This is a genomic window from Streptomyces sp. NPDC042364 (assembly GCF_056437585.1).
Genome location: NZ_JBWKAJ010000031.1, coordinates 1 through 57,341, shown reverse-complemented (window position 1 = coordinate 57,341; position 57,341 = coordinate 1). Strand labels below are relative to the sequence as shown.

51 protein-coding genes and 1 pseudogene (1 of these 52 running past the window's edge) are annotated in these 57,341 nt (G+C 70.5%); 34 read left to right on the top strand and 18 right to left on the bottom strand.

The genetic code is table 11. The features are described 5' to 3' along the window. Positions 1 to 697: the 5' portion of a hypothetical protein gene (locus AC067N_RS36685; protein ID WP_478683306.1), read on the bottom strand. It extends 140 nt beyond the left edge of the window; 697 of the gene's 837 nt are visible here — the first part of the coding sequence; the start codon lies at positions 695 to 697; its stop codon lies beyond the left edge, outside the window. 63 nt (positions 698 to 760) lie between these two features. After that, positions 761 to 1,048, bottom strand: a pseudogene (locus tag AC067N_RS36680) (hypothetical protein); the annotation flags it as partial. A 341-nt stretch (positions 1,049 to 1,389) separates the two neighbouring features. Here AC067N_RS36680 and AC067N_RS36675 point away from each other — a divergent pair. The 7 genes from AC067N_RS36675 (at position 1,390) to AC067N_RS36645 (ending at position 12,565) form a co-directional block, all read left to right on the top strand. After that, positions 1,390 to 3,681, top strand: a complete 2,292-nt coding sequence (locus tag AC067N_RS36675) for an ABC transporter family substrate-binding protein (protein WP_478683278.1) — start codon at positions 1,390 to 1,392, stop codon at positions 3,679 to 3,681. 246 nt (positions 3,682 to 3,927) lie between these two features. Continuing rightward, positions 3,928 to 5,835, top strand: coding sequence for a translational GTPase TypA (gene typA / locus AC067N_RS36670; protein ID WP_478683305.1), 1,908 nt, complete (start codon positions 3,928 to 3,930; stop codon positions 5,833 to 5,835). Between the two features lie 471 nt (positions 5,836 to 6,306). Continuing rightward, positions 6,307 to 7,344 carry an ABC transporter permease gene (locus AC067N_RS36665; RefSeq protein ID WP_478683277.1) on the top strand — a complete coding sequence of 346 codons (1,038 nt, stop codon included), beginning with the start codon at positions 6,307 to 6,309 and terminating at the stop codon, positions 7,342 to 7,344. 112 nt (positions 7,345 to 7,456) lie between these two features. Continuing rightward, positions 7,457 to 9,265, top strand: coding sequence for an ABC transporter substrate-binding protein (locus AC067N_RS36660; RefSeq protein WP_478683276.1), 1,809 nt, complete (start codon positions 7,457 to 7,459; stop codon positions 9,263 to 9,265). Positions 9,266 to 9,360: 95 nt separating this feature from the next. Then, positions 9,361 to 10,341: an ABC transporter permease gene (locus AC067N_RS36655; RefSeq protein WP_478683275.1), complete on the top strand. Its 981-nt coding sequence runs from the start codon at positions 9,361 to 9,363 to the stop codon at positions 10,339 to 10,341. Between the two features lie 9 nt (positions 10,342 to 10,350). Beyond that, a complete protein-coding gene (locus AC067N_RS36650) occupies positions 10,351 to 11,412 on the top strand; it encodes an ABC transporter ATP-binding protein (protein ID WP_478683274.1) in 1,062 nt (353 codons plus the stop codon). Between the two features lie 13 nt (positions 11,413 to 11,425). Continuing rightward, positions 11,426 to 12,565, top strand: coding sequence for an ABC transporter ATP-binding protein (locus AC067N_RS36645; RefSeq protein WP_478683273.1), 1,140 nt, complete (start codon positions 11,426 to 11,428; stop codon positions 12,563 to 12,565). 190 nt (positions 12,566 to 12,755) lie between these two features. Here the strand turns inward: AC067N_RS36645 and AC067N_RS36640 are convergent, their stop codons facing one another. Then, positions 12,756 to 13,535 (bottom strand): hypothetical protein, encoded by a 780-nt coding sequence (locus AC067N_RS36640; protein WP_478683272.1) that lies wholly within the window; start codon positions 13,533 to 13,535, stop codon positions 12,756 to 12,758. Positions 13,536 to 13,564: 29 nt separating this feature from the next. Beyond that, complete coding sequence (locus AC067N_RS36635; RefSeq protein WP_478683271.1) at positions 13,565 to 14,104, bottom strand: SigE family RNA polymerase sigma factor; 540 nt, start codon at positions 14,102 to 14,104, stop codon at positions 13,565 to 13,567. Positions 14,105 to 14,449: 345 nt separating this feature from the next. Here AC067N_RS36635 and AC067N_RS36630 point away from each other — a divergent pair, with 345 nt between their 5' ends. From AC067N_RS36630 to AC067N_RS36610, 5 genes are read left to right on the top strand one after another with little or no spacing between them, the layout of a single operon-like run. Further along, positions 14,450 to 16,093 carry a peptide ABC transporter substrate-binding protein gene (locus AC067N_RS36630; RefSeq protein ID WP_478683270.1) on the top strand — a complete coding sequence of 548 codons (1,644 nt, stop codon included), beginning with the start codon at positions 14,450 to 14,452 and terminating at the stop codon, positions 16,091 to 16,093. Between the two features lie 49 nt (positions 16,094 to 16,142). Next, on the top strand, positions 16,143 to 17,066 hold the full coding sequence (locus AC067N_RS36625; protein ID WP_478683269.1) for an ABC transporter permease: 924 nt from the start codon (positions 16,143 to 16,145) through the stop codon (positions 17,064 to 17,066). Then, the gene (locus AC067N_RS36620) at positions 17,059 to 18,063 is read left to right on the top strand and encodes an ABC transporter permease (protein ID WP_478683268.1); all 1,005 of its coding nucleotides are present in this window, start codon (positions 17,059 to 17,061) and stop codon (positions 18,061 to 18,063) included. Before AC067N_RS36625 ends, AC067N_RS36620 begins: the two co-directional genes overlap by 8 nt. 9 nt (positions 18,064 to 18,072) lie before the next feature. Then, positions 18,073 to 19,092: an ABC transporter ATP-binding protein gene (locus AC067N_RS36615; RefSeq protein ID WP_478683267.1), complete on the top strand. Its 1,020-nt coding sequence runs from the start codon at positions 18,073 to 18,075 to the stop codon at positions 19,090 to 19,092. Then, entirely contained in the window at positions 19,049 to 20,146 is a 1,098-nt protein-coding gene (locus AC067N_RS36610; RefSeq protein WP_478683266.1) for an ABC transporter ATP-binding protein, read from the top strand. Before AC067N_RS36615 ends, AC067N_RS36610 begins: the two co-directional genes overlap by 44 nt. A gap of 165 nt (positions 20,147 to 20,311) precedes the next feature. On the opposite strand, the gene AC067N_RS36605 is transcribed toward AC067N_RS36610, so the two are convergent. Continuing rightward, positions 20,312 to 22,432 (bottom strand): prolyl oligopeptidase family serine peptidase, encoded by a 2,121-nt coding sequence (locus tag AC067N_RS36605; protein ID WP_478683265.1) that lies wholly within the window; start codon positions 22,430 to 22,432, stop codon positions 20,312 to 20,314. A gap of 225 nt (positions 22,433 to 22,657) precedes the next feature. Between AC067N_RS36605 and AC067N_RS36600 the strand changes: the two genes are divergently transcribed. The 4 genes from AC067N_RS36600 (at position 22,658) to AC067N_RS36585 (ending at position 26,657) form a co-directional block, all read left to right on the top strand. Further along, complete coding sequence (locus AC067N_RS36600; protein WP_005480627.1) at positions 22,658 to 22,852, top strand: hypothetical protein; 195 nt, start codon at positions 22,658 to 22,660, stop codon at positions 22,850 to 22,852. Positions 22,853 to 22,947: 95 nt separating this feature from the next. Further along, complete coding sequence (gene mshB / locus AC067N_RS36595) at positions 22,948 to 23,880, top strand: N-acetyl-1-D-myo-inositol-2-amino-2-deoxy-alpha-D-glucopyranoside deacetylase (RefSeq protein ID WP_478683264.1); 933 nt, start codon at positions 22,948 to 22,950, stop codon at positions 23,878 to 23,880. Positions 23,881 to 23,983: 103 nt separating this feature from the next. Next, complete coding sequence (locus tag AC067N_RS36590; protein WP_478683263.1) at positions 23,984 to 24,376, top strand: DUF6113 family protein; 393 nt, start codon at positions 23,984 to 23,986, stop codon at positions 24,374 to 24,376. A gap of 160 nt (positions 24,377 to 24,536) precedes the next feature. Next, positions 24,537 to 26,657, top strand: coding sequence for a hypothetical protein (locus AC067N_RS36585; RefSeq protein WP_478683262.1), 2,121 nt, complete (start codon positions 24,537 to 24,539; stop codon positions 26,655 to 26,657). 278 nt (positions 26,658 to 26,935) lie between these two features. On the opposite strand, the gene AC067N_RS36580 is transcribed toward AC067N_RS36585, so the two are convergent. Together AC067N_RS36580 and AC067N_RS36575 are read right to left on the bottom strand one after the other, a co-directional pair. Next, positions 26,936 to 27,787, bottom strand: coding sequence for a transglutaminase-like and tetratricopeptide repeat-containing protein (locus tag AC067N_RS36580; protein ID WP_478683261.1), 852 nt, complete (start codon positions 27,785 to 27,787; stop codon positions 26,936 to 26,938). A gap of 17 nt (positions 27,788 to 27,804) precedes the next feature. After that, a complete protein-coding gene (locus AC067N_RS36575) occupies positions 27,805 to 28,866 on the bottom strand; it encodes a GNAT family N-acetyltransferase (protein WP_478683260.1) in 1,062 nt (353 codons plus the stop codon). Between the two features lie 140 nt (positions 28,867 to 29,006). On the opposite strand from AC067N_RS36575, the gene fdxA reads away from it, so the two are divergent. Next, positions 29,007 to 29,324, top strand: coding sequence for a ferredoxin (gene fdxA / locus AC067N_RS36570; protein ID WP_004926152.1), 318 nt, complete (start codon positions 29,007 to 29,009; stop codon positions 29,322 to 29,324). 175 nt (positions 29,325 to 29,499) lie between these two features. Further along, on the top strand, positions 29,500 to 30,609 hold the full coding sequence (locus AC067N_RS36565; protein ID WP_478683259.1) for a bifunctional succinyldiaminopimelate transaminase/glutamate-prephenate aminotransferase: 1,110 nt from the start codon (positions 29,500 to 29,502) through the stop codon (positions 30,607 to 30,609). A gap of 64 nt (positions 30,610 to 30,673) precedes the next feature. On the opposite strand, the gene AC067N_RS36560 is transcribed toward AC067N_RS36565, so the two are convergent. Both AC067N_RS36560 and AC067N_RS36555 read right to left on the bottom strand, forming a co-directional pair. Further along, complete coding sequence (locus tag AC067N_RS36560) at positions 30,674 to 31,207, bottom strand: ATP-binding protein (protein ID WP_478683258.1); 534 nt, start codon at positions 31,205 to 31,207, stop codon at positions 30,674 to 30,676. A 411-nt stretch (positions 31,208 to 31,618) separates the two neighbouring features. Then, entirely contained in the window at positions 31,619 to 32,629 is a 1,011-nt protein-coding gene (locus AC067N_RS36555) for a VldE C-terminal domain-containing protein (RefSeq protein ID WP_478683257.1), read from the bottom strand. Between the two features lie 118 nt (positions 32,630 to 32,747). Between AC067N_RS36555 and dapE the strand changes: the two genes are divergently transcribed. Both dapE and AC067N_RS36545 read left to right on the top strand, forming a co-directional pair. Next, positions 32,748 to 33,827 (top strand): succinyl-diaminopimelate desuccinylase, encoded by a 1,080-nt coding sequence (gene dapE, locus AC067N_RS36550; RefSeq protein ID WP_478683256.1) that lies wholly within the window; start codon positions 32,748 to 32,750, stop codon positions 33,825 to 33,827. Between the two features lie 167 nt (positions 33,828 to 33,994). Continuing rightward, positions 33,995 to 34,753 carry an LOG family protein gene (locus tag AC067N_RS36545; protein ID WP_478683255.1) on the top strand — a complete coding sequence of 253 codons (759 nt, stop codon included), beginning with the start codon at positions 33,995 to 33,997 and terminating at the stop codon, positions 34,751 to 34,753. A 133-nt stretch (positions 34,754 to 34,886) separates the two neighbouring features. Here AC067N_RS36545 and folP read toward each other — a convergent pair whose 3' ends face one another. Next, the gene (gene folP / locus AC067N_RS36540; protein WP_478683254.1) at positions 34,887 to 35,747 is read right to left on the bottom strand and encodes a dihydropteroate synthase; all 861 of its coding nucleotides are present in this window, start codon (positions 35,745 to 35,747) and stop codon (positions 34,887 to 34,889) included. A gap of 119 nt (positions 35,748 to 35,866) precedes the next feature. On the opposite strand from folP, the gene AC067N_RS36535 reads away from it, so the two are divergent. Both AC067N_RS36535 and AC067N_RS36530 read left to right on the top strand, forming a co-directional pair. Continuing rightward, entirely contained in the window at positions 35,867 to 36,217 is a 351-nt protein-coding gene (locus AC067N_RS36535) for a DivIVA domain-containing protein (protein ID WP_478683253.1), read from the top strand. Continuing rightward, positions 36,214 to 36,804: a DNA-3-methyladenine glycosylase I gene (locus AC067N_RS36530; protein ID WP_478683252.1), complete on the top strand. Its 591-nt coding sequence runs from the start codon at positions 36,214 to 36,216 to the stop codon at positions 36,802 to 36,804. Before AC067N_RS36535 ends, AC067N_RS36530 begins: the two co-directional genes overlap by 4 nt. 39 nt (positions 36,805 to 36,843) lie before the next feature. On the opposite strand, the gene chcB is transcribed toward AC067N_RS36530, so the two are convergent. Beyond that, entirely contained in the window at positions 36,844 to 37,635 is a 792-nt protein-coding gene (gene chcB, locus AC067N_RS36525; protein ID WP_478683251.1) for a 2-cyclohexenylcarbonyl CoA isomerase, read from the bottom strand. 378 nt (positions 37,636 to 38,013) lie between these two features. On the opposite strand from chcB, the gene AC067N_RS36520 reads away from it, so the two are divergent. After that, positions 38,014 to 38,181 (top strand): DUF3117 domain-containing protein, encoded by a 168-nt coding sequence (locus AC067N_RS36520; RefSeq protein WP_003966491.1) that lies wholly within the window; start codon positions 38,014 to 38,016, stop codon positions 38,179 to 38,181. Between the two features lie 150 nt (positions 38,182 to 38,331). Here AC067N_RS36520 and AC067N_RS36515 read toward each other — a convergent pair whose 3' ends face one another. Further along, positions 38,332 to 38,949 carry an O-methyltransferase gene (locus tag AC067N_RS36515; protein ID WP_478683304.1) on the bottom strand — a complete coding sequence of 206 codons (618 nt, stop codon included), beginning with the start codon at positions 38,947 to 38,949 and terminating at the stop codon, positions 38,332 to 38,334. Between the two features lie 357 nt (positions 38,950 to 39,306). On the opposite strand from AC067N_RS36515, the gene sigE reads away from it, so the two are divergent. The 5 genes from sigE (at position 39,307) to AC067N_RS36490 (ending at position 45,592) form a co-directional block, all read left to right on the top strand. After that, positions 39,307 to 40,023: an RNA polymerase sigma factor SigE gene (gene sigE / locus AC067N_RS36510; protein WP_478683303.1), complete on the top strand. Its 717-nt coding sequence runs from the start codon at positions 39,307 to 39,309 to the stop codon at positions 40,021 to 40,023. Next, positions 40,020 to 41,243 carry an anti-sigma factor family protein gene (locus AC067N_RS36505; RefSeq protein ID WP_478683250.1) on the top strand — a complete coding sequence of 408 codons (1,224 nt, stop codon included), beginning with the start codon at positions 40,020 to 40,022 and terminating at the stop codon, positions 41,241 to 41,243. The genes sigE and AC067N_RS36505 overlap by 4 nt, the downstream gene beginning before the upstream one ends. Before the next feature lie 196 nt (positions 41,244 to 41,439). Beyond that, entirely contained in the window at positions 41,440 to 43,971 is a 2,532-nt protein-coding gene (locus AC067N_RS36500; RefSeq protein WP_478683249.1) for a S1C family serine protease, read from the top strand. Positions 43,972 to 44,186: 215 nt separating this feature from the next. Next, positions 44,187 to 44,633 (top strand): sec-independent translocase, encoded by a 447-nt coding sequence (locus AC067N_RS36495; RefSeq protein ID WP_478683248.1) that lies wholly within the window; start codon positions 44,187 to 44,189, stop codon positions 44,631 to 44,633. Positions 44,634 to 44,917: 284 nt separating this feature from the next. Further along, complete coding sequence (locus AC067N_RS36490; protein WP_478683247.1) at positions 44,918 to 45,592, top strand: hypothetical protein; 675 nt, start codon at positions 44,918 to 44,920, stop codon at positions 45,590 to 45,592. 109 nt (positions 45,593 to 45,701) lie between these two features. Here AC067N_RS36490 and AC067N_RS36485 read toward each other — a convergent pair whose 3' ends face one another. The 3 genes from AC067N_RS36485 to AC067N_RS36475 are packed head-to-tail and all read right to left on the bottom strand — an operon-like array spanning position 45,702 to position 48,829. Continuing rightward, on the bottom strand, positions 45,702 to 46,835 hold the full coding sequence (locus AC067N_RS36485; RefSeq protein WP_468103944.1) for an Mrp/NBP35 family ATP-binding protein: 1,134 nt from the start codon (positions 46,833 to 46,835) through the stop codon (positions 45,702 to 45,704). 43 nt (positions 46,836 to 46,878) lie between these two features. Beyond that, entirely contained in the window at positions 46,879 to 47,484 is a 606-nt protein-coding gene (locus tag AC067N_RS36480; RefSeq protein WP_478683302.1) for a DUF1003 domain-containing protein, read from the bottom strand. A gap of 58 nt (positions 47,485 to 47,542) precedes the next feature. Continuing rightward, positions 47,543 to 48,829 (bottom strand): magnesium transporter MgtE N-terminal domain-containing protein, encoded by a 1,287-nt coding sequence (locus AC067N_RS36475; protein WP_478683246.1) that lies wholly within the window; start codon positions 48,827 to 48,829, stop codon positions 47,543 to 47,545. Positions 48,830 to 49,066: 237 nt separating this feature from the next. Here AC067N_RS36475 and AC067N_RS36470 point away from each other — a divergent pair, with 237 nt between their 5' ends. Then, entirely contained in the window at positions 49,067 to 49,816 is a 750-nt protein-coding gene (locus AC067N_RS36470; protein ID WP_478683245.1) for a hypothetical protein, read from the top strand. Between the two features lie 150 nt (positions 49,817 to 49,966). Here AC067N_RS36470 and AC067N_RS36465 read toward each other — a convergent pair whose 3' ends face one another. Together AC067N_RS36465 and AC067N_RS36460 are read right to left on the bottom strand one after the other, a co-directional pair. Then, positions 49,967 to 50,506: a hypothetical protein gene (locus AC067N_RS36465; RefSeq protein ID WP_478683244.1), complete on the bottom strand. Its 540-nt coding sequence runs from the start codon at positions 50,504 to 50,506 to the stop codon at positions 49,967 to 49,969. An 89-nt stretch (positions 50,507 to 50,595) separates the two neighbouring features. Continuing rightward, entirely contained in the window at positions 50,596 to 51,720 is a 1,125-nt protein-coding gene (locus AC067N_RS36460; protein WP_478683243.1) for a magnesium and cobalt transport protein CorA, read from the bottom strand. A gap of 570 nt (positions 51,721 to 52,290) precedes the next feature. On the opposite strand from AC067N_RS36460, the gene AC067N_RS36455 reads away from it, so the two are divergent. From AC067N_RS36455 to AC067N_RS36440, 4 genes are all read left to right on the top strand, one after another. Beyond that, positions 52,291 to 52,875 (top strand): suppressor of fused domain protein, encoded by a 585-nt coding sequence (locus tag AC067N_RS36455; protein ID WP_478683242.1) that lies wholly within the window; start codon positions 52,291 to 52,293, stop codon positions 52,873 to 52,875. A gap of 261 nt (positions 52,876 to 53,136) precedes the next feature. Next, positions 53,137 to 53,778: a DUF6758 family protein gene (locus AC067N_RS36450; RefSeq protein ID WP_478683241.1), complete on the top strand. Its 642-nt coding sequence runs from the start codon at positions 53,137 to 53,139 to the stop codon at positions 53,776 to 53,778. 297 nt (positions 53,779 to 54,075) lie between these two features. Continuing rightward, positions 54,076 to 54,933 carry a PHP domain-containing protein gene (locus tag AC067N_RS36445; RefSeq protein ID WP_478683240.1) on the top strand — a complete coding sequence of 286 codons (858 nt, stop codon included), beginning with the start codon at positions 54,076 to 54,078 and terminating at the stop codon, positions 54,931 to 54,933. A 284-nt stretch (positions 54,934 to 55,217) separates the two neighbouring features. Beyond that, entirely contained in the window at positions 55,218 to 55,823 is a 606-nt protein-coding gene (locus AC067N_RS36440; RefSeq protein WP_478683239.1) for a MarC family protein, read from the top strand. 123 nt (positions 55,824 to 55,946) lie between these two features. On the opposite strand, the gene AC067N_RS36435 is transcribed toward AC067N_RS36440, so the two are convergent. Continuing rightward, entirely contained in the window at positions 55,947 to 56,099 is a 153-nt protein-coding gene (locus tag AC067N_RS36435) for a hypothetical protein (protein WP_478683238.1), read from the bottom strand. 239 nt (positions 56,100 to 56,338) lie between these two features. On the opposite strand from AC067N_RS36435, the gene AC067N_RS36430 reads away from it, so the two are divergent. Further along, the gene (locus AC067N_RS36430; protein WP_478683237.1) at positions 56,339 to 57,244 is read left to right on the top strand and encodes an NYN domain-containing protein; all 906 of its coding nucleotides are present in this window, start codon (positions 56,339 to 56,341) and stop codon (positions 57,242 to 57,244) included. The last annotated feature ends 97 nt before the right edge of the window (positions 57,245 to 57,341 follow it).

Below are 57,341 nucleotides of genomic sequence, written 5' to 3'. Positions count from 1 at the left end.
AGCGCACGGGATGCCTGGAGAAGTGCTTGAGCTTGCCGCCGACGATGTGCCGGCACGAGTGGCAGGAGATCGTGTACGCCCAGATCAACACGATGTTGATCAGGAAGACGATCGTGCCGAGGCCCATGTGGCCCCACTCGTAGTTCTCGTCGCGGAAGGCCAGGACGGTGTCGTACGTCAGGATCCCGGCGACGACGATCGCCGCGTAGAAGAAGTACCGGTGGATGTTCTGCAGGATCAGTGGGAAACGGGTCTCACCGGTGTACTTCCCGTGCGGCTCGGCCACCGCGCAGGCGGGCGGGGACGCCCAGAAGCCGCGGTAGTAGGCCTTGCGGTAGTAGTAGCAGGTCAGGCGGAAGCCCAGCGGGAAGATCAGGATGATGATCGCCGGTGAGATGCCCCACCAGCTGCCGAAGATCTCCCAGTTGGGGCCCGCGTGCATCGGCTCGCAGCGCTCCGCCAGACAGGGGGAGTAGAACGGCGAGACATAGGGGGCCGCGTAGTAGTGCGCGTCCGAGAAGGCCCGCCATGTCGAGTACACGATGAAGGCGAGCAGACCGGCCGCGGTGCCGGCGGGGGCCAGCCACCAGCGGTCGGTCCGCAGATGCGGGGCGGCGATCGCGGCGCGCGTACCTGTGCGTACACCGCCGCGTGAGGGATGGGGGTCTGTTCCTGGAGGTTCCGTACCAGTGGCCAACGGGGACTCCCGGTCGGTTCTTTTCGGTTGTCGGGCGCTCGGCGTGCCGGGTGCTCGGGGCCAGGGGGCGCGGCGGTCGCGGGCGCCGAGTCCCTCGTCGTCCGAGTCCGTCCACAGCGAGTCGTCGTACGGGGTGTCGGGGATGGGGACCAGCTCCGGGTGCTTGGCGGACGAGCGGGTGACGGCCCCCTCGCGCAGCAGCGCGACGCTCTCGCGCAGGTGATCGGCGTCGGCGCGGACGCGGCGCATGTCGAGCCCACCGCTGCCGATCTGCTGTTCCAGGCGTCCCACCGACCGGTAGAGGTCGTCGAGGCAACGCTGGACCGATGTCAGTTCATCTTGCACGGACATGACTTGCCCTCACTTCCGCGGATCGTCGAGGACCGAGGCGGCAACGTTCATGCGCCTGCGAGTGTTGCGCGTCACACGTTGCGCTGTGAAGGGATGTGCATCGATTGGCGGATTGCGGGCCTCCCGTGCACGCCCATTTCACGCTCGGTGTGCGCCGGGGTTCACGAGCGGCGCATTGCGCCGTAGGGGTGACTTTTCGCTCCCCGTCGCCGTGTCTCCATCGGTCGGTGAACTCCTTCCTCTTCAGTGTGTGGCCGTAGATGTGATCAGCTCCATATACACCCAAAAGTGATCATAACGCCCTCTTGGCGGGAGGGTGCGGTCCTCCGGAGGTAGCAGCCATGTCCCACCACGGCGTCGGACCGCGTGCGGTGATGCGCTCGGTCGCCTTCCTCACCGCGGGTGTGCTCGCGGCGCCCCTTCTCACGGCCTGCGGCGAGGAGGACCCCGCGGGCAGGCCGGTGGCCGGCCCCGACATCGCGCCGGCCGCCCGTGACCGGATCGCCGAGGGCGGCACCCTGCGCTGGGCCGTGGACGCCGTACCGGAGACGTTCAACGCGTTCCAGGCGGACGCCGACCCCACCACCGCGCGCGTCGCCGACGCCGTCCTGCCGTCGATGTACCGCCTCGACGCCGACGGGCGGCCCCAGGTCGACACCGACTACCTGGAGTCCGCGAAGATCGTCGAACGCGAACCCCGGCAGGTGGTGCTCTACAAGCTCCACCAGGAGGCGGTGTGGAGCGACGGGCGGGAGATCGGCGCCGCCGACTTCGCCGCCCAGTGGCGGGCCCTGTCCGGCAAGGACTCCGCGTACTGGACCGCCAGGAACGCCGGCTACGAGCGCATCGAGAAGGTCGAACGCGGCGACAGCGACCTGGAGGTCCGCGTCACCTTCGACCGCCCCTACGCCGACTGGAAGTCGCTGTTCTCCCCGCTCTACCCGAAGCAGGTGACCGGCACCCCCGACTCCTTCAACGACGACGCCCGCAAGAAGCTCAAGGTCACCGCCGGGCCCTTCGCGCTCAAGAAGGTCGACCGCAAGGGAGGCGAGGTCACCCTCACCCGCAACCCCCGCTGGTGGGGCCACCGGGCCAAGCTGTCCGAGCTGGTGCTGCGCGCCGTACCGCGCGACAAGCGGGCCGAGGCGCTCGCCGAGGACGAGGTGGACATCGCCGAGATCGACGCGTCCCAGGCGGAGCGCGTCATGCAGGCCGCCAAGGAAGGCCGGGGCCCCGAGGGCTCCGCCGGCCCGCACGGCTCTCCGGACGCCCGCGGGGCGCAGGGCCTCGGCGGTCCCCTCGCCCAGGGCCCCGGTGCCGGTCTGACCCCCGCGAAGGCGCTGCGTTCCTGGGCGATCGCGCACGGCTCCGACGAGAAGGCCGCCGACGAGGAGACGCGCGCCCGGAAGGAGCGGCGCAAGGCACTCGCCGAGTACACCGCACAGCAGTCCGCCCTCCGCGGCTTCGAGGTGCGCCGCTCCCTCGAACCGGCCTTCACCCAGCTCGCCCTCAACGGCGCCGACGGCCCCCTCGCCGACGAACGCGTCCGACGCGCCGTGGCCCGAGCCCTCGACCGCAAGGAGCTCGCCGCCCTGGTCCTGAAGCCCCTGGGCCTGCCCGCCGTGCCCGTCGGCAGCCACCTCGCCCTCTCCGGCCAGGCCGCCTACGCGGACAGCAGCGGTGCCGTGGGCGACCAGGACACCGACGAGGCCCGGGCCCTCCTCGCGGACGCCGGCTGGGAGGAGGGCGGCCCCCTCCGGGAGGGCAGGAAGGCCGCCGGGGCGGAGGGCGAGAGGACCACCGGGTCGGCGGAGGAAGGGTCCGAGACGGAGTCGGAGAAGGAATCCGGCAAGGAGTCCGCGAAGAAGGACGAGAAGGAGTCCGGGAAGAAGAAGGACGAGCGTGCGGACTCCGGAGACGACGAGGACACGTACGTCGTCGGCGACGACAACAAGCCGTACGAGACCGACGACGACAACCACCTCGCCCAGGACGGCAAGCAGTACGTCCCCGGCGCCTACGCCCCGCGCGGCACGCGGGCGCCCGCAGACGCCGCGCGGGCACCGCTGGCCAAGAACGGCAAGCCGCTCACCCTCCGCTTCGTCCTGCCGTCCGGGCCGGGCACCGAGTCCCTGCGGACCGTCGGCGCGCGGATCGCGGTGATGCTGGAGAAGATCGGCATCCGCACCGAGATCTCCAAGGTCGCCGACGAGAGCTACTTCAAGGACCACATCGCGAACGGGCAGTACGACCTCGCCCTGTACTCGTGGCCCACCTCCGCGTTCCCCGCCACCGACGCCCGCCCCATCTACGCGAAGCCGGTCCCCGCGGCCGACGGCTCGCTGAGCGTCGAGCAGAACTACACCCGCGTCGGCACCAACCAGGTCGACCAGCTCTTCGAACAGGCGATCTCCACCCTCGACGAGTCCGAGGCGCGCTCGCTGATCCGCAAGGCCGACGCCCGTATCTGGGCCGCTGCCGGATCGATCCCCCTCTACCAGCGGCCCCAGCTCTTCGCCGCCCGCCCGCACCTGGCGAACGCCGGCGCCTTCGGCTTCCAGACCCCCGTCTACGAGGACATGGGCTTCCTGAAGGAGGGCGCCGGGGCGTCGACGGGCTCCTCCCGGAAGTAGCGGATCACCCTTGGCGCAGGCCGGCCGCCGCCCCGCACGACGCGGGCGGCGGCCGGCCCGTTCTCGCGCCGTCAAGGGGGCCTGACCTGGGGCGGAGCGGGGCCTGTACGGGCGGGCGAGCCCTTGGTGCCGCGGCCCCGTACCATGGGGTGAGGCCGTGGCGTGTCCAGCCCGGCAGGGCCCGCGTAACACAGACGTACGCAGCAGGGCCGTCCTCACACTCCGGGAGAACGCCGCAACATGGCTGTGACCACACGTCACGACATCCGCAACGTCGCCATCGTCGCCCACGTCGACCACGGCAAGACGACCATCGTCGACGGCATGCTGAAGCAGGCCGGTGCCTTCGCCGCGCACCAGCTCGACTCCGTCGACGACCGCATGATGGACTCGAACGACCTGGAGCGTGAGAAGGGCATCACGATCCTCGCCAAGAACACGGCGGTCAAGTACCACCCGAAGGACGGCGGGGAGCCCATCACGATCAACATCATCGACACCCCCGGCCACGCCGACTTCGGCGGCGAGGTCGAGCGCGGTCTGTCGATGGTCGACGGTGTCGTCCTCCTCGTCGACGCCTCCGAGGGCCCGCTGCCGCAGACCCGCTTCGTGCTGCGCAAGGCCCTCCAGCAGCGGCTGCCGATCATCCTGTGCATCAACAAGACGGACCGCCCCGACTCCCGGATCGACGAGGTCGTCAACGAGACCTACGACCTGTTCCTGGACCTGGACGCCGACGAGGACCAGATCGAGTTCCCGATCGTCTACGCCTGCGGACGTGACGGCGTCGCCTCGCTGACCAAGCCCGCCGACGGCACCGTCCCTGCCGACTCCACCAGCCTGGAGCCGTTCTTCTCGACGATCCTCGAGCACATCCCGGCCCCGACGTACGACGACGCCGCCCCGCTCCAGGCCCACGTCACCAACCTCGACGCCGACAACTTCCTCGGCCGTATCGCGCTGCTGCGCGTGCACCAGGGCGAGCTGAAGAAGGGGCAGACCGTCGCCTGGATGAAGCGCGACGGCTCCGTCACCAACGTGCGCATCTCCGAGCTGATGATGACCGAGGCGCTCACCCGCAAGCCCGCCGAGAAGGCCGGCCCCGGTGACATCTGCGCCGTCGCCGGTATCCCGGACATCATGATCGGCGAGACGCTGGCCGACGTGGAGAACCCGATCGCGCTGCCGCTCATCACGGTGGACGAGCCCGCGATCTCCATGGTCATCGGTACGAACACCTCCCCGCTGGTCGGCCGCGGCGGCACCGGCAAGGGCGCCGACGCCAAGGCGGCGGTGAAGGACCGCAAGGTCACCGCCCGCCAGGTCAAGGACCGCCTCGACCGCGAGCTGATCGGCAACGTCTCGCTGCGCGTGCTGGACACCGAGCGTCCCGACGCCTGGGAGGTGCAGGGCCGTGGTGAGCTGGCGCTGGCCATCCTGGTCGAGCAGATGCGCCGCGAGGGCTTCGAGCTGACCATCGGCAAGCCGCAGGTGGTCACCAAGGAGATCGACGGCAAGACGTACGAGCCGGTCGAGCGCATGACGGTCGACGTGCCCGAGGAGCACATGGGCGCCGTCACACAGCTCATGGGCGTCCGCAAGGGCCGGATGGACAACATGTCCAACCACGGCTCGGGCTGGGTCCGCATGGAGTTCGTGGTGCCCTCGCGCGGCCTCATCGGCTTCCGTACCGAGTTCCTCACGCAGACCCGCGGTACGGGCATCGGGCACTCCATCCACGAGGGCTTCGAGCCCTGGTTCGGCACCCTGCAGACCCGCAACAACGGTTCGCTCGTCGCCGACCGCTCCGGCGCCGTCACCGCGTTCGCGATGACGAACCTCCAGGAGCGCGGTGTGCTCTTCGTGGAGCCCGGCACCGAGGTGTACGAGGGCATGATCGTCGGTGAGAACTCCCGCGCGGACGACATGGACGTCAACATCACCAAGGAGAAGAAGCTGACGAACATGCGGTCCTCGACCGCTGACGTCGCCGAGTCCATCGTCCCGCCGCGCAAGCTGTCGCTGGAGCAGTCCCTGGAGTTCTGCCGGGACGACGAGTGCGTCGAGGTGACCCCGGAGGCCGTGCGCATCCGCAAGGTCAACCTGGACGCCCGCGAGCGCGCCCGCGCCGCGAGCCGCGCCAAGCACGGCTGACGGGCCGTCACACGTAGTCGCTGAAGCCCCGGTTCACCGCAGAGCGCGGAGGACCGGGCCTCCGGCGTGCCCGCATTCAGGCGGAAACTGCGGAAAGGCGGGGGCTGCAGGGGTGTTCGTGAAGAAGGCCGGGTGGAAGCCGGCCTCGCGCCCCGAAGCCTTCAGCCGACTGTCCACGGGCTGTGAAGCGCTGTTCGGATATCGGTGATCCAGCGATCAAGTTTCGGACATGTAAACAAAAATCCTTCACCGAATGTCCGATTCGTCGCTCTTCCTTATCGCCTGTCAAGCGCGCGTAGGTGTCAATCTTTGCAATTTTTGCTCAAAATATGGACGGTAGGGAGATCCCTATGTCTTCCGCCCTTGACGCGCGTTGACTCACTTGGCGAAAGTTCCCCCAAAACGCAGAACCCGCCGGTAGCCGGATCTGTGCTGCGCTCAACTCTCCAACCCCCCGGGGGAAGAACACACATGACCAGTCCAACCAAGGCCGAGGGCTCCGGGTCCACGGTCGCCTTGGACCCCGAACTGGCGGCGACGACCGAGACCGTCCAGGTCAAGGAACTCGTCGGTCGCTCCCCCGGCCAGCTGATGTGGATCCGCTTCAAGCGGGACCGCGCAGGAGTGACGTCCGCCTGCATCGTTCTCTTCTTCATCGTGATCGGCCTGCTCGCGCCGGTCATCTCGAAGCTGTACGGCAAGGACCCCTACACGGTCTACGCCGACGAGCGGCCCGAACTGTTCGACAGTGCGGGTGTCCCGCTCCAGCCCAACGGCGGCATCAGCGGCGAGTTCTGGTTCGGCCTGGAGCCGGGCAACGGCTACGACGTCTTCACCAAGCTGCTGTACGGCATCAGGAACTCGCTCGGTATCTCCGTCGCGGTCACCCTCGCCACCGTGCTCACCGGCGTCCTCCTGGGCGTCGCGGCGGGCTACCTCGGCGGTAAGGTCGACTTCGCCATCAGCCGGGTGGTCGACTTCCTGCTCGCCTTCCCCTCCCAGCTCTTCTTCATCGCGAGCATGCCGGTCGTGGTCTCGCTCTTCGTGGACCCCAAGGACGAGACGCCGGTCTATGTCCGGGTGGTGGCACTGATAGCGGTGCAGTGGTTCCTCGGCTGGATGAGCCTCGCCCGCATCCTGCGCGGTACCACGCTGTCCCTCGCCGGACGCGAGTTCATCGAGGCGGCCAAGGTGAGCGGGGCGTCCCCCTGGCGGATCATCCGCAAGGAAATCCTCCCGAACGTCGTCACGCCGATCCTGGTGCAGTCCACGTACATGCTCCCCGCGTTCGTCACGGCGGAAGCCGGACTGTCGTTCCTCGGCGTGGGAATCGTCGAGCCGACGCCCGACTGGGGACAGATGTTCTCCAAGGCGTCGACCGAACTCGTGATGCAGAACGACATCACCTACATGTTCTTCCCGGGTATCTCCATGATCATCTTCATCGTGGCGTTCAACCTGCTCGGGGACTCGGTCCGCGACGCCTTCGACCCGAAGACCGCTCGCTGACCGGGACTGAATGGGCATCCTCGCCCGAACCAGCCGGGGCGGCACCGTCGCGGCATCGGCTGGCACTTCATTTCATCGCACTTGTGACAGATAGATGGGTGGGAACCAAGTGATGGGTAAGGGTGGACGCCACGCTTACGCCGCCATCTCCATGCTCGCGGCCGGAGCGCTTGCGCTCACGGGCTGCAGCGAAGGCGGCAGCAAGGAAGGGACCGGCAACAACAAGGACAAGGAGAACGCCGCCCGGCAGCAGTCCAGCATCGAGTTCGGCGACGCCAAGGCCTCGACCGGCCCGGCCGCCGATGTCCCCGGTGCCAAGCCCGGTGGCGCGGTGACGGTCCTTCAGAGGGACAGCTACGCCCACCTCGACCCGGCCCAGATCTACGTTTCCGACGAGGGCTCCCTGTCCTCGATCCTGCACCGTGGTCTGACCGGCTACAAGGCCACCAGCGACGACGGCTCGAAGCACGAGGTCGTCGGCGACCTGGCCACCGACAGCGGCACGACCACCGACGGCGGCAAGACCTGGAAGTTCACGCTGAAGGACGGCGTCAAGTGGGCCGACGGCTCCGAGATCACGTCGAAGGACGTGCGCCACACCTTCGAGCGGCTCTTCGCCCCGTTCGTCACCAACGGCCCGACCTACATACAGCAGTGGCTGGCCAACACCCCGGGCGCGGAGTACCGCAAGCTCCTGAAGGACGGCCCGTACAAGGGCAAGCACCTGCCGGACAGCATCCTTGAGACGCCGGACGACAAGACCGTCGTCTTCAAGTTCAAGGAGCCGAAGCCGGACCTGCCCTACGCGCTCGCCATGGCGGGCTACGCCCTCGTGTCCGAGAAGAAGGACACCAAGGAGAAGTACGACAAGGCCCCGATGACGGCCGGCCCGTACAAGATCAAGGACTTCAAGTCCGGCAAGTCCATGACGCTGGTCAAGAACGACAACTGGGACCCGAAGACGGACCCGATCCGTCACCAGTACGTCGACCAGTTCAACTTCGTCTTCAACAAGCAGTACGAGGACTCCACGAAGGCGCTGCTCGACGACTCCGGCGAGAACGCGACCTCGATCAGCTTCAACAACCAGGTCGACGCGGGCAACCTGTCCAAGGTGCTGGCCGACTCCTCGCTGAAGAACCGCGTGGTCTCCGGCTACCAGCCGTACGTGGGCCAGATGAACATCAACCTGTCCCAGAAGGAGATGAAGGACAAGAAGGTCCGTGAGGCCATCGCGTACGCGCTGCCCGTCACGCCCTTCGTCCGCGCCTACGGTGGTGCGCAGGCCATGGAGGTCGCCGGCGGTCTGATCAGCCCGACCGTCTCCGGCTACAACGCCAACTTCGACCCGTTCGGCAAGAAGAAGAAGCCGGCCGGTGACCCGGAGAAGGCCAGGCAGCTCCTCAAGGAAGCCGGCAAGGAGAACCTGAAGCTCACCTTCGGCTACATCAACACCCCTGAGGGCCAGCAGTACTCGACCGCCATGGCGGCCGGTCTGAAGAAGGCCGGCTTCGACGTCCAGCGCCAGGAGATCCCGGCCGAGACGTACTACGACCAGGTCAGCAAGGTCAAGAACAACTACGACATCTTCCACACCGCGTGGGGTGCCGACTGGCCGAGCGCCTCGACCGTGATCCCGCCGCTGTACGACGGCCGGCAGATCCAGGACGGTGCCTCGAACTACTCGCACATCAATGACGACAAGGTCAACGCGGACATCGACCGGATCAACAAGATCACGGACCCGGTCAAGGCCGCGGAGGAGTGGAACAAGGTCAACGAGTACATCGTGAAGGACGTGGTCTCCAACGTCCCGACGGCGTACTACAAGCAGACCCAGATCGCCGGATCGAAGATCGGTGGCCTCGTGTACGACGACGTCCTCGGTGGCGTCGACCCGCGCAGGCTGTTCGTGAAGTAACACCTCCCACCCCTCAAGGTGCTGATGGGCGCCCCGTCCCGCGACGGGGCGCCCCTGGCCCGCCCAGGCTTCCCCCGCCCGAAAGCTGCTTTCTGATGCTGCGCTTCATCCTCCGCCGGACTCTCGGCTCCGCCGTGATCCTGGTCCTGCTGACCGTGGTCGCGTTCCTGCTCTTCTTCGGCATGCCACGTGATCCGGCGCTGCTGATGTGCGGCAAGACCTGCACTCCGGACGCGCTGGCCAACATCCACCAGACGCTCGGCATCGACAAGTCGATCCCGGAGCAGTTCTGGATCTTCCTGAGCGGCCTGATCATGGGCCGCGACGACTTCGCCCAGGGCCCCTGCCCGGCGCCCTGCTTCGGCTACTCGTACCACACGAAGGAAAACGTCTGGTCGACGCTCATCGACCGCCTGCCGACCACGATCTCGCTGGCCATCGGTGCCGCGATCCTCTTCCTGGTCGTCGGCCTCGGCGCGGGCCTGATCGCCGCGTGGAAGCGTGGCACGATCATCGACAAGACGTTCACCGCGGGTTCCATGGTTCTGAGCTCCATGCAGATCTACTTCCTCGGCCCGCTCGCGATAGCCATCCTCGTCTTCCAGTTGCACCTGTTCGACCAGCCCAAGTACACGAACCTCACCGAGAACCCCGCCGCTTGGTTCACCGGTCTCGTACTTCCCTGGGCCGTGCTCTCGACGATCTTCGCCGCTCAGTACACTCGTATGGCGCGTTCGTCGATGATCGAGCAGCTCCAGGAGGAGCACGTCCGGACGGCCCGTGCGAAGGGCATGTCCCGGAGTTACGTCTTCTTCCGCTACGCCTGGCGCGGTTCCCTCATCCCGATCGTCACGATCTTCGGAATCGACATCGGGGCGCTGCTGGGTGGCGCGATCATCACCGAGTACACCTTCGGCCTGCCGGGTCTCGGCATGCTGGCGGTGGAGGCCGTGAACTTCAGCGACCTGCCCCTGCTGCTCGGTGTGATGCTGTTCTCGGCCGCCATGATCCTTCTGTTCAACATCATCGTCGACGCGTGCTACGCCTTCATCGACCCGCGCGTGCGGCTGTCCTAGGAGCTTTCTGTGACCACTCTGACCAAGGAATCGGGGGCTCCCTCCTCGGCCGACGCCGGGGCCTTTCTCTCCGTGCGCGACCTGCGGGTCCGGTTCAAGACCGAGGACGGCGTCGTCAAGGCCGTCGACGGGCTCAGCTTCGACCTGGAGCGGGGGAAGACCCTCGGCATCGTCGGTGAGTCGGGTTCCGGCAAGTCCGTGACGAACCTGACCATCCTCGGTCTGCACAACCCGCAGTTCGCCACGATCGACGGCGAGATCCTGCTGGAGGGCCAGGAACTCGTCACCGCCCGTGAGAACGAGCTGGAGAAGCTCCGCGGCAACAAGATGGCGATGATCTTCCAGGACCCGCTGACGGCGCTCTCGCCGTACTACACGGTGGGCCGGCAGCTGTCCGAGCCGTACATGAAGCACACGGGAGCCTCCAAGAAGGAGGCTCGGGACCGCGCCGTCCAGATGCTGGAGAAGGTCGGCATCCCGCAGCCCAAGGTGCGCTTCGACGACTACCCGCACCAGTTCTCCGGCGGTATGCGCCAGCGCGCGATGATCGCCATGGCGCTGATGTGCGACCCCGCCCTGCTCATCGCCGACGAACCGACCACCGCACTGGACGTGACGGTCCAGGCACAGATCCTGGACCTGCTGAAGGACCTTCAGCAGGAGTTCGGCTCCGCGATCATCTTCATCACCCACGATCTCGGCGTCATCTCGCAGATGGCCGACGACCTGCTGGTGATGTACGCGGGCAGGGCCGTGGAACGTGGCAGCGTGAAGGAGGTGCTCGGCGACCCGCGGCACCCGTACACCTGGGGTCTGCTGAGCTCGATGCCCCGGCTGGACAGCGACATCCACCAGGCGCTGACGCCGATCCCGGGCAGCCCGCCGTCGCTGCTCAACCCGCCCTCGGGTTGTCCTTTCAACCCGCGCTGCGCCTTCAAGAGCGAGGTGCCGGGCACCCTCTGCACCGACGAGCGACCGCCGCTCGCCGATGGTCGCGCCGCCGCCTGTCATCTGACGGCCGAGCAGAAGCAGACCATCTTCATCGACAAGATCCAGCCCAGGCTGCGCTAGGGAGAACCGAGACATGAGCGACAACCTCACCCTCCCCGCACAGCAGGGCCCCGTCGACACCGCCAGGGAACCCCTCCTCGAGGTCAAGGGGCTGACCAAGCACTTCCCGATCTACGGTGGCTTCCCGATCAAACGGAAGGTCGGCGCCGTCCAGGCGGTCGACGGCGTCGATCTGACCGTCGGCGTCGGCGAGAGCGTGGGCCTGGTCGGCGAGTCCGGCTGCGGCAAGTCGACCACCGGCCGGCTCATCACGCGCCTTCTGGAGCCCACCGGCGGCTCCGTCACCTACGCGGGCCAGGACATCACGCACGCCTCGCGCAGGCAGCTCGCCCCCGTACGGTCCGAGATCCAGATGATCTTCCAGGACCCGTACTCCTCGCTCAACCCGCGGCAGACGGTCGGCACGATCATCAAGGCGCCGATGGAGGTCAACGGGATCGAGCCGGAGGGCGGCCGGGAGAAGAAGGTCCGTGAGCTGCTGGAGCTCGTGGGCCTCAACCCGGAGCACTACAACCGCTTCCCGCACGAGTTCTCCGGCGGTCAGCGGCAGCGCATCGGCGTGGCCCGGGCCCTCGCCCTCAACCCGAAGCTGATCGTCGCCGACGAGCCGGTCTCCGCGCTGGACGTGTCCATCCAGGCGCAGGTGGTGAACCTGCTGCAGAAGGTGCAGCAGGAACTGGGCATCGCCTTCGTGTTCATCGCCCACGACCTCGCGATCGTGCGGCACTTCTCGCAGCGTGTCGCGGTGATGTACCTCGGCAAGGTGGTCGAGGTCGGCGACCGGGACTCGATCTACAACCGTCCCCGGCACCCCTACACCCACGCCCTGCTCTCGGCCGTCCCCGAGGTCACGGTGGAGGGCGAGGAGGGCAACGGCAAGGAGCGGATCCGGCTCTACGGTGACGTTCCCTCGCCGATCTCGCCGCCGTCCGGCTGCCGCTTCCGCACCCGGTGCTGGAAGGCGCAGGACAAGTGCGCCACGGAGGAGCCGCCGCTGGTGCAGCTCTCCGGGAACCGCGACGGCCATCTGACGGCCTGCCACTTCCCGGAGGAGCCGACGACGGAGGCCCGCGCCGAGGACGTCGTGCTCGACCCGGCGCTGAAGGCGCTGGAGCAGGAAGCCGAGACGGGGAAGAAGCTCGGCAAGGACTGACAACTGGTTGACCGGGAGTCCGGGCGCGGAGTCGGAGAACTCTGCGCCCGGACTTTCGTTGTCAGCGGGCCTGAAGGCACGAAAGGGGTCGCGGAGCGTGGGGCGACGCGCAGCAGTCGGGGGCGACGCGCAGAGTCGGCCATCGGCTTGAGACCGCCTCGGAGCCGAGGGCCCCGGAACTCCCATCCTGCTACTCAGTGACGTCCGCCGACAGGTATGCCTTGCCCTTCGGCGCCAGGCACACGAACCAGTCCACGGGGGACCCCGCGGCCGACCGGATCCCGGGTTCCCCGCCGACAGCGCCCCGCCCTGCGGTGGCTCGCCGGACTTCGGTGGCCGTGCCGTCCTTCCAGGTGCAGGTGACGCGCTGGGCAGTCCTGGCCACGTGGCCGATGACCAGGTGGAAAGGACTCTCGGGACCTTCCAGCTCGAAGGAGAAGGACTGGATGTCGGTGCCAGACTGGGTGGACTCCTCTGTGAACACGTCCAACACCGTGATGTTGCTCTTGCCCCCCACGCTCCGCCACACGAAGAACGCCTTCTTGCCGATCAGTTCGGCCGGCCGGTCAACTCCGGGGTTCTCCTTGCTCTCTTTCATCGCCGCCAACTGGGCACGGGCCTCCGCCTCGTCGCGCGGTGCATCCCACACGTCGATGAACACCTGCCATTGCTCGCCCTGGACGGTTCCGCTCCCCAGCACGGTCCGACGGGCGGAGTTCACGTTCCGCTCCTCGGGCGTCGGCGCCTGTGTCGCCACCGGTGCGCCTCGCCTCCCGTCTCCTTCCTGCGGCCCCGTCACCGCGAGCGACGCCGTTGTGCCCGCGAGCACCAGGGCCGCGGCTGCCGCCACCGCCCAGCGGCGGGTTCTGAGGCGTCGGCCGTTGCGAAGCATCACGTGGACCGGGGCCATCCCGATCTCGACCTCGTCCGCGGCGTCCGCCAGAAGGAGGGAGATGTCCCTGTGGGTCATGTCGTGGTTCTCCTGCCCGCCCGCGTTCATCACTTCCGCCCTTCGCTCGTCAACGCTTCATCCAGGCCTGGCACAGCACGTAGCTTCGCGATTCCCTTGGCCGAGTTGCTCTTCACCGCTCCCACCGAGCAGCCCATGGCTTGCGCCGTCTGCGTTTCGGTCAGGTCCTCCCAGTAGCGGAGGACCACCGCCTGCCGCTGGCGTGGCGGTAGTTGACCGAGTGCCTTGAGCAGCGTGCTGCGGTTGTCGGCCTGGCCGATCGGGTCGCCGGTGTCGCGCGGTTCGTGCGCGAGGTCGGAGTCGCCTTTGGCCCACAGAAACTCTTTGAGACGTCTGCGATGCCTGCGGGCATGTGCGTTGATCATCATGCGCCGTACGTACGCTTCGGGCTCATCGGCCGAGCAGACGCGGCGCCATGCCAGGTACGCCTGTTCCAGCGTGGACTGAACCAGGTCCTCCGCGGCATGTTGTTCACCGGAGAGGAGGAAGGCCGTACGCAGCAACCGCGGCCAGCAGCCGATGACGAAGCCCTGGAACTCCTCGTCCCGAGTCTTCTTCTGATCCCCCATGGGCACCTCCTTGATGACCCATAGAGTCCATGGGCGGGCAAGATCGTTGCCTCGGCCCTGAAGATTCTTCGCAGCCCCTTCGCACCGGCAGTGCCCGGCGGGTGGGCGCGCAGACATGACTCACCCCGGCCGTGGTGCGGCGAGAGGGCGTGCGGGGGCCGCGACGCCGCGGAGATCCGCCGGAAGGGCCCCGGAGGCCATGGGTGAGTACATCCGGCTGGACGCGTTCCCCCGGACGGGCCGCGTGATGTGCGTCCTGCGTGTTATCGGTCGATATTGGCCGGTAAAGGATCAGCGCGCCCGCGCTGCCCTGAGCGCACTCGCGCACGTACGAGGAGGCACCCCATGCGTGGAGCCACGCACGCCCGATGGATTGCCGGCACGGCGGTCGTCGCGCTCGCCGCGACAGGCTGTGGCGGTGGGAGCGACGACGGCGGCGGCAGCGGCGGCGGTGACAGCGGCGCGGTGCTCAGCTCCTCATGGGGTGATCCGCAGAACCCGCTGGAACCGGCCAACACCAACGAGGTGCAGGGCGGCAAGGTGCTGGACATGATCTTCCGCGGGCTGAAGCGGTACGACGCCAAGACCGGCGCGGCCGAGGACATGCTCGCCGAGAAGATCGAGACGACGGACTCGCAGAACTTCACGATCACCATCAAGGACGGCTGGACCTTCAGCAACGGCGAGAAGGTCACCGCCAAGTCGTTCGTCGACGCGTGGAACTACGGGGCGAGCCTGAAGAACAACCAGAAGAACGCGTACTTCTTCGAGTACATCCAGGGCTACGACAAGATCCACCCGGACGACGGCAGCAAGCAGTCCGCCGACACCCTCTCGGGCCTGAAGGTGGTCGACGACAGGACCTTCACCGTCGCCCTGACGCAGAAGTTCTCCACGTTCCCCGACACCCTCGGCTACAACGCCTACGTCCCGCTGCCCCAGTCGTTCTTCACCGACCACGACGCCTGGCTGGCCAAACCCGTCGGCAACGGCCCGTACGCCGTCGACTCCTACACCAAGGGCTCGCAGCTCTCCGTCCGCAAGTGGGACGACTACCCGGGCGAGGACAAGGCCCAGAACGGCGGCGTGGACCTGAAGGTCTACACGGACAACAACACCGCGTACACCGACCTGATGGCCGGCAACCTCGACCTCGTCGACGACGTCCCGGCCGCCCAGCTCAAGAACGTCAAGGCCGACCTCGGTGACCGGTACATCAACACCCCGGCCGGCATCATCCAGACGCTGTCCTTCCCGTTCTACGACGAGGCGTGGGACAAGCCCGGCGCGGAGAAGGTCCGCGAGGGCCTGTCCCGCGCGATCGACCGCGAGCAGATCACCGACACCATCTTCCAGAAGACCCGTACCCCCGCCACCGACTGGACCTCACCGGTCCTCGGCGAGGACGGCGGCTACAAGAAGGGCCTGTGCGGTGACGCCTGCGAGTACGACGCGGACGCGGCGAAGAAGCTGATCCAGGAGGGCGGCGGGCTCCCCGGCGGACAGGTCAAGATCACGTACAACGCGGACACCGGCTCCCACAAGCAGTGGGTCGACGCCGTCTGCAACTCCATCAACAACGCCCTGGACAACGACAAGGCGTGCGTCGGCAACCCGGTCGGCACCTTCGCCGACTACCGCAACCAGATCACCCAGCGGAAGATGAGCGGCCCGTTCCGCGCGGGCTGGCAGATGGACTACCCGCTCATCCAGAACTTCCTCCAGCCGCTCTACTACACCAACGCCTCCTCCAACGACGGCAAGTGGTCCAACGCCGACTTCGACAAGCTCGTCGACGAGGCCAACGCCGAGGAGGACACGGCGAAGGCCGTGGAGAAGTTCCAGCAGGCCGAGGAGGTCGTCCGGGACAACATGGCCGCCATCCCGCTCTGGTACCAGAACGGCAGCGCGGGCTACTCCGAGCGGCTGTCCAACGTGGCCCTGAACCCGTTCAGCGTGCCGGTGTACGACCAGATCAAGGTCGGCTGAGCCGCCCGGGCGGGCGCCCCGGCGCCCGCCCACTACCCCCGGAGTCCGCATGGGACGGTATGTGATCCGGCGCCTGCTGCAGATGATCCCGGTCTTCGTGGGCGCCACCCTCCTGATCTTCCTGATGGTGAACGTGATGGGCGACCCCATCGCGGGCCTGTGCGGCGACCGGGAGTGCGACCCGGCGACGGCCGCCCAGCTCCGCAGGGAGTTCGGCCTGGACAAGCCCGTGTGGCAGCAATACCTGACGTACATGGGCAACGTCTTCACCGGCGACTTCGGCACCGCGTTCAACGGGCAGGAGGTCACCGAGCTGATGGCCTCCGCCTTCCCGGTCACCATCCGGCTGACGATCGTGGCGATCCTCTTCGAGATCGTCATCGGCATCACGCTCGGTGTCGTCACCGGTCTGCGGCGCGGCCGGCCCGTCGACACGGGGGTCCTGCTGACCACCCTCGTCGTCATCTCCGTCCCCACCTTCGTCACCGGTCTGCTGCTCCAGCTGCTGCTCGGCGTGGAGTGGGGCTGGATCCGCCCGTCGGTCTCCTCCGACGCCCCCTTCGACGAGCTGATCGTCCCCGGCCTCGTCCTCGCCTCGGTCTCCCTCGCCTACGTCACCCGGCTGACCCGTACGTCGATCGCGGAGAACGCCCGTGGCGACTACGTCCGCACCGCCGTCGCGAAGGGCCTGCCCCGGCACCGGGTGATCCGCAAGCACCTGCTGCGGAACTCCCTGATCCCGGTGGTCACCTTCATCGGCACGGACATCGGCGCCCTGATGGGCGGTGCCATCGTCACCGAGCGGATCTTCAACATCCACGGCGTCGGCTACCAGCTCTACCAGGGCATCCTCCGCCAGAACACCCAGACCGTCGTCGGCTTCGTGACCGTGCTCGTGCTGGTGTTCCTCCTCGCCAACCTGCTCGTCGACCTCCTCTACGCCGTACTCGACCCGAGGATCCGCTATGCCTGAGCCGCAGCAGCCGCATGTCTCCGGCGGAGGGCGCGCCGCCGAGGACGGGGCGATCGCCGCGACCGGCATGGGCGGCGCCATGGACCTGGCGACCACCGAGGGGGAGTCACTGGAGAAGAGGCCGGGACCGGACGGCGGCGGACCGGGCGCCAAGCCCCGCAGCCTCTGGTCGGACGCCTGGCGCGATCTGCGCCGCAACCCCGTCTTCATCATCTCGGGACTCGTGATCCTCTTCCTGGTCGTCATCTCCCTGTGGCCGTCGCTGATCGCCTCCGGCAACCCCCTCAAGTGCGACCTCTCCAAGGCCCAGCAGGGCTCGCAGCCCGGACACCCGTTCGGGTTCGACGGCCAGGGGTGCGACGTGTACACGCGGACCGTGTACGGGGCGCGGATCTCGATCGCCGTCGGCGTCTGCGCCACACTCGGGGTCGCGCTCCTGGGGTCGGTGCTCGGCGGGCTCGCCGGCTTCTTCGGCGGGATCTCCGACTCGTTCCTGTCGCGGATCACCGACGTCTTCTTCGCGATCCCGGTGGTGCTCGGCGGGCTGGTGCTGCTGTCGGTGGTCACCAGCAACAGCATCTGGCCGGTGATCGGGTTCATGGTGCTGCTGGGCTGGCCGCAGATCTCCCGCATCGCCCGCGGTGCCGTCATCACCGCCAAGCAGAACGACTACGTCCAGGCCGCCCGCGCCCTCGGCGCCTCCAACTCCCGTCTGCTGCTGCGGCACATCACCCCGAACGCCGTGGCCCCGGTCATCGTCGTCGCCACCATCGCGCTCGGTACGTACATCGCCCTGGAGGCCACCCTGTCCTACCTCGGTGTCGGCCTGAAACCGCCGAGCGTCTCCTGGGGCATCGACATCTCCGCCGCCTCGCCGTACATCCGCAACGCACCGCACGCCCTGCTGTGGCCCTCCGGAGCCCTCGCGCTCACCGTCCTGGCGTTCATCATGCTCGGCGACGCGGTCCGCGACGCCCTCGACCCGAAGCTGAGGTGAGCCGTCGTCATGCTGCTCGAAGTGCGTGATCTCCGGGTGGAGTTCAGGACACGGGACGGGATCGCCAAGGCGGTCAACGGGGTCGAGTACGCGGTGGACTCGGGGCAGACACTCGCGGTGCTGGGGGAGTCCGGGTCAGGGAAGTCGGTCACCGCGCAGGCGATCATGGGGATCCTCGACATGCCGCCGGGACGGATCACCGGCGGCGAGATCCTCTTCAAGGGCCGGGACCTGCTGAAGCTGAAGGAGGACGAACGCCGGAAGGTCCGCGGCGCCGAGATGGCGATGATCTTCCAGGACGCGCTCTCCGCCCTGAACCCCGTGCTGAGCGTCGGCGACCAGCTCGGCGAGATGTTCGTCGTCCACCGGGGCATGTCGAAGAAGGACGCCCGGGCCAGGGCCGTCGAGCTGATGGACCGGGTCCGCATCCCGGCCGCGAAGGAACGCGTACGGGACTACCCCCACCAGTTCTCCGGGGGGATGCGCCAGCGCATCATGATCGCGATGGCGCTGGCCCTGGAGCCCTCCCTGATCATCGCCGACGAACCGACGACGGCCCTCGACGTCACCGTCCAGGCCCAGGTCATGGAACTCCTCGCGGAACTGCGGCGCGAGCTGGACATGGGCCTGATCCTCATCACCCACGACCTCGGCGTCGTCGCGGACGTCGCCGACCGCATCGCCGTCATGTACGCCGGCCGCATCGTGGAGTCCGCCCCCGTCCACGACATCTACAAGGCGCCGGCCCACCCGTACACCCGCGGTCTGCTCGACTCCATCCCGCGACTGCACCACAAGGGCAAGGAGCTCTACGCCATCAAGGGCCTCCCGCCCAACCTCACCGCCATCCCGCCCGGTTGCGCCTTCCACCCGCGCTGCCCGATGGCCCGCGACGTGTGCCGCACCGACGTACCGCCGCTGTACGACGTGACCCCGTCGGACGGGACCCGGGTGAGCGCCTGCCACTTCTGGAGGGAGTGCCTCGATGACCGAGTCGATGACCGAGCCGATGGCCGTACCGACGGTTGAGCCGATCCTGGAGGTCAGCGGACTGGTCAAGCACTTCCCGCTGACCCGGGGCATTCTGCTCAAGAAGCAGGTCGGCGCGGTCAAGGCCGTCGACGGGGTGGACTTCACGCTGGGCGCGGGGGAGACCCTCGGTATCGTCGGCGAGTCCGGCTGCGGCAAGTCCACGGTGGCCAAGATGCTGGTCAATCTGGAGCGGCCGACGGCCGGGACGATCAAGTACAAGGGCGAGGACATCACCAAGCTCTCCGGCAGGGCCCTGAAGGCGGTCCGCCGCAACATCCAGATGGTCTTCCAGGACCCCTACACCTCCCTCAACCCCCGGATGACCGTCGGCGACATCATCGGCGAGCCCTACGACATCCACCCCGAGGTCGCCCCCAAGGGCGACCGGCGGCGCAAGGTGCAGGAACTCCTCGACGTGGTCGGCCTCAACCCCGAGTACCTCAACCGCTATCCGCACCAGTTCTCCGGCGGCCAGCGCCAGCGCATCGGGATCGCCCGCGGGCTGGCGCTCCGCCCCGAGATCATCGTGGCCGACGAACCGGTCTCCGCGCTCGACGTGTCCGTCCAGGCCCAGGTGATCAACCTGCTGGAGCGGCTCCAGGGGGAGTTCGGGCTGAGCTACGTCTTCATCGCCCACGACCTGTCGATCGTGCGGCACATCTCCGACCGGGTGGGCGTGATGTACCTGGGCCGGATCGTCGAGATCGGCCGCGACGCCGAGATCTACGACCACCCCACCCACCCCTACACCCAGGCGCTGCTGTCCGCCGTGCCCGTCCCCGACCCCGAGGCCCGGGAACACCGCGAGCGGATCATCCTCTTCGGCGACGTGCCCTCCCCGACGAACATCCCGTCCGGGTGCCGCTTCCGCACGCGCTGCTGGAAGGCCCGCGAGAGGTGCGCGCGGGAGGTGCCGCCGCTCGCGGTACCGGAGGAGTTCCGGCACACCGCGGGCCCGGCCGCCCATGACTCCGCCTGCCACTTCGCGGAGGAGAAGCAGGTCGTACCGCCGGAGGAACCCCTGGACGATCACACCAAGGGAGCCGGATAACCACACAAACACACACCAAGTGCGTTAACACGCAGGCAACTTGGCTGACGTCGTTCCGATATACGGACGCGCGAAGCTGAACAGCGTACGGCCGTGCGGGTGCCGTAAACGGGCCGGGGCGCGCCATGTCGCCCCGGCCCGTTGCCGTGCCCGCTCCCGCCGGCGCTACGCCGGGCCCAACGACCGCTTCAGGAAGTCCACCTGGAGCAGCAGCAGGTTCTCCGCCACCTGCTCCTGCGGGGTCATGTGCGTGACCCCGGAGAGCGGCAGCACCTCGTGCGGCCGGCCGGCCGCGAGGAGCGCGGAGGACAGCCGCAGCGCGTGGGCGAAGACGACGTTGTCGTCCGCCGTGCCGTGCACGATCATCAGCGGGCGGTGCGGCAGCGCGGGCGAGGAGAGCCCGCCGTCCGCCGTCACCAGCGAACTGCGCGCGTACGCGTCCGGCCCCGCGTCCGGGTCGCCGAGGTACCGCTCCGTGTAGTGCGTGTCGTACAGCCGCCAGTCGGTCACCGGGGCGCCCGCGATACCGGCGTGGAAGACGTCCGGGCGGCGCAGGACGGCCAGGGCGGCCAGCCAGCCGCCGAACGACCAGCCGCGGATCGCCACCCGCGACAGATCCAGGGGATGCGACCGGGCGAGGTCGTGCAGCGCGTCCACCTGGTCGTCCAGGGAGAGGGTGAAGTCGCCGTCGATCGCCTTCTCCCAGGCGGGGGAGCGGCCCGGTGTGCCGCGCCCGTCGGCGACCACCACCGCGAAACCCTGGTCGGCGAACCACTGCGAGGTGAGGTGCGCGTTGTGCGCCGCCAGCACCCGGGGGCCGTGCGGACCGCCGTAGGGGTCCATGAGGACGGGGAGGGGTGTGACGCCGTCGTAGTCGCTCGGCATAAGCAGGGCGCACGGTACGCGGCGTGCGCCCCCTTGCGTGAACCGCACGCGCGGGGACAGACCGGGATCTTCCGCGCAAGTCGCCACGACCGCCACCTGCTTGCCCTCCCGCACCACCCGCACCTGGGCCCCCGCCCGGTCCGGCACGGCGGAGACGAGGACGGTCACACCGCCGGAGCGCACCGCCGAGTGCACCCCGGGCTCCTCGGAGACCCGCTCCACTCCCAGTTCGTTCACGCGGTAGACGTGCACCTCGCCGATCTCCGGCTCGGCGGCCGCCTCGCCCGCGGACGCCGAGACCAGCACATCGTCGTCGGACACGTCCAGCACCGCCCGGATGTGCAACTGCGGCCCCGTCAGCGGGCGCTCGCCCACGGCCAGCACCCGCGCGCCGCCCTCGTCCGCGACACGCACGAGCTGCCCGGACGGACTCCACGACGGCACCCCGGGGAAAAGATCCAGCCAATGTGGATCTTCGTCGGCGTGCACCATCCGGGTCGCCCCGGTGTCCGGGTCCACCGCCAGGAAAAGCTGGCTGCGCTGGTCCCGCGCCTGGACGAGAAGCAGCGGCGCACCCGCGGCTGACCAGTGCACATGCGCCAGATACGGGTAGCGTGCCCGGTCCCACACGACCTCCGTGCGCGTCCCGGAGAGGTCGGTCACGAAGAGCCGTACCTCCGCGTTGGCGGTGCCGGCCGCCGGATACGCCACCTGCCGCGGGTCCCTTTCCGGCTGCGCGGGGTCCGAGATCCACCAGCGGCGCACCGGCGTGTCGTCCACGCGCGACACGAGCAGCCGGTCCGAGTCGGGCGACCACCAGAAACCACGTGAACGGCCCATCTCCTCGGCCGCGATGAACTCCGCCAGACCGTGGGTGACGTTCGCCGCCCCCTCCTCGGTGAGCGCCCGGTCGTTGCCGCCCTCCGCCTCCACCACCCGCAGCGTGCCGCGGGTGACATACGCGACGTACCGGCCGTCGGGGGAGGGGCGTGGGTCGATCACCGGTCCCGGCACATCGAGTCCACGGGCCGTACCGGCCCGCAGTTCCGCCACGAAGAGCCGCCCTGACAAGGCGAAAGACGCCAACTCCACGGCCGCGTCGGTGGCGTAGCCGACGATTCCGGCGCCGCCCTCACGGCTGCGCTCACGGCGCGCCCGCTCCTCGGCGGACAACTCCTCGGAGGAACCGTGCAGCAGCGCCTGAGGGTCGGCCGCCACCCTCTCGGCGCCGTCCGGAAGGTCCAGTACCCACAGCTTGTTGGCCCGGTCGGTACCGGACGAGGACCGCAGGAACACGACACGGGAACCATCGGGAGCGACGGAGAACGCACGCGGCGCGCCGAGACTGAAACGCTGTGTCCGCGCGTGCCGACGGGGGAAGGACTCGGGCTCGGTCGTCATCCCCCGACCATATTGGCCATGCGCCCCCTTGTGCGGCCGTGCGCCGATCGATGCGCGCGTTTGGATAGTTATGATCACTAGCGCCGAGTGGGTATGAACCTGCTGGCTGCTGTACGGATTCACAACTGCGTCACCCGCGTCATCGTCCGGCGACATCCTCACCGTCGCCGTTCGACAACTGCTTCACTCCCCAGGTCCCAGGGAACTTTTTGGAGGTGAGCCGCCGTGGCACTCTCGATTTCGGCGGTGGTGCTGCTGGCGATCATCGTCTTCATCCTGATCAAGAAATCAGGGCTGAAGGCACCACACGCGATCATCTGCATCCTGCTCGGGTTCTACCTCGCCTCCTCGACCATCGCGCCGACGATCAGCGAGCTGACCACCAACATCGCGGGCATGATCGGCAGCATCAAGTTCTGAGACCTCACGACCGACCCCGGGCCCGCCCTCGCGCCCGTCCCCGTGACTGTCCGTGCCCCGCACGGGCACGCACCGGGGCCTCGTAGGGTGGGCCCATGACCGATCTGCCCGCTCGCCGACTGCTCCTGGTGCACGCGCACCCGGACGACGAGTCGATCAACAACGGCGCGACCATGGCCAAGTACGCGGCCGAGGGAGCGCGGGTGACGCTGGTGACCTGCACCCTCGGCGAGGAGGGCGAGGTCATCCCGCCCCACCTCGCGCATCTCGCACCCGACCGCGACGACGCCCTGGGCCCCTACCGGGTGGGTGAGCTGGCCGAGGCCATGAAGGAGCTCGGCGTCACCGACCACCGCTTCCTCGGCGGCCCCGGCCGCTACCGCGACTCCGGGATGATGGGCGTCGAGCAGAACGAGCGGCCCGGCGCCTTCTGGTCCGCCGACGTCGACGAGGCCGCCGGCCACCTCGTGGAGATCATCCGCGAGGTACGCCCCCAGGTCCTCGTGACCTACGACCCGGACGGCGGGTACGGCCACCCCGACCACATCCAGGCCCACCGCGTCGCCATGCGCGCCGCCGACCTCGGCGCCGACCCCGGCTTCCGCCCCGACCTGGGCGCCCCGTGGGAGATCGCCAAGGTCTACTGGAACCGGGTCCCGCGCGGGGTGATCGTCGAGGCCTTCGCCCGACTCCGCCGCGACCTCGCCGAGCCGGGACGGCTCCCCTTCGAGCGGGCCGCGGCCGTCGCCGATGTGCCGGGAGTGGTGGACGACCACATCGTCACCACCGAGATCGACGGAACCGGCTTCGCGGCGGCGAAGGCGGCCGCGATGCGCGCCCATGCCACCCAGGTCGAGGTCGCCGAACCCTACTTCGCCCTCTCCAACGAGCTGGCGCAGCCCCTCCTGGCCACCGAGTACTACGAGTTGGTGCGCGGCAGACGCGAAGGCGGGAGCAGGGAGAGCGACTTGTTCGAAGGGATTCCCGGCAGGTCCGTCGAGGGAGTCCGGAACGGAACGGGCCTGTGATGCGTACGACTGTGTATGACGAACGAGTGGCGTGGCCGCGCTGCCACCGAGAGGCGGGCACGCGATGAAGCCGACCCGGCCGCCCGCGGGCGGACAAGGCAGCATGCTCGCTCAGCCGTTGAGCCTGCCCTCGCTCGGGCGGAGCGCCGCCTACCTGGGACTCCTCCTGCTGGGAGCCGTGACCGGAGTGGCCGGGGGGCTCGCCCAAGCAGCCTGGTTCCCCCTCGGATTGCTGCTCGCGCTGATCGGCGCGGCCGGGCTCTTCCTGGGTGGCGCCCGCGTGACGGGCGGCAGGGCGGGGGCCGTTGCGCCGGCCGCCGGCTGGATGATCTCCGTGGTCCTGCTGACCTCCACCCGGCCGGAGGGCGACTTCCTCTTCGCCGCGGGAGTCGGCTCGTATCTCTTCCTGCTCGGCGGCATGGCTGTGGCTGTGATGTGCGCCACCCTTGGACGGGGGCGGCAACCGGCCGGGTCCGACGCCCGACTTGGGAAGTGACGTACCAGTTCGCCGCAGTCGGGGGGTGCGGGTCCCGTGTGGGTTTCCCACGCGGTCGTGGGATACGCGCCGGAAGTGGCCAGTATGGTGGTGCGCGCCGCCGAGCTGCCCGCTGAGTTGAGGTCGTGACGGGCGGCGGAGCAAACCGGGAGAACCTGCCTTGAGTCGTGAAACTGACACTTCGTCCTCCGGGGCCAATGGGCGCGGCAGCACCGCGTACCCGTCGGGGACACCGCCGTACGGCACACCCATGGCCACCGAGGCCGGTGCCGAAGCGGCCCGGTCGGCCGCAGGCGAGCGGCCGGACGGCCCCAAGACCGAGACCACACTGACGACGCGGGTCCGGATCAACATCCCCGGGTCCCGGCCGATCCCGCCGGTCGTCGTGCGCAAGCCGGTCGGTGACGGCGAGAGCGCGGCGGACGACGCCGGCTCCGAGTCGGAGACCACCGGCGCCACCGCCATGCCCGTGCTGACGGACACCCCGGCCCCCGCGCCGGAGCCGTCCCAGGCGGCCGACGACAAGCCGGCGAGCGACTGGTTCGCGCCACGCAAGAGCTCCCCCGCGGGCAAGGCCCCCGGCGGCGGTGGCACCAACGGCGCCGGGTTCTCCGCCGGAACGGCGGCCGTGACCGGCGGCCCGGCCACCCGCCCCGGCGGTGGCAACGGCGCAGGCAGGCCGCCCGGCGCCCCCTCCGCCCAGCCCGGCGGCCCCCGCCCCGGCGCGAGCGGCGCCCCCCGGCCCGGCGGTACGAACGGTGCCGGGCTCCCCGGTGCCACCAGCGCCGGACCGGTGGCTCCCGGCCACGGCGGCGGCACCGGCTCCTTCGACGTGTCGGCCGCGCTCGCCGCCGCCACGTCCGACCGCGAGGACCTGCCGTACTTCTCGGGCAACGGCACCGGGCGCGGCCCCTCCGGCCCCTCCGGCCCGGCGGGCCCCACCGGAGGCCCCGTCACCGGCGACAGCCCCCTCGGCCCGCCCGCGACCCCGAACGACCCCTTCGGTGCCGCCGCCGACTTCACCTCCCCGGTCGGCGCGGACTACGCCCACCCCGGCGGCGGCCTCAGTGACGACACCGCGGTGCTCACCCCGCAGCGTCCCGCCGGCGAGTCCGGCACCCCCGGCCACGGCGGCCCCGGCTCTCTGGACAACCCGTCCGGGCACACCCTGACCAGCGGCATCCCCGTCGTACCCCCGGGCATACAGGGCGCCCCCTTCGGCCCGGACGGCGTCGACGGCGCGACCCGGCACACCCCGCCGAAGCTGCCCGACCCCGGTACGCAGCAGCAGAAGCCCGGCGGGGGCAAGGCCGCGAAGGCCGCCAAGCCGGCCAAGAAGAAGGGCCGCAGCAAGCTGGCACTCCTCGGCGGCGGCGTGGTCGTCCTCGCCGGCGGTGTGTACGGCGCCGGTCTCCTCATGAACCACTCCGACGTCCCCAAGGGCACCACCGTCCTCGGCGTCGACATCGGCGGCGGCACCCGCGACGAGGCGGTCAACAAGCTGGACCAGGCCTTCGCCGACCATATGAACAAGGAGCTGAAGCTCGCGGTCGACGGCGACACGGTCACCCTCCGGCCGGACCAGGCCGGTCTCCAGTTCGACATGCAGGACACGGTCCGTGTCGCCGCCGTCAGCGACTACAACCCGGTCTCCGTGATCGGATCCCTCTTCGGGCAGAAGCGGGTCGTCGAGCCCGTCATGCCCGTCGACGAGGAGAAGCTCCGGGCCGCGCTGGAGCGCGCCGCGGGCAGCTCCGGCTCGGCGAGCGACGGCACCGTGAAGTACGAGCCGGGCAAGGCCGTCGCCGTCTACGGCAAGTCCGGCAAGGGCATCGCCGTCGACCAGTCGTCCGACGCCGTCGAGGAGGCCTACCGCACCCAGGTCGAGACGGGTACGGCCCCCGCCGTGAGCCTCCCGACCACGGCCAGGGAGCCGTCGGTCGGCAAGGCCGAGGTCGACCGGTTCATGAAGGACTTCGCGCAGCCGGCGATGTCCGCCATCGTCACCGTGCAGACGGACGCCGCGCACAGCGTCAAGCTGAGCCCCGAGAACTCCCTGTGGAAGTTCCTCACCGTCAAGGCCGTCGACGGCAAGCTCGTCGACTCCTACGACGAGAAGGCCCTGGAGGAGCTGTACGGCGGCACCTTCGACGGCGTCCTGATCACCCGGGCCAACGGCGACAAGACCCCGGTCAACGCCAAGGACGTCTACGGCGCCCTCCGCCTGGCCCTGAAGAGCAAGACCGACAGGGTCGCCGTGATCGACACCAACCCGACCTGACGGAGCACGACGCGGAGGGGGCACCCGGAGGCACACCGGGTGCCCCCTCCGCGTCTGTCGCCCCGCTGTCTCTCCGCCCGCAGGAGACTGCCCGGTGACGGGGCGGCGCACGGAGAACACCGTCCAGGGCAGCCGAGTCAGGGGCGCGGGGAACCGCGGGACCAGCCACAACGCACCCGCAGCCGTCCACCGCCCCGGGACCCGCGGTGAGCGCGCGCACGCCGCCGGTGTGCGTGCCGCGCCCCGAGGTCCAGGCGTGATCCAAACGACAGGCCCTACTAGTTCAACCGCGCCCGAGCCGCCCCCGCCTGCCGCCGCACCCGCTCCGCCGCGCTCTCGTCCACCCCGGCCACCACATCCGCGTACGCCTCCAACTCGGCGGCCCCGCGCAGAAACTCCCCCCGCTGCACCAGCAACCGCGCCCACTCGTACCGCAACCTGGCCGGACGCGAGGGCAGCGCCAGCGACAGCTCGATCGCCCACAACGCCACGTCCGACCGCTCCGGCCGGGCGGCGGCCCACGCCCGCACGTTGTTCAGGACCCTCAGCACGACGTCCAGCGGATCGGCCGGCCGCAGCATCCCCGGCTCCAGCGGACCCCCCGTCGCGCCCGCGACCAGCGTCCTCGCATCGCTCCCGGTGAGCACCCGCCCCCCGTCGAACGGATCCGCCAGCACCTGCTCCTCGGCGGGCCCGAAACCCACGACGAAGTGCCCGGGCAGCGCGACGCCGTACACCGGGGCCCCCGCCCGCCGGGCCACCTCCGTCCACACCACGGACAGCAGGATCGGCAGCCCCCGCCGCCGGTCCAGCACCCGGTGGAGCAACGACGACTCCAGCCGCTGGTAGTCCGCGGCGGAGCCGCGGAACCCGCACCGGTCCCCGAGCAGCCCCGCCAGCGCGAGCGCCCACGCCCGCGGACCTCCGGGACGGTACGGCAGCAGCCCCGCGAGCCGGTCGAGTTCGATCTGCGCGGCGTCGAGGCCGTCGTCGTCCAGGGCCCCGTCGCCCGCGGCCCCCACGAGCAGGCAGAGCGTGGCGAGATCGGGCCGCTCGGCCCGAGCCTCCGCGGCGAACCGCCGTCGGACCTCAGCGGCCCGCTCCGGCTCCGGAGGAAGTGGGGCACGCATGTCAGGGTGCTGCCCGCTCATGACGATCGATACGACTCGGAACCGGAACCCGCGGAATCGCCACCGAAGCCGGCCCGGTCACCGGCCTCCTCGGGCGCCCGATAGTGGTGGTACGCGTGGTGCGCCGCGAAGCCCATGCCCGCGTACAGCGCCCGCGCCGCCGCGTTGTCCGTCTCCACCTGGAGCCAGCCCGCCGAGGCCCCCTCGTCCAGCGCCCGCCGGGCCAGCGCGGCCATCACGGTCGTCGCCAGCCCCTCCCGGCGCCGCGCAGGATCGACCTCCACGGCCGCGAAACCGGCCCACCGCCCGTCCACGACGCACCGCCCGATCGCCGCCGGCGGGGCCCCCTCGGCCGCCGGCACCGTCGCGAACCACACCGAGGGCCCGCTGCCGAGCACCTTCAGCGCGACCTCGCTCACGCCCTTGCGCTGGTAGCGGCTCAGCCACGCCTCGTCCGCCGTCCGGGACAGCCGCACACCGGGTGCCTCCCGGTCCGCGACCGGCGCGAGGGCCCCGATCCACAGCTCGGCGGTCACCTCCCGGCTCCACCCGCGCTCCTCCACCGCCGCGCAGAGCAGCTCCTGGGTGCCCTCGCCGCCCGTGGCCAGCTGTATGTACGCGGGCAGCCCCCGGGCCGCGTACCAGCCGCGTACGGCCGTCAGAGCCTCGTCCAGGGGTATGCCGGGATCACCGAGGGGCAGCACCGAGTTGGCGCGCCGGGTGAAGCCGGAGGCGGCCCGCAGCTCCCACCCGCCGAGCGACTCCCGCTCGACCGGCTGCCAGGCCCGCGCCGAGACACGCGCCAGTTCCTCGTACGAGGCCGCGGGTCCCCGCCGGCGGGCGGGCGCGGCGGGCACCACCTTCCCCGCCACCAGCGAGGACTCCTCGATCCGTACGCGTTCCCCGTCCCTGCGGGTGATCAGCAGCACGCCGTCGTCCCATGATGTGAGAACACCGACCGTGTCGGTGAATTTCCGACCCGCGGCGGCATCCTCGGCAACGCGCCGCACCGAAACGCGTTTTCCCACGTCAGCGGCGGAAACGCGGATCTCGAGACGTCCACCGGCAGAGATTTCCACAGGTCAGTTCACCCCTCCTGTTCGGATCATGCCCAGGAACGGAGATACTAGGTGCGGGCATCGACGACGCCGCGCTCCCGCGCGCCAGGCGGCGGAGCCTGAGGAGGCCCGCCAGCGCCCTATCGAGGAGGAACGACAGCGTGACCTACGTCATCGCGCAGCCTTGTGTCGACGTCAAGGACAAGGCGTGCATCGAGGAGTGCCCGGTCGACTGCATCTACGAGGGTCAGCGGTCCCTCTACATCCACCCGGATGAATGCGTCGACTGCGGCGCCTGTGAGCCGGTCTGCCCGGTCGAGGCGATCTTCTACGAGGACGACACTCCGGAGGAGTGGAAGGACTACTACAAGGCGAACGTCGAGTTCTTCGACGAGCTCGGCTCCCCGGGCGGTGCGAGCAAGCTCGGCCTGATCGAGCGCGACCACCCCTTCATCGCCGCCCTGCCGCCGCAGGCCTGAGGCAGTGACGCCGCGGGCCCGCCCGGCCGGCGGCCCGCGTCCAGCGCCGCCTCGGTCCCGTACGGTCCGATCACCATGATCGCCGTACGGGACCGAGGCGTTCGCCGTACGAGCAGTGCGTACGCTGCGCCCTCGGCGCACGGGAACGTACGTACGAGAAAGTGAGCCAGATCCCGTGTCCGCAGTCAGCGATCGTCTCCCCACCTTCCCCTGGGACAAGCTGGAGCCGTACAAGGCGACGGCCGCCGCCCACCCAGGCGGCATCGTCGACCTCTCCGTGGGCACCCCGGTCGACCCGGTCCCCGAGCTGATCCAGAAGGCGCTGGTGGCCGCGGCCGACTCGCCGGGCTACCCGACCGTCTGGGGCACCCCCGAACTGCGTGACGCGATCACCGGCTGGGCCGAGCGCCGCCTCGGCGCCCGCGGGATCACCCACCGCCACGTCCTGCCGATCGTCGGCTCCAAGGAACTGGTCGCCTGGCTCCCCACCCAGCTCGGCCTCGGCCCCGGCGACCGGGTGGCGTATCCGCGCCTCGCGTACCCGACGTACGAGGTGGGCGCCCGCCTCGCCCGTGCCGAGCATGAGGTCTACGACGACCCGACGAGGCTCGACCCCGAGGGGCTGAAGCTCCTCTGGCTGAACTCGCCCTCCAACCCCACCGGCAAGGTCCTCTCCCAGGAGGAGCTGACCCGGATCGTGGCCTGGGCCCGTGAGCACGGCATCCTGCTCTTCTCCGACGAGTGCTACCTGGAGCTGGGCTGGGAGGCGGACCCCGTCTCGGTCCTGCACCCGGAGGTCAACGGCGGCTCGTACGACGGCATCGTGGCCGTCCACTCCCTCTCCAAGCGCTCCAACCTGGCGGGCTACCGCGCGGCCTTCCTGCTGGGCGACCCGGCCGTCCTGAACCCGCTCCTGCAGATCCGCAAGCACGGCGGCATGATGACCTCGGCCCCCACCCAGGCCGCCGTGGTCGCCGCCCTCGGGGACGACGCCCACGTCCGCGAACAGCGCGACCGCTACGCCGCCCGCCGTGCCGCCCTCCGCGACGCCCTGGAGCGCCACGGCTTCCGCATCGAACACAGCGAGGCCAGCCTGTACCTCTGGGCCACCCGGGACGAGTCCTGCTGGAGCACGGTCGCCCACCTCGCCGGCCTGGGCATCCTCGTGGCCCCCGGCGACTTCTACGGCCCCGCGGGCGAGCACCACGTCCGTGTGGCCTTCACGGCCACGGACGAGCGGGTCGCGGCAGCGGTGGCCCGTCTGACCGGAGCAACCGGGGCATAGCTCCGGCCGCACAGCCGAAAGGGCCCGGGGAAGCCCCCGGGCCCCTCGCACGCTGGACCAGGTGTCAGCCGAGCGGGCTCTTGACCGGCAGCTTGCCCGTCGGCAGCCCGCCCTTGGCGACGGAGTCCGTCGGCAGCCCGCCCTTGGCGACGGAGTCCGTCGGCAGCCCGCCCTTGGCGACGGAGTCCGTCGGCAGCCCGCCCTTGGTGACCGTGTCCGTCGGCAGCCCGCTCTTCGTCGCGCCCTTGGCCGCGTCACCCAGGGCCGCCCCGGCGGTGCCCGCGGCGTCCCCGGCGGTCTTCTGCGCGACGGGCGCCGTCTGCTTGGCGGCCTTCCCGCCGGTCCTGCTCACGGTCGGCAGCGTCTCCTTGGCCGCCTTGCCGCCGACGTTGCTCGCGACGCCGGTGACGCTCTGCGTCGCGCCGTCAACCGTGCTGCCGGCGTTCGCCCCGTCCACGGCGGACAGACCGCCCAGGTCCGGGGTGGCCGGTAGTTCGGGCGCCGCGCTCGCGGAGCCGGCCGCACCGACCACGGAGGCCGCTCCCGCTGCGGTCAGCAGCGCGGCATTGGCGATCCGGCGGGTCAGGGGGAGGGACATGGTGCTCCTTTGACGGAAGAGAACGGTGAAGTGTCCGACCTCGCCCGGGAGTTGATGGGGTCACCCCGGGCTCGGACGCAGTGATTACCGCTCGAGGTCCGCGAAGGTTGCGGCGGCCCGACGTAAAGAGTTGGCAATGCGTCGCATTATCGAATGCGTGCAAAAGAGGATGAACGGCACGCGGTTCGACTGTGTGCTGAATCCTTACCGCTCCGCTCTCCCAAGGGGTGTGGAGAGACAAGGGTGAGCAGGCCGGGACTCGGGCACCCCGTCCACCCGACGCGCCGCACATGCCTCTGACGGGTGAGCGTCGAGCCCTGCTGTCCAGGGACGATTCGGACCCGCCGCACCGTGACGCCCCGGGGCGACGCGGACCTCTGGCGTCCGGTCGTCCCCGGCGGAAGCGGACCTCTACCGTGCCGTGACGATGCGGACCTCGGCCGTGGATCCCGCCCCCACGGCCTTGCGCCACGCGCCGGCCCGGCCTTCGGCGACCCACTCCCGCCCGGCGTACGAGACGCGCTCGACACCCAGCCGGGAGGAGTTCGCGACGGCCCAGTGCGCCAGCTCCCAGCCGCGCCGCCGCATGTCGCCGGCGCCTCCGGCGTCCGACACGGGGATGGTGAGGGCGGAGACGGCCGGGCTCGGAGTCGCCCCGGCCGCCGGCGGGGCACCGGTCGAACCCGAGGCGGTCGCGGACGCGGCGGAACGCGAGGACTTCACCACGGCCCCGGCCGTCTCGAACATCTTGTCCCCGAAGTCCCGCGCGAGCGCGCTGCGCACCGCCTCGGGGCCGCCGCCGTACGCCGTGGCGGACACCTCCCGGCGCCCCTCGCAGGTCAGCGTGGCCGCCGCCCGGCCGGTCAGCGCGGCGGCCAGCAGCGTGGCGTCCGGCTCGTGCTTGGCGTAGGCGTCGGGATAGCCGCTGCGCTGTACCCGCTGGGCGGCCACGGTCAGCGGCAGCTCCTCGTAGTCCGCGACCTTGACCAGATGCTCGTAGAACTCGCCCGCCGCGTAGACGGGGTCCTGGATCTGCCGCTCGGTGCCCCAGCCCTGCGACGGGCGCTGCTGGAACAGCCCCAGGGAGTCCCGGTCGCCGTGCGCGATGTTGCGCAGGGCCGACTCCTGGAGCGCGGTCGCCAGCGCGATCGTCACGGCACGCTCGGGCAGGCCGCGGGAGGTGCCGACGGCCGAGATCGTCGCCGCGTTCGCCGCCTGCTCGGGGGTGAACTCGTACGACGTCTTCTCGTCCTCGGCCGACACCACCTTGCACTTCGGTGTGCCGTTGCCCCCGGTCAGATACTGCATGGTCAGATACGCCCCCAGGGCGAGCAGCACGACGAACGCCGCCGCGAAACGCAGGAAGCAGCCCCCACGGCGACGGGGGCGGGGATGCGGAGAAACGGTGTACGACTCTGGCACGCCGTACAAGGTACTGGAGGGTAATGCGAACGTGCCCGGGTTGTGGACAACCTCGTCGCCGGCGGCCTGAACCCGTCGGCAGCCGGGACCGTACGGGCGGCGCGTTAGGGTCGAGGACATGGCCGACACCCCGATTGACCTCACGCTGGACGCCGCGCGGCTGACCGCGCAGCTCGTCGACTTCCCCTCCGAGAGCGGCACCGAGAAGCCGCTCGCGGACGCGATCGAGACCGCGTTGCGCGCCCTGCCGCACCTCGCGGTCGAGCGCTTCGGCAACAACGTCGTCGCCCGTACGCGGCTGGGGCGGGCGGAGCGGGTGATCCTGGCCGGCCACATCGACACCGTGCCCATCGCCGACAACGTCCCCTCCCGCCTCGACGAGGACGGTGTCCTGTGGGGCTGCGGCACCTGCGACATGAAGGCCGGCGTCGCGGTCCAGCTGCGCATCGCGGCCACGGTGCCGTCCCCGAACCGCGACCTGACCTTCGTCTTCTACGACAACGAGGAGGTCGCCGCCGAGCTGAACGGCCTGAAGCACATCTCCGAGGCGCACCCCGAGTGGCTGGAGGGCGACTTCGCCGTCCTCCTGGAGCCCTCCGACGGCCAGGTCGAGGGCGGCTGCCAGGGCACCCTGCGGGTCCTGCTGAGGACGAAGGGCGAACGCGCCCACTCCGCCCGCGGCTGGATGGGCTCCAACGCCATCCACACTGCCGCCCCGATTCTCGCCCGTCTCGCCGAGTACAAGCCGCGTTACCCGGTCATCGACGGCCTGGAGTACCGCGAGGGCCTGAACGCGGTCGGCATCTCGGGCGGCGTCGCCGGCAACGTCATCCCCGACGAGTGCGTGGTCACGGTCAACTTCCGTTACGCGCCGGACCGTACGGAGGAGGAGGCCGTCGCCCACGTCCGTGAGGTGTTCGCCGACTGCGGCGTCGAGGAGTTCGTGGTCGACGACCACAGCCCCGGCGCGCTGCCCGGCCTCTCCCACCCGGCCGCCGCCGCCTTCATCGAGGCGGTCGGCGGCACCCCCTCGCCCAAGTACGGCTGGACGGACGTCTCCCGCTTCAGCGCGCTCGGCGTGCCCGCGGTCAACTACGGCCCCGGGAACCCGCACTTGGCGCACAAGCGGGACGAACGCGTGGAGACCGCGAAGATCCTGGCGGGGGAGGAGCGGCTGCGGGCCTGGCTCACCGCGTGAGGCACCGAAGGGATTCGGCCGGTGGACCGCTGGAGATGAATCAGCGCATATCGGCGGGCATCGGAACGCGTCGGTGGCGGATCGCGGCGGACACGCTTGCGTCCCCCGCCCGTAACCCGCGTGGATCTACGCTGAACCGAACCACCAGCACGGCGGAGGGAGCGGACATGGCGACCGGCAACCCCGAGGGCAGGAACCAGCCACCGGAGGAACAGCGGCTCGGGCCGGTGCTGCGCAGACGCACCCAGGTGCAGGCGAGCACGACCGACCAACGGCTGCTGGACGCGGGCGGCCCCTCGGACTGGGTCCACACCGACCCCTGGCGGGTCCTGCGCATCCAGTCCGAGTTCATCGAGGGATTCGGCACGCTCGCCGAACTCCCGCCCGCGATCAGTGTCTTCGGCTCCGCCCGGACGCCGGCCGGCTCACCCGAGTACGAGGCGGGCGTCCGGCTCGGCCGCGGCCTCGTGGAGGCCGGCTTCGCCGTCATCACCGGCGGCGGCCCCGGGGCCATGGAGGCGGCCAACAGGGGCGCCCTCGAAGCCGGCGGCACCTCCGTCGGGCTCGGCATCGAGCTGCCCTTCGAGCAGGGCCTCAACCCGTACGTCGACATCGGCCTCAACTTCCGCTACTTCTTCGTCCGGAAGATGATGTTCGTCAAGTACGCCCAGGGCTTCGTGGTCCTGCCGGGCGGCCTCGGCACCCTCGACGAACTCTTCGAGGCCCTCACGCTCGTCCAGACCCAGAAGGTCACCCGCTTCCCGATCGTCCTCTTCGGCGAGTCCTACTGGAGCGGCCTGGTCGACTGGCTCACCCACACGCTCGTGGCCGAGGGCAAGGCCGCGAAGAAGGACCTGACCCTGTTCCACGTCACCGACGACGTGGACGAGGCGGTGGCCCTGGTCTCGAAGGAGGCGGGCCGCTGACAGACCCCCCCGGGAGAAGCAGGGGGCTCAGCCCGCGCTTCTCCCGGGGCGCGGCCCCCAGAAGCGGGCCGAAGGGGCGCGGCCCCTGGTGACGGGACGGGCCGGGGCGGGGCGGGGCAGCGGGCGAGGCCCCCTACGCCAGCCCCCGCCGGGCAACCGCCGGAGCCCGGTGCCCGGCGATCGACGCCACCATGTCGAGCACCTGCTTCGTCTCGGCCACCTCATGCACCCGGTACACCTGCGCCCCCAGCCACGCCGACACCGCCGTGGTCGCCAACGTCCCGACCACCCGCTCCTTCACCGGCTTGTCCAGCGTCTCCCCCACGAAGTCCTTGTTGGACAGCGACACCAGCACGGGCCACCCCGTGGCCACCATCTCCCCGAGCCGCCGGGTCGCCTCGAGGCTGTGCCGCGTGTTCTTCCCGAAGTCGTGCCCGGGGTCGATCATCACGGACTCCCGGGGCACCCCCAGCGCCACGGCCCGCTCGGCCAGCCCCACGGTCACCCGCAGGACGTCGGCCATGACGTCGTCGTACTCGACCCGATGCGGGCGGGTACGAGGCTCGGAGCCACCCGCGTGCGTGCACACCAGCCCCACCCGGTACCGCGCCGCCACCTCCGCCAGCCGCGGATCGACCCCGCCCCACGCGTCGTTCAGAAGATCCGCCCCGGCCTCGCAGACGGCCTCCCCCACCTCGTGCCGCCAGGTGTCGACGCTGATGATCACCTCGGGGAACCGCCGCCGCACCTCGGCCACGAACCCCACCGTGCGCCGCGCCTCCTCATCGGCGGTGACCTCCTCGCCGGGCCCGGCCTTCACCCCGCCGATGTCGATGATCGCGGCCCCCTCGGCGACCGCCTGCTCCACCCGCGCGAGTGCCGGCTCGTCCTGGAACGTGGCCCCCTGGTCGTAGAAGGAGTCGGGGGTCCGGTTCACGATCGCCATGATCACCGGCTCGTGCGTGCCGAATTCCCGCTTGCCCAGCCTGAGCATCCGCTGTGCCCTCTCCCGGTACGTCCCGCCGATTGACCGCCCTGGCCAACAGCCTGCGACCTTAACTGTCAGACTCGCATGGCACGATCGGAGCGGACACACTCGAGGGGACCCCAGCGATGTTCATGTTCTTGTTCCTGGTCGTCGCGCTCGCGGTCGTGGTGGCGGCGGTGACGCTGGCCGTGGTGGGCGGCGGCGACAGCGCGGCCCTGCCGGAGGCCGCGGCCGAGCGGCTCCAGGACCCGCTGCCGGCCGACCGCCCGGTCAACCGCGCCGACGTGGAGGCCCTCCGCTTCCCGGTCGCCGTGCGCGGCTACCGCATGGTGGACGTCGACGACGCCCTCAGCCGCCTCAGCGCCGAGATCGCCGAGCGGGACGCCCGGATCGCGGACCTGGAGTCCGCGCTCGCCGGCGCCCGCGCGGCCACCATGACGTCCCTGCGCAAGCCGGAGGAGGGCGAGCACCGGTGAGCGACGGCACCGCCCTCGCAGGCCCCGACGGCGCCCTGCGCTGCCCCTGGGCCCTGTCCACCGAGGACTACGTGGCGTACCACGACGAGGAATGGGGCCGCCCGGTCCACGGCGACGACGCGCTGTACGAGCGGCTCTGCCTGGAGGCCTTCCAGTCCGGCCTCTCCTGGATCACGATCCTGCGCCGCCGCGAGGGCTTCCGCGCGGCCTTCTCCGGCTTCCGGATCGCCGACGTGGCCGCCTTCACCGAGGCCGACAAGGAACGGCTCCTCGCCGACCCCGGCATCATCCGCAACCGCGCCAAGATCGAGGCCACGGTCGCCAACGCCCGGGTCCTCGCGGACTGGGCCCCCGGCGACCTGGACACCCTGATCTGGTCCCACGCCCCCGACGCCGCCGCCCGCCCGGTCCCGAAGACCCTCGCCGACGTCCCCGCGGTCACCCCCGAGTCCACCGCCCTCTCCAAGGCCCTGAAGAAACAGGGCATCCGCTTCGTCGGCCCGACGACGGCGTACGCACTGATGCAGGCGTGCGGCCTGGTGGACGACCACCTGGAGACCTGTGCGGCGAGAAGGGCGCAGCTCTAAGGGGTCCTTCGCGGTGGGGAGCGGCGGCCGGGGCCGGTCTCAGCGGCCCAGATACTTCGGCGTCTCCTTGTTCACGAAGGCCCGCACGGCGATCGCGTGGTCCTCCGACGCGCCCGCCCGGGTCTGGAGCTCGTCCTCCTTGTCCAGGGTGTCGGCCAGCGAGTGCGAGAACCCGTAGGCCATCGCCTCCTTGATCGCCGCGTATGCCACCGTGGGCCCGTCGGCCAGCATCCGTGCCACCTGCCCGGCCGCTTCCCGCAGGGAGGCCGCCGGCACGACCCGGTTGACCATCCCCAGCTCGTACGCCTCCTGGGCCTTGATGCTGCGCGGGAACAGCAGCAGATCGGCGGCCCTGCCGGGCCCGATGACGCGCGGCAGGGTCCACGAGACCCCGGAGTCGGCGGTGAGCGCGACCCCGGCGAAGGACGTGTTGAACGCGGCGGTGTCGGCGACCACCCGGTAGTCCGCGGCCAGCGCGAACCCCAGGCCGGCGCCGGCGGCGACCCCGTTCACACCCGCCACCACCGGCTTCCGCATACCGGCGATCGCCTTCACGATGGGGTTGTAGTGCTCCTTGACCGTGTTCATGACCTGCGTCGAGTCCTCGATGAGCAGCCCGATGTGCTCCTTCAGGTCCTGCCCCACACAGAAGGCCCGGTCCCCGGCGGCGGTGAGCAGCACGGCCCGTACCGCGCCGTCCCCGGCGGCGGACTCCACGGCCTCCCGCAGCGCGACCTTGGTCGCGATGTTCAGCGCGTTCATCGCCTCGGGGCGGTTCAGCGTGATCGTCGCGAGTCCGTCGTGCACCTCGTAGAGCACGGTGTCGGCCATGGCGGTTACCCCTCCGGTGTCGCGGCTGGTGACGTACTGGTCGGTACGCCCTGCGTCACAGCACAGCATGTCGGAGATCAACGGCGGTGGCGCGGGCCGGACGTGTGACCTGCGTCAAAGAATCACGATCGGCCGAGCGGCCACCGAGGCAGCTGTGGTGGCGCAGTATCGCAGCCACATCGCCGAATTGAGTGGTTTTGCTCGCGCGCGTTGCGCAAGCGATGCCAACTGATGTTGGTCATCGGGTCATGAGATGCGGGATAATGGCCTGGAAGCAATGTGTTCGATGCCGGTGTCGCGTGTCCCCAGGTGGGCCCGCGCCTGCCCTCCAGGGCCGTCGGCTTTGGCGATGAGCTGGTTTCAGGAAGGGGAACGAGCATGGCGGCCATGAAGCCGCGGACGGGCGATGGCCCGCTCGAGGTGACCAAGGAGGGGCGGGGCATCGTCATGCGCGTTCCGCTCGAAGGCGGCGGTCGGCTCGTCGTCGAGCTGACCCCTGACGAGGCCGACGCCCTCGGCGACGCCCTCAAGAAGGTCGTCGGCTGACGCGCGTAGCGACCCGTACCCTTTCAGCTGCCCCGGCACCGCCCCTCGGCGGTGCCGGGGCACTGTTTGTCGTACGGGTGAGCGGTGGAGGCGGGGCGGTCCGGCAGACGGACCGGGGTGTGCGGGCGGTACGGGGGCGGGCGCGGGGCGTCAGCGCTTGACCGCGCAGAGCAGCCCGTCGCCCACCGGAAGCAGGGAGGGCACCAGCTCGGGGCTCTCCCGGACCGTGCGCAGCAGCTCCCGCAGGCGTATGACCTCGGTGGGCTGCGGGCCCGAGTCGACGGTGCGGCCGTTGGCGAAGACACCCTCGAAGGCGACCAGGCCACCCGGTCTGAGCAGACGCAACGATTCAGCGAGGTAGTCGAGGCTCTCCAGCCGGTCGCCGTCGCAGAAGACGAGGTCGTACCCGGAGTCCGCGAGCCGGGGCAGCACGTCGAGGGCGTGGCCCGGGATGAAGCGCGCGCGGTTGCTGGCGAAGCCGGCCGCGCGGAACGCCTGCCGGGCGAACTGCTGGTGCTCCGGCTCCGGATCGACGGTGGTCAGCACGCCGTCCGGCCGCATGCCGTGCAGCAGATGGATACCGGAGACACCGGTCCCGGTACCGATCTCCGCGACCGCCTTGGCGTCCACGGAGGCGGCGAGCATGCTCAACGCGGCGCCTGTGCCGGGCGCCACCGAGCGCAGCCCTGCTTCCCGAGCCCGGTCGCGAGCCCAGCGCAGCGCGTCGTCCTCGGCGACAAAGGCGTCGGCGAACGCCCAGCTCGTCAGCCGGTTGCCGGTAATGACCCTCTCCTTATGTACCCGCGGATACCTGGGCGTGACTGTATCCGTTGCCGCCGGGAACCTGCTGATGGGACCGGTCGTTTAAAGGGATGAGTGAGTGACGGGGGCCGCGACGGGGGTCAAGTGATGGATCGGTACGGCGAGCAGGCGCCGGTGCAGGTGCTGACAAAGCCATATGAGCCGGATCTGCCGGATCAGCGGTATGAGCCGCATCGGCACACATCAATTTCTCGTAAAACCGCTTATCCGGAGCTAACGGGCGAGGTGGCTATGGTAGGGGCTCCACTGGACACCACCAGAGCCGATAGGGGAGGTGCGGCCGCACCTGTGGATCGGGGAGGAGTGCTGCGGCGCTTCCTCGGATCGGCGGGTAGGCCGAAATCCGTGAACGACACCGCTGACCAAAGCCACGCCGACGCTTCCGCCGCACGCGGAGCGCAGACTGCGACCTTCACCACGGACGCGCACGCGCAGGCGTGGACTCCGCCCACCTGGGAGGAGATCGTCAGCACCCACACCGGCCGGGTCTACCGCCTCGCCTACCGTCTCACCGGCAACCAGCACGACGCCGAGGACCTCACCCAGGAGGTCTTCGTCCGCGTCTTCCGCTCCCTGTCGACCTACACGCCCGGCACCTTCGAGGGCTGGCTGCACCGCATCACCACGAACCTCTTCCTGGACATGGTCCGGCGCAAGCAGCGCATCCGCTTCGACGCCCTCGGTGAGGACGCGGCGGAGCGCCTGCCCAGCCGTGAGCCCACCCCCCAGCAGATCTTCAACGACGCGCACTTCGACGCCGACGTCCAGCAGGCCCTCGACACCCTCGCGCCGGAGTTCCGTGCCGCCGTCGTCCTCTGCGACATCGAAGGACTGTCGTACGAGGAGATCGCCGCCACCCTCGGCGTCAAGCTCGGCACGGTCCGCTCCCGGATCCACCGCGGCCGCTCCCAGCTCCGCAAGGCTCTCGCGCACCGCTCCCCGGAAGCCCGGGCCGAGCAGCGCCGCGGCTTCACGGTGCCCCGGGTGCCCGCGCTGGGAGGAGGGGGCGCGACCGCGTGAGTGGATCCCGGCCCACCCCTGCTGAGCAGCACCTGGGAGACCGACTGTCCGCGCTGGTCGACGGAGAGCTCGGTCATGAGGCGCGCGAACGCGTCCTGGCACATCTGGCCACGTGTCCGAAGTGCAAGGCGGAGGCGGACGCCCAGCGCCGACTGAAGAACGTCTTCGCGGAGGCCGCTCCGCCGCCTCCCTCCGAGAGTTTCCTGGCCCGGCTCCAGATGCTCCCGGCGGGCGGCGACCTCGACGGCGGCTCCCCGCTGGACGGCGGAGACCTCGCAGGAAGACTCCGGGGGACGCCCGGCGGCCCCGGACTCCCCCTCGACTCCTCCGACGACAGGGACTTCGCCGACTTCGGCGTCTTCGGCCCCGCCGGGGACCCCTTCGGATACGTCCCCTCGGGTCCGCACGGCGGCACGCTGTCGCCCTCGGAAGGCCGTGGGCTGCTCGGTGGCCGGGGCCTGACCGCCGGACGCGGCTTCCTCGGTGAGCGTGGCTTCCTCGGCGCCCGGGGCCTCCTCGGCGACCGTGGAGCGCTCAACGGGCGCTCCGCGTCGGGTGATCGCGGCTTCCCCGGAGGAGGAGGCACACTCTCCGCGGACGGGGACAGCGGCGGCGACCGGCAGGACGGGACCGCCGAGGAGCGCGCGGCCACGGGTCACCGCGGCTTTCGGATCCACGACGTGAGCCGGCACGAGGTCGAGCGTTCGGCCTCGCGCGGTATGCGTTTCGCGTTCGTGGCGGCCGGCGCGGTGTCGCTGGCCGCGATCGCGCTGGGCGGCATGACCACCGGTGTGCCCGCCGAGACGGTGGACGCCCGAGGCGGCGCCGGCTCCGGCAGCAATGTCACACCTCTGAGGAACCAGACCACCGGAGCGGCCACCAGCCCCGAGGCGCAGCGTCGCCGCGGGACCGTCGGTCCCCTTCTCGGGCAGGGCCAGCGGGCCGCGGCCGAGGTACCGGTGGCGCCGACGGAGGTCTCCGCGCCCCTGCTGCCCGGCATCCCGGCGGCGGGCGGTCAGCTCCGCGGGGCCGCGGACCCGCTGACCACGCCCGTCCTGGCGGGCGCGGCCGTCATGTCCCCACTCATACGCCCGCTCCCGACGGTCCCGCCGCTCCGGCTGACGACGTGGCCGCAGGCGCCCGAGCTCGCCCCGCCGGGCCTGCTGACGGCCCCTGACACCACCTCGTCCCCCACTCCCACCTCGCCTGCCCTCCGCTGACACCGAGTTCTGCGCGCCGGCCCGCGAACCTGGTTGAATCCAGAGTGGGCCGTGTCCGCTCGGGACGGGCCCCAGGTGTGGGGAGAACATGGACGAGGGGAAGCCCACGAAGGGGAAGTGGTGGAGCCGGCCCCGAGCGCAGGGCGCGGGGGCCGGGACGTCGGGGGACCACGACGGGCCTTCGAGGGCCGGTGGGATGTCCGCGGACGCGGTTCGCGACGCGGACGGCAGTGCGAACGGCGGGGGCGATTTCGAGTTGGAGCGACCTATCCCGGCCCCCGGCCGTCCCACCCACGACGAGGACTTCGAACTGGCCCGGCCGGCGGAGCCGTCGTGGCAGGACGAGCCGTCGGGAGGCGGGTCGCCGCGCGGCGACGCGGGGGAGGGCGACTCGGAGCGAAGCGATCCGGTACCCGTCGAGACAGAGCACCTCGGCTCGGTGCACGACGGTCCGGCGCGGGCTGACGCTGCGGGGAGCGACATGTCGCGGACCCACTCCATGTGGGGTGCCGACGGTGGCGACTTCGAGCTGGAGCGGCCGGTTTCCGCGGCCCCGGCGAGACATGCCGACGCGACGACGACACCGAGCGCCGACCCGAGCGGGGCGGCACCGGCCGCTGAGGCAGGCGCACGGACCGAGACGGACGAGACGACCACACGCCTCGTCCTCGAGAAGAGCGCGCCCACGACCGGGGAGACGACTCGGCCGCCGGCGGAGCCGGGCCCGGCCGGGCCCGGTGGGGGAGAGAGCGGTGTGGCGGCGCCGGTCGTGACGGGACCGAGCGCACCGGCCGACGCGATACCCCCCGCCGCCGTGGTCGCGGCCCAGCCCATGGGCGCCCCGAGCCCCACAGGAGGCCCGGCAACGCCCCTTGAGCGCCCCAAGCCGCTGCACGACCCCGACCCCTACAGCACCCCGCCCTACGGCGAGCCCGGTCCCTGGGCGCCCGCCCCACCGGTCCAGCACCCGGCGACGACCCCGGCGCACGGCACGACGGTTCAGGCGGGGACGGTGGCACACGGCCAGACGCTCCAGGCCGGGACGCCGGCGCCCGAGGTTCCGGCCGCGGCGGCGGCTCCGGCGCACGGCGCGACCACCATGGTGGCGCCCCAGGCGGCCGTGTCCGCCCCACCGCCGGTCCACGCGGCCGACGGCACGCACGGCACGTACAACACGCCGGCCGCAGCCTCGCCCGCTCCCTACGCGAACGCGGCGCAGGCGGCCCCGCAGCCGTACGCGGAGCCCACCCGGCCCGGTGGCAACGCGCCCGCGCCGTACCCGGACGCCTCGCAGCCGGCGCCGCCGCCTCATGCGGACGCTGCTCCGCCCGTGGCACCGTCCTACGGGGACGGCGCTCAGCCTCCGTCACCGTCCTATGCGGGGGGCACCCAGCCCGCAGCGCCGCATTCGCCGGGCGGCTCCCCGCCCCCGTCACCGTCGTATCCGGCGGACGCCTCTCAGCCCGTTCCGCCCCCGTACGCCGACTCCTCCCAGGCGCCGTACGCGGATGCCCCGCAAGGGGCCTCCCCGGGCCCCAGGGACCCGTGGCGGAACTACGACCCGTGGACCGGTTCCGGGCCGTTGCAGCAGAACGGCGCCGCCGTGGACGACGTGGCGCGGCGGCGGAAGCGAGGCTTGAAGGTCCTCGTGCTGGGGGCCGTGTTGCTCGCGCTGGTGTCCGGCGCCGTCGGCGGGGCGGTGGGCGCGTATCTCGAGCGGAACGGCGGCGTCGGCGAGATCGAGCTGCCGCAGTCCGGCGGCGGCACGAGCGGGCGGGCCCCGGACAGTGTCGCCGGGATCGCCGCCAGCGCGCTGCCCAGCGTCGTGACGCTCCACGTCAGCGGCTCGGACGCGCAGGGCACCGGCACCGGGTTCGTGCTCGACGAGCGGGGCCACATCCTCACCAACAACCACGTCGTGGAGCCCGCCGGTGACGACGGAGAGATACGGGTCACCTTCAGCGGCGGTGAGACCGCCGACGCCAGCCTGGTCGGCCGGGACACCGGCTACGACCTCGCCGTCGTGAAGGTGTCGGGGGTCAGCGGGCTCAAGCCGCTGCCGCTCGGCGACTCCGACGACGTGCGGGTCGGCGATCCGGTCGTGGCGATCGGCGCCCCCTTCAACCTCGCCAACACCGTCACCTCCGGCATCATCAGCGCCAAGGAGCGGCCCATCACGGCAGGCGGGGAGAGCGGTGACCGCAGCGACGTGTCGTACGTCGACGCGCTGCAGACCGACGCACCGATCAACCCCGGCAACTCCGGCGGCCCGCTCGTCGACGTCAACGCCCGGGTGATCGGCATCAACAGCGCCATCCGGTCCGCCGGAAGCGGATCCGAGTCGGACGGCGGCCAGGCCGGTTCGATCGGGCTCGGTTTCGCGATCCCGATCAACCAGGGCAAGCGCGTCGCCGAGGAACTGATCAACACGGGCAAGGCGACGCACCCGGTGATCGGCGTGACCCTCGACATGGACTACTCGGGTGACGGCGCCCGCGTCGGCGACGACGGCGACGGCAGCGTGAAGGAGGGCGGACCCGCCGACCGGGCGGGCATCCGCGCGGGTGACGTCATCACCGAGGTCGACGGCCAGCGCATCCACTCCGGCGACGAACTGATCGTCAAGGTGCGCGCCCACCGCCCGGGTGACCGGCTCGAACTCACGCTCCAGCGGGACGGCAGGGAGGAGACGGTCACCCTGACCCTCGGCTCCTCCGACGGGGGCTGACACCGCCGCGCGATTGACGGCAACTTCACAGGAGGGGGAGCCGTTCCCCCTCCTGCCAGGCAAACAGCGGGGAAAACCCGTGGCGTGACCAGGTTTCGGGGCGGCCTGACAGTACCGGTCCGGCGGGAACGCCGGGTACCGTGGACCCGGCCCGGACCACGGAAGACCTGCCGAGGGCCGCGGATCGGGACCGAGGACATCGCAAGGAGCTTCAGGTGTTCAATGACATAGGTGCGCTCGAGGTGGTGACGCTCGTCGTCCTCGCCGTGCTCGTCTTCGGTCCGGACAAGCTCCCGAAGGTGATCCAGGACGTCACGCGGACCATCCGTAAGATCCGTGAGTTCTCGGACAGCGCCAAGCAGGACATCCGCCAGGAACTCGGCCCCGAATTCAAGGACTTCGACTTCGAGGACCTCAACCCCAAGACGTTCATCCGCAAGCAGCTGGAGAACGACGACCTGGGGCTGAAGGAGATCCGCAACGGCTTCGACCTGAAGGCGGAGATGGCCGAGCTGACGGACGCGGTCCACGGCCGTGAGTCCGAGTCGTCCTCCTCGGGTTCCGGCTCGGGCGGTGCCTCCGGCGGATCCGTCGACATGACCAAGAAGCGCGAGAAGCTCGAACTGCACGAGCGTCCGCCGTACGACCTGGACGCCACCTGAGCCGTCCGCCCGACCGTCGCCCGCAGGGCCTCCCGCCTGCCCCGCGGGTCGTGCCCCGGCGTGCTGCCACGCTCCCGTACGTGATGCGATTCATACCGTCAGACGCCCTCGTACGGCCTGAAGCCGCCCGTACGCCGTCCTACGCGCCGGGCGCTTTCCCTGCTGCTCGGGGCGCTGTGGCTATGCTGCCCTGTTGTTGTGCGGACCGTAAGGAAAGCGAGCGCGACGCCCGAGAGGGGGGCGGGCCGCTCCGGTCCGTCGAGAGCTAGGAGGCGTCCGGGCACATGGAGACGACGAGTCGGGTAGGCGCGCAGGCGTCGGCCGCGGAGGGCGGACAACAGCTCCCCTCCGCCCGACGCACGGTCGACGGCTACCTGCTGGCGCCCTTCCCTTGGTACGGCCTCGACGAGGCCTTCACGGGGCCGCGCTGGCTGATGCAGGTCGGTACCTCGGCGGAAGGCGCCGTCGAGCACGGTTCGGTCGGACACGGCGACGAGCCCTCGGTCCGCAACGAGTTCACCGCGGTCACCACGGAGGACGAGCCCAAGGAGCGGTTCGCGGTCGTGGTGACGGTCGCCGCGAACGACGTACGGCACAGCGCCGACGGCACGGGCGTGCTGGAGGCCACGTCGGTCTCCTCGGCCGCTTGGCTGGCCGGTGTGGGGCTGCTGTCCTTCACCTGGCCAGGGCAGCTGGACCACGCCCTGAGAGACGACTGGCTGGACCAGCAGACCGAGACGGCGTGGGTCCTCGCGGACGACCTCGCCGGGCCCGACTGGTCGACGCTGTCCCTGCCCGTGGACGGCGTTCCGACGCCCTTCCACTACCGCGAGTCCGAGTTCGGATGGGTGCTCGCCGGCTCGACCCGGGAAGGGGTGCACGTGGGGGCGTACGGGAGAGGGATGAGCGCGTACGGGCTCGGCTTCGCCATGATCAAGGACATCGCGGAGTACGCATGACCGAGAAGGGCACCGCTTCGTCGTTGCGGTGCCCTTCCTTGCCGTAGGGCCTGGCTCCTGGCGGCTGATCGCGCGGCTCTGCGCGCCCCTCAGGGGGCGCTGGGACCCTTCAGAACTTGTTCCTCGGGGTGATGCCCAGGCTCATGCCCGACAGGCCCCGCTGGCGGCCGCCCAGCTTGCCGGCGATCGCTCGGAGGGCCGCGCCCGCAGGGGAGTCGGGGTCGGAGAGGACGACCGGCCTGCCCTCGTCGCCGCCCTCGCGGAGGCGGACGTCGATCGGGATGTTGCCGAGGACGGGCACGGTGGTGCCGGTGGTGCGGGTGAGGCCGTCGGCGACGACCTGGCCGCCGCCGGTGCCGAAGACGTCCACCATCTCGTCGCAGTGCGGGCAGGGCAGGCCCGACATGTTCTCCACCACGCCGACGATCTTCTGGTGGGTCTGGACCGCGATGGAACCGGCGCGCTCGGCGACCTCGGCCGCCGCCTGCTGCGGGGTGGTGACGACGAGGATCTCCGCGTTCGGGACCAGCTGCGCCACCGAGATGGCGATGTCGCCGGTGCCCGGCGGGAGGTCCAGGAGCAGGACGTCCAGGTCACCCCAGTAGACGTCCGCGAGGAACTGCTGGAGGGCGCGGTGGAGCATCGGGCCACGCCAGACGACGGGCGCGTTGCCCGGGGTGAACATGCCGATCGAGATGACCTTCACACCGTTCGCGGACGGCGGCATGATCATGTTCTCGACCTGGGTGGGACGGCCGTCGGCGCCCAGCATGCGCGGCACCGAGTGGCCGTAGATGTCGGCGTCGACCACGCCGACCTTCAGACCGTCCGCGGCCATCGCGGCAGCCAGGTTGACCGTCACCGAGGACTTGCCGACACCGCCCTTGCCGGACGCGACGGCGTACACGCGGGTGAGGGAGCCCGGCTTGGCGAAGGGCACCTCCCGCTCGGTCTGGCCGCCGCGCAGGGCGGACGCCAGCTCACGGCGCTGCTCGTCGCTCATCACGTCCAGCTCGACGTCGACACGGGTGACGCCCTCGACCCGCGAGACCGCCTCCGTCACGCGCTGCGTGATCGTGTCGCGCATGGGGCAGCCGGAGACCGTCAGGTACACGGCGACCGCGACCGCTCCGTCCGCACCGATCTCCACCGACTTGACCATCCCGAGTTCGGTGATGGGACGGTTGATCTCGGGGTCGTTCACCGTCGACAGTGCCTCGCGCACCGCGTCTTCCGTAGCCATAAGGACGATGGTACGGCGACGCCCGGGGGCCCCGGGAGCCCCGTCAGCGGTCGTCCATGTCACGCCCGCCCTGGTGTTCCGGCGGGAATACGGTCCTCGCCCCGCGCTGCCCGTCGGCGTCGCGCTCGTGCAGCTCCTTGACCAGGTCCTGGAGCTCGGAGCGCAGCCAGTCGCGGGTGGCGACCTCGCCGAGACCGATCCGCAGGGCGGCGATCTCCCTGGTCAGATACTCGGTGTCGGCGATCGACCGCTCGTTCTGCTTGCGGTCCTGTTCCAGGTTGACCCGGTCGCGGTCGTCCTGGCGGTTCTGCGCGAGGAGGATCAGCGGGGCGGCGTAGGAGGCCTGGAGGGACAGCATCAGGGTCAGGAAGATGAAGGGGTAGCTGTCGAAGCGCAGGTCGCGCGGGGCCGAGACGTTCCACACCACCCACAGGATGATCACGAAGGTCATCCAGACGATGAACCGTCCGGTGCCCAGGAACCGCGCGATCCGTTCCGAGAGCCGTCCGAAGGCCTCCGGGTCCCATTCGGGCAGGAACCTGGCCCGGCGCGGCAGGGGCTGGTCGAGACGGGTCCGCGGGCGCGCGGTGGCCCCTGCGGGCATGCGCTCCCGCGGGGGCGCCCCGGCGGACGGCGTGCGCTCGCGCATCGCCGCCCCGGCGTGTGCCCGCTCGCGCCCTCCGTTCCGCCCCGGGCGCTCGGAACGCTCAGGAACCATGGGCGGCCCCCTCCGCATCATCGTCCAGATGGAACTCCGTCTCCCGCCAGTCCTCCGGCAGCATGTGGTCCAGGACGTCGTCCACGGTCACCGCGCCCAGCAGCGAACCGCTCTCGTCGACCACGGGCGCCGCCACCATGTCGTAGGTCGCGAAGAACCCGGCCACCTCGGGGAGCGCGGCATCCGGGTCGAGCGGCTGGAGATCGTCGTCGAGGATCGAGCTGACCAGGGTGTACGGCGGGTCGCGCAGCAGCCGCTGGAAGTGGACCGCGCCGAGGTACTTGCCGGTCGGCGTCTCGTCCGGCGGCCGGCACACGTACACCTGCGCGGCGAGCGCCGGCGACAGATCGCGGTTGCGTACCCGGGCCAGCGCGTCCGCGACCGTGGCGTCCGGGCGCAACACGATCGGCTCGGTCGTCATCAGACCGCCCGCGGTCTTCTCCTCGTACGCCATGAGCCGCCGTACGTCCGCCGCCTCGTCCGGCTGCATCAGCGTCAGCAGCCGCTCCTGCTCCGCCTCCGGCAGCTCGGCCAGCAGGTCGGCAGCGTCGTCCGGGTCCATGGCCTCCAGGACGTCGGCGGCCCGCTCCTCCTTCAGCTTGCCGAGGATCTCGATCTGGTCGTCCTCCGGCAGCTCCTCCAGCACATCGGCGAGCCGGTCGTCGTCGAGGGCGGCGGCGACCTCGGCCCGGCGCTTGGGGGAGAGGTGGTGCAGCACGTTGGCGAGGTCGGCCGGGCGGAGCTGCTCGAAGGTCGCGAGGAGGCTCTCGGCGCCCTGTCCGTGCTCCTCCAGCGAGAACCCGGTGACCGCCGACCACTCCACGGTCAGCGTCTCGCCCTTGTGCCGCCGGAACGCGCCGCCCTTCCCCTTGCGTACGAACACCCGGTCGATCTCCCAGTCCCGGCGGGCCGGCAGCTGCTGTACCGAGATGTCGAGGACCGTGACCTCCTCACCGGTCTCCACGAGCCGCACGCGACGGTCCAGGAGCTCCCCGAGGACGAGCCGTTCGGTGGGCCGCTGCTCGAAGCGGCGCACGTTCAGCACGCCGGTGGTGATGACCTGGCCGGACTCGATTCCGGTGACCCGCGTCATCGGCAGGAAGATGCGGCGCCGTGTGTGCAGTTCGACGACCAGGCCGAGCAGCCGCGGCGGCTTCCGTCCGACCCGCAGGATGGCCACGAGATCGCGGACGCGCCCCACCTGGTCGCCGTTCGGGTCGAAGACCGCGATTCCGGAGAGGTGGGAGACGAAGATCCGGGGCGCCACCGCCGCCATGAGCCGCCCCTTTCCTGCGTGTTCGGTGCGAGAGCCGGTGTGCCCTCCGAGGCGCGTGGGTCTTTCGCGATAATCAGGCGAGCCATACGGGATTTGTCGGACGAGGAGGGCTTCAGGCTAGCCCGTCCCGATCGGATATGCCCTGGTGAGCGGTGCGGACGGACTGCCTCCGTGGGTCCGCGGAAGCCCCGGTACTCTGCGGTAGGCCTGGACTCCCCACGAAGAGGTGCATCGTCTGTGACTCCGACTCTCCGTACCCGAAGGGCCGCACTGGTGGGCGCCGTCTGCACCCTCGTGGCGAGCGGGCTGGGGCTCACGGGGTGCAGCGAGGACCCGAACGAGGGCACCAACGGGGTCGGCAGGCTGACCCCCGAGAAGATCCAGACCAAGACGAAGGCGGCCGCCACGGCGGCGGACGCCGTCCGGCTGTCCGGGTCCGTGGTCAGCAACGGCAAGACCTACAAGCTGGACATGCGCCTGAAGGACGACGGCGGCACGGGATCCGTGACCTCGGGCGACACCACCTTCCGGTTGCTGAAGGTCGGCGAGCACCTCTTCCTCAAGGCCGACGCCGAGTTCTGGGACCACGAGGACGGCGGTGACAAGCACGACGACTCCGACGCGGCCGCCGCGGACAAACTGGACGGCATGTACGTCAAGGTCCCCACCGGCGACCCGGCCTACCGGCGCTTCAGCGGCTTCACCGACAAGGACGTCCTTCTCACCAGCCTGCTCACCCTGCACGGCACCCTCTCCGCGGACGGCCACCACGAGCAGTCCGGCACCCGTACCATCCGCATCACCGGTGACAAGGGCTCAGGCGGCACCCTCGACGTCTCCCTCGAAGGCACCCCCTACCCCCTGCGCCTGGTCCGAGCCGGCGACGCCGGCACCATCCTCCTCACCGACTGGGGCAAGGACTTCCCCCTGGAGGAACCGGACAAGAAGTCGGTGGTCGACTACGGCAAACAACTCCCGACGTCGTAGCCGGGGCCGCGCCCCGAAGGGGTGCGGGGAACAGCGCGAGCAGCCACGACGAACCCGAGGCCGCCGAACGGGGCACGCCGAACGGGGCAGGCCATACGGACCACGCCATACAGGCCTTGCCGCCGGCTTGGTGGGCGAACTTCCGGCGCCCTACTTCTTACGCCTCTTGAACAGCAGCCGCGGCAAACCCGCGGGCACCGGCTGACGCGTGGTCGCGGGCGTCGGCAGCGGAATCCGCGCCAGATCGCCGTCGGGCAACGGCACCGTCGTCCCCGTCGGTTCCAGACGAAGCACCCGGCACTCGCGCGCCCACCGCTCCGGCATGGCCTCACCGTCGGGCGCGTTCAGCCGCTTCCCCTTGAGTTCGGCCACCGCCGCCTCCCACCCGGGCGACCTGGGGGCCAGCTCCACGACCGTCGCGTCCCAGGTCACGAGCCGCCCGCCCTTGTCCTTGCTGCGCACGGTCACCACGGCCGAGCCACCGTCCACGAGCCCCGGCAGCGGCTGCTCCCCGGGCCCGTCGCCGACCAGGCACACGGCTCCCTCGTGCCAGACGTGCCACAGCGCGCGGGAAGGCACCCCGTGCCCCTGCACGTGCGGCGACGGCACCCCGTCGCCGCGCACCCAGATGAGCCCGGACTTCTTGGTGGCCTCCTCGACGAGGGCCCGGTCGAGAAGCTGTTCCGTCATGCGGCCAGCCTAAGGGTTGTCCCGCGATCCCCGGCGGGCACGGGCTACGGGACGACCCTCAGGCCCTGGCGCCTCCCGGGCGCCGGGGGCTACAGCCACCCGTTCCGCTTGAGCGTGCGGTGGATGCCCAGGCAGAGCGCCACCGTGATGCCGAGGACCATCGGGTAGCCGAACTTCCACTGCAGCTCCGGCATGTACTTGAAGTTCATGCCGTACACCCCGCACACCATCGTCGGCACGGCGATGATCGCCGCCCAGGAGGTGATCTTGCGCATGTCCTCGTTCTGGGCGACGGAGGCCTGCGCCAGGTTCGCCTGGAGGATCGAGTTGAGGAGCTCGTCGAAGCCGACGACCTGCTCCTGCACCCGGGCGAGGTGGTCGGCCACATCACGGAAGTACTTCTGGATGTCCGGGTCGATCAGCCGCATGGGCCGCTCGCTCAGCAGCTGCATGGGCCGCACCAGCGGCAGCACCGCACGCTTGAACTCCATGACCTCGCGCTTGAGTTGGTAGATACGGCCGGCGTCGGTGCCCCGGGGGGTGCCCTTGCGGCCGGGGGAGAACACCTCCGTCTCCACCTCGTCGATGTCGTCCTGCACCGCGTCCGCGACCGCCACGTACCCGTCGACGACATGGTCGGCGATGGCGTGCAGCACGGCCGACGGGCCCTTCGCGAGCAACTCCGGGTCGTCCTGCAGCCGGTGACGGAGCGCCCGCAGCGAACCCTGGCCACCGTGCCGGACGGTGATGAAGAAGTCCCGCCCGGTGAAGCACATGACCTCGCCGGACTCCACCACCTCGCTGGTGGCGGTGAGTTCGTCGTGCTCGACGTAGTGGATGGTCTTGAAGACGGTGAAGAGGGTGTCGTCGTAGCGCTCCAGCTTCGGCCGCTGGTGCGCGTGCACCGCGTCCTCCACGGCCAGCGGGTGCAGTCCGAACTCCGCCGCGATACCGGCGAATTCGGCCTCCGACGGCTCATGCAGTCCGATCCACACGAAGCCGCCGTCCCGGCGCACCTGACGGATCGCCTCGTGCGGGGCGAGATTGCGCTCGAACGTGACGCGAGCGCCGTCACGGTAGACCGCGCAGTCCACGACGGCCGTGGTCGCCTCCGCCGGGCGCGTGGTGTCGTACGCGGCCCCGTCCTTGCGCAGCGACAGCCGGGACGGCCGGGAGGGGCGGACTGCGGCGCGCAGGTTGTTGATCATCGACATGGGCAGACTCCTTCGCAACGAAAGGCCGCCGACGACGGATGGAACTACCCGGAATGAGGACGTTTTGACTTCCGATGTTTGGCACGTCCACAAAGCGGGGAGCACCGCACCGTCGCGGTGACAGCTTCGCTTGATTCAGATCGGCGACGTCGGATCGATGAGGTCTGATCGGCGACGGCGGATCGGTGAGGGGATCAAGGCGGTAAAGAAGTGCTCTTCCGTTGCGCGACGACCGACGAGCGGCACGGCGCGAATGAGGGTGGCAGCCAAGCAGGGAGCTGACGCGAGAACTACGTGACTCAGCGGTCGGAAGAGCGGGTGGTACTGCACGGTCGACTTCGGTCCATCGCAGCCCCACCTCCTCCGGCCGGTCCCTCGTAAGGGACGTTCCATACCCCATCCGGGGTTCCCCGTAGGGGAGTCAGTTTTCTCTGGCCGGGACAAGAGGGCTTGAGAGCGACGCTTCTGCGTGCTGCCCGCATGCTGTCCCGACCGGCGCTCAAGACTAACAGTCGACTGAAGTGTCAAGGCGCCCGTTTGCCGGTTCCTGACGAGTTCTATGCTCGGCTCATGGCTGATGTTCTTCCGTTGGTGGAGGCCCGTTTGCGTACCGCGCTGGGCGAACCGGACGCGCGCGCCGCGGTCACCTTCCTCGGCGCGGACCGTATCGACGTGCTCCGCTTCACCGACGGCGACGTCGTCCGCTACGCCACGCTCGGGATGTCCGCCCAGCCGATGGCCGACCCCACCGCGGTCCTCGCCGACCCCGTCAAGGGCCCCCGCGCCGAACTCGTCCTGTCCGTACGGCACGGCATCGCCGACACGGACAAGGTCCTCCGCCCGCTCGCCGTGCTCGCCGCGTCACCGCAGGTGGAGGGCGTGGTCGTGGCTCCCGGCGCCTCTCTCGACGTGGGTGGGCCGCTCTGGCCCGGCGCCCCCTTCACCTCCGTTCTCGTCGCCGAGTCCGGCGGCCTGGTCGAGGACCTCGAACTGGACGCCCCCGCCGACCCCGTACGTTTCCTCCCCCTCCTCCCGATGACCCCCAACGAGGCCGCCTGGAAGCGCGTCCACGGCGCCCAGGCCCTCCAGGAGCGCTGGCTCACCCACGGGACGGACCTCCGCGACCCGGTCCGCGCGTCGGTCCCCCTGGACTGAGTGGACGACCCCGGACGGTTCCCCGGCTTCCCCGTGTGATGGACGGCACGCCGCATGTGACCGGCGGGCACCCGGCAGGTGGCCGAAAAACGCCGCTTCCCTCTGTGGTGCGGGTAGTTGATTCCGGTGGTTGCCTCTCCGGCCCTCCGGAGGGCCGGCCGCTGTCCGGGGTCCGGCGATCGTGCGCGGAACGTGACGCGCACACGCCGGACGGGTGATCGTCCTTGACGCGAGGAAGCACGGGGAGGACCGTTGGGCCCTATGAGGGGCGAACCCAGTTGCCCGAAGTGTGGTGGCCGGGTCAGGGCTCCCGGCCTCTTTGCCGACTCCTGGCAGTGCGCCGTACACGGGACGGTGCACCCGCTGCAGCCCGTGATCCCGCCCAGCGTCGAGGCCCTCAGTGTCGTCGTGCGCCGCGCCCAGGTGCCGGTGTGGATGCCGTGGCCGCTGCCGGTGGGCTGGCTCTTCACCGGCGCGGCCTTCGCCGGTGACGACCGCAGCGGTGGGCGCGCAACCGCCGTGGCCTGCTCCGGTCCGGGGCCACTCGGCGGCATGGGCGAGCTGGTGCTCATCGCCGAGGAACTCGGCGTGGGCCTCGGCGCGCGGTACGCGGGCATCGACGGGCCCGACCCCGGGGCGTATCTCAGTGTCGAGAAACCTCCCCAGGCCAAGGTGCTGGCGGCGGGTCGTCCCACACCCCTGTGGCATGTCTCGGGAACCCCCGACGACCGGGCGGTCTTCGCCGGTGAGGCGCTAGGTCTCTGGCTGTGGGCGGTCGTCTGGCCAGAGCAGACGGGCCTGCTGATGTACGACGAACTGGTCCTGACCGACCTGCGGGACGCGGGTGCCGAGGTGGAGCTGCTGCCGTGCGGCGCACTCTCCCCTCGCATCCTGGAACCGTAGGGCGCCTCTTCAGCCGTAGGGCGCCTCTTCGCCGCGGTGCCGGGGTGGAGAAGTCCGGAGTGGCGTGCCGCGGCACGGGATGAGGAGTCGGCAGTGGCGGGAACGGTGCTACGGGACCCTGGCAGCCCGCGGTCGCCGCGTGCCGGACGCCCCGGGCCATGGACGCCCCGGGCCATGACACGTCTGCTGCCGCATGTGTAGGGGGCGCTACCCGGTTTCGGGTGTGACCGGAGTGGTCCAAAAGGGCGCTATTCTTGAGCGTCCGCTTCCGTTCCGTCTTCGCCTGGAGTTCGAGTCGTGCGTATCGATCTGCACTGCCACTCCACGGCATCCGACGGTACGGACACCCCCGCCGAGCTGGTCCGCAAGGCCCGCGCCGCCGGGCTGGACGTCGTCGCGCTGACCGACCACGACACCACCCGCGGCCACGCCGAGGCGGCCGCCGCGCTGCCGGAGGGGCTGACGCTCGTCACCGGCGCCGAGCTGTCCTGCCGTCTGGACGGCGTCAGCATGCACATGCTGGCCTACCTGTTCGACCCCGAGGAGCCCCGGCTGCTCGCCGAGCGCGAACTGGTCCGGGACGACCGGGTGCCGCGGGCCCGCGGGATGGTCGCCAAGCTGAACGAGCTCGGCGTGCCCGTCACCTGGGACCAGGTCGCGCGGATCGCCGGGGACGGTTCCGTGGGCCGGCCCCACGTGGCCACCGCCCTCGTCGAACTCGGCGTCGTGCCGACCGTGAACGACGCGTTCACCCCGCAGTGGCTCGCCGACGGAGGCCGTGCCTTCGTCGAGAAGCACGAGACCGACCCGTTCGAGGCGATCCGGCTGATCAAGGGCGCCGGAGGTGTCGCGGTCTTCGCGCATCCCGCCGCCGTCAAACGCGGCCGCACCGTCCCCGAGTCCGCCATCGCCGACCTCGCCGCCGCCGGGCTCGACGGCATCGAGGTCGACCACATGGACCACGACCCGGCGACCCGGGCGCGGCTGCGCGGCCTCGCGAAGGAACTGGGGCTGCTCGCCACCGGGTCCTCGGACTACCACGGCAGCCGCAAGACGTGCGTGCTCGGCGAGTACACGACCGACCCCGAGGTGTACGGGGAGATCACGCGCCGGGCCACCGGTGCGTTCCCCGTCCCGGGGACGGGCGGGAAGTAGTCGGCTCCTCCGCCGAGGGTCCGGTGGCCCGGACGGCGGCCTACCCCGCGGTCCCACGGCCCGGCTTCCCCACGGCACGGCCCGAAGCCCGCCCGGCCCTCTGCGCCCTGTCCTCCGTTTCCCCGTTTCCCGTTCCCCGGTCTCTCTTCGCTGTTCTCCGTCCTCGGCTCCGCCTTCAGGTCCGGCGGTCCTGGTGGAGGACCGCCGCCCGCCGCTCGGCCGTGCGGGCTGACCTTCCCCCGCTCCGACCCCGTCTCTCCCGCACACTCTCGCAAGGCACCCCAGTGTTCGATCTCGCCGTCTTCGGTTCCCTCTTCCTCACTCTGTTCGTGATCATGGATCCCCCGGGGATCACCCCGATCTTCCTCGGCCTCACCGCCGGACGCCCCGCCCGGACGCAGAAGCGCATGGCGCTGCAGGCCGTCTGTGTGGCCGGTGGCGTGATCGCCGTCTTCGGTCTGCTCGGGCACCAGATCCTCGACTATCTGCATGTCTCCGTACCCGCCCTGATGATCGCGGGCGGACTGCTGCTCCTGCTGATCGCACTCGATCTGCTCACCGGGAAGACGGACGAGCCCAAGCAGACGAAGGACGTGAACGTCGCCCTGGTGCCGCTCGGCATGCCGTTGCTGGCCGGGCCGGGGGCGATCGTGTCGGTGATCCTCGCGGTGCAGAAGGCGGACGGTGTGGCCGCCCAGGTCTCGGTGTGGGCCGCGATCCTGGCGATCCATGTCGTGCTGTGGCTGACGATGCGCTACTCGCTGCTGATCATCCGGGTCATCAAGGACGGCGGTGTGGTGCTGGTGACCAGGCTCGCGGGGATGATGCTGTCCGCGATCGCCGTGCAGCAGATCATCAACGGTGTCACCCAGGTCATTCAGGGCGGCTGACACCGTGCCTGCGTAGGTCCCCGGACGTACGAGAGCCCCGTACGGCGCACATCGGTGCGATCCGTACGGGGCTCTGAAGTCTGAACGGACCCGCCCCCCGCGGGGCGGTCGCGTCGGCCGGTACTACGAGGCGGTCACGTCGGCGGGGCGGATCCAGAGGCGCTGCCCGATGGCGGCGGCCTGCTGCACGATCCTGTTGACGGAGGCGGCGTCCACGACGGTGCTGTCGACGGGCGTGCCGTCGGCGTCGTCGAGTCGCAGAATTTCGAAGCGCATGGCTTCTCCCTTCGTCTGGTCGTCCTCCCCTGAGGAGGACTACTGGTGGTGCGCGGGTCGTCGGTGCCCGTGTTCCATGAGGATTCAACGGTATGCATGTTACAAACATTCCCTACGCTAAGGAAATTTTTCGAGAAGCTAATTACTGACTGGTAAGTGACGTTGTGGGTGCGTCTACCAGGAAGCTGTAAGACTGATTGGGACCGGTTGTGTTCGCAGCGTGACCGCCGGGACAATGGATGCATATGAACGACGACGACCTGGCGGCGCTCGGCGCCCGCATCGACCGTACGAACGAGCTGCTTCAGCGCATGCTCGCCGAGGTGGCGAAGACGCCCTCGACCCATGCGATCTTCGTCGACGCCGGGTATCTGTACGCAGCGGTGGGGCGGCTCGTCGCCGGGACGGAGGACCGGCGGTCCTTCGACCTCGATGCGGAAGGCCTCATCGACGCCCTGATCGACCGGGCCCGCACGATCTTCGCGGACAGCCGGCTGCTCCGGGTCTACTGGTACGACGGGGCACGGCGCCGCATCCACACGGCCGAGCAGCAGTCCATCGCCGAGCTGCCGGACGTCAAGGTGCGGCTGGGCAATCTGAACGCGAACAACCAGCAGAAGGGCGTCGACTCCCTCATCCGCACCGACCTGGAGTCCCTGGCACGGCACCGTGCCATCAGCGACGCGGCGCTCATCGGCGGCGACGAGGACCTGGTCTCGGCGGTCGAGGCCGCGCAGGGGTACGGGGCGCGCGTCCATCTCTGGGGCATCGAGGCCCCGGAGGGCCGCAACCAGGCCGAGCCGCTGCTCTGGGAGGTCGACAGCCAGCGCACCTTCGACCTCGACTTCTTCAAGCCGTATGTCTCCCGGCGGGCCGCCGTCCCGTACGAGGCCACCGCCGGCACCCGGCCCACCCGTGAGGACGTGCGCTTCGTCGGCGCCCAGATCGCCGCCAAGTGGCTCGCGTCCAGGGGGCGCGAGCCGCTCAAGGAACTCCTGCACGGCCATCCGTACCTGCCCGGCTCGGTCGACCAGGACCTCCTCGTCGAGGCGGAGGGGCTGCTCCAGTACTCGCTACGGGGCCAGGCGGACCTGAGACGGGCCCTGCGGGACGGGTTCTGGGAGCACCTGAGGGCGCAGTACTAGCGCCAAGGCCGTGAAGTTTGCGGCTGGGGTGTGTTGTCAAGGGCTGGCGGCGGCGAGGATTTCGATGCTGGTGGTGGCTTTGTAGCTGGTCCGGTCG

Bases quoted from the DNA above. Each gene is read 5' to 3' on its own strand.
- AC067N_RS36640 (WP_478683272.1), bottom strand. From the start codon at position 13,535: ATGACCCACAGGGACATCTCCCTCCTTCTGGCGGACGCCGCGGACGAG.
- AC067N_RS36615 (WP_478683267.1), top strand. From the start codon at position 18,073: ATGCTGCTCGAAGTGCGTGATCTCCGGGTGGAGTTCAGGACACGGGAC.
- AC067N_RS36625 (WP_478683269.1), top strand. From the start codon at position 16,143: ATGGGACGGTATGTGATCCGGCGCCTGCTGCAGATGATCCCGGTCTTC.
- AC067N_RS36465 (WP_478683244.1), bottom strand. From the start codon at position 50,506: ATGACGGAACAGCTTCTCGACCGGGCCCTCGTCGAGGAGGCCACCAAG.
- AC067N_RS36460 (WP_478683243.1), bottom strand. From the start codon at position 51,720: ATGTCGATGATCAACAACCTGCGCGCCGCAGTCCGCCCCTCCCGGCCG.
- AC067N_RS36630 (WP_478683270.1), top strand. From the start codon at position 14,450: ATGCGTGGAGCCACGCACGCCCGATGGATTGCCGGCACGGCGGTCGTC.
- AC067N_RS36520 (WP_003966491.1), top strand. From the start codon at position 38,014: ATGGCGGCCATGAAGCCGCGGACGGGCGATGGCCCGCTCGAGGTGACC.
- AC067N_RS36665 (WP_478683277.1), top strand. From the start codon at position 6,307: ATGACCAGTCCAACCAAGGCCGAGGGCTCCGGGTCCACGGTCGCCTTG.
- AC067N_RS36605 (WP_478683265.1), bottom strand. From the start codon at position 22,432: ATGACGACCGAGCCCGAGTCCTTCCCCCGTCGGCACGCGCGGACACAG.
- AC067N_RS36535 (WP_478683253.1), top strand. From the start codon at position 35,867: ATGTTCATGTTCTTGTTCCTGGTCGTCGCGCTCGCGGTCGTGGTGGCG.
- AC067N_RS36490 (WP_478683247.1), top strand. From the start codon at position 44,918: ATGGAGACGACGAGTCGGGTAGGCGCGCAGGCGTCGGCCGCGGAGGGC.
- AC067N_RS36560 (WP_478683258.1), bottom strand. From the start codon at position 31,207: ATGTCCCTCCCCCTGACCCGCCGGATCGCCAATGCCGCGCTGCTGACC.
- AC067N_RS36620 (WP_478683268.1), top strand. From the start codon at position 17,059: ATGCCTGAGCCGCAGCAGCCGCATGTCTCCGGCGGAGGGCGCGCCGCC.
- AC067N_RS36675 (WP_478683278.1), top strand. From the start codon at position 1,390: ATGTCCCACCACGGCGTCGGACCGCGTGCGGTGATGCGCTCGGTCGCC.
- AC067N_RS36475 (WP_478683246.1), bottom strand. From the start codon at position 48,829: ATGGCGGCGGTGGCGCCCCGGATCTTCGTCTCCCACCTCTCCGGAATC.
- AC067N_RS36455 (WP_478683242.1), top strand. From the start codon at position 52,291: ATGGCTGATGTTCTTCCGTTGGTGGAGGCCCGTTTGCGTACCGCGCTG.
- AC067N_RS36610 (WP_478683266.1), top strand. From the start codon at position 19,049: ATGACCGAGTCGATGACCGAGCCGATGGCCGTACCGACGGTTGAGCCG.
- AC067N_RS36450 (WP_478683241.1), top strand. From the start codon at position 53,137: ATGAGGGGCGAACCCAGTTGCCCGAAGTGTGGTGGCCGGGTCAGGGCT.
- AC067N_RS36430 (WP_478683237.1), top strand. From the start codon at position 56,339: ATGCATATGAACGACGACGACCTGGCGGCGCTCGGCGCCCGCATCGAC.
- AC067N_RS36590 (WP_478683263.1), top strand. From the start codon at position 23,984: ATGCTCGCTCAGCCGTTGAGCCTGCCCTCGCTCGGGCGGAGCGCCGCC.
- AC067N_RS36645 (WP_478683273.1), top strand. From the start codon at position 11,426: ATGAGCGACAACCTCACCCTCCCCGCACAGCAGGGCCCCGTCGACACC.
- chcB (WP_478683251.1), bottom strand. From the start codon at position 37,635: ATGGCCGACACCGTGCTCTACGAGGTGCACGACGGACTCGCGACGATC.
- AC067N_RS36485 (WP_468103944.1), bottom strand. From the start codon at position 46,835: ATGGCTACGGAAGACGCGGTGCGCGAGGCACTGTCGACGGTGAACGAC.
- dapE (WP_478683256.1), top strand. From the start codon at position 32,748: ATGGCCGACACCCCGATTGACCTCACGCTGGACGCCGCGCGGCTGACC.
- mshB (WP_478683264.1), top strand. From the start codon at position 22,948: ATGACCGATCTGCCCGCTCGCCGACTGCTCCTGGTGCACGCGCACCCG.
- folP (WP_478683254.1), bottom strand. From the start codon at position 35,747: ATGCTCAGGCTGGGCAAGCGGGAATTCGGCACGCACGAGCCGGTGATC.
- AC067N_RS36435 (WP_478683238.1), bottom strand. From the start codon at position 56,099: ATGCGCTTCGAAATTCTGCGACTCGACGACGCCGACGGCACGCCCGTC.
- AC067N_RS36660 (WP_478683276.1), top strand. From the start codon at position 7,457: ATGGGTAAGGGTGGACGCCACGCTTACGCCGCCATCTCCATGCTCGCG.
- AC067N_RS36545 (WP_478683255.1), top strand. From the start codon at position 33,995: ATGGCGACCGGCAACCCCGAGGGCAGGAACCAGCCACCGGAGGAACAG.
- AC067N_RS36580 (WP_478683261.1), bottom strand. From the start codon at position 27,787: ATGCGTGCCCCACTTCCTCCGGAGCCGGAGCGGGCCGCTGAGGTCCGA.
- AC067N_RS36635 (WP_478683271.1), bottom strand. From the start codon at position 14,104: ATGGGGGATCAGAAGAAGACTCGGGACGAGGAGTTCCAGGGCTTCGTC.
- AC067N_RS36655 (WP_478683275.1), top strand. From the start codon at position 9,361: ATGCTGCGCTTCATCCTCCGCCGGACTCTCGGCTCCGCCGTGATCCTG.
- AC067N_RS36480 (WP_478683302.1), bottom strand. From the start codon at position 47,484: ATGCGCGAGCGCACGCCGTCCGCCGGGGCGCCCCCGCGGGAGCGCATG.
- AC067N_RS36500 (WP_478683249.1), top strand. From the start codon at position 41,440: ATGTCCGCGGACGCGGTTCGCGACGCGGACGGCAGTGCGAACGGCGGG.